General features: G+C 43.8%; 61 protein-coding genes and 1 pseudogene (2 of these 62 cut by a window edge). 52 read left to right on the top strand and 10 right to left on the bottom strand.

The annotated features are described in order from the left end of the window. Positions 1-444, top strand: partial view of a class I SAM-dependent DNA methyltransferase gene (locus QNH15_RS15730; protein ID WP_283889256.1) — the 3' portion only. 303 nt of this gene lie to the left of the window's left edge; the window shows 444 of its 747 coding nt (coding positions 304-747); its start codon lies off the left edge, out of view; it ends in the stop codon at positions 442-444. A gap of 65 nt (positions 445-509) precedes the next feature. Here QNH15_RS15730 and comER read toward each other — a convergent pair whose 3' ends face one another. Next, positions 510-1,346, bottom strand: coding sequence for a late competence protein ComER (comER, locus tag QNH15_RS15725; RefSeq protein WP_283889255.1), 837 nt, complete (start codon positions 1,344-1,346; stop codon positions 510-512). A gap of 87 nt (positions 1,347-1,433) precedes the next feature. On the opposite strand from comER, the gene QNH15_RS15720 reads away from it, so the two are divergent. The 3 genes from QNH15_RS15720 (at position 1,434) to QNH15_RS15710 (ending at position 5,063) form a co-directional block, all read left to right on the top strand. After that, on the top strand, positions 1,434-2,099 hold the full coding sequence (locus QNH15_RS15720) for a helix-hairpin-helix domain-containing protein (RefSeq protein ID WP_283889254.1): 666 nt from the start codon (positions 1,434-1,436) through the stop codon (positions 2,097-2,099). A 70-nt stretch (positions 2,100-2,169) separates the two neighbouring features. Next, positions 2,170-2,751 carry a ComE operon protein 2 gene (locus QNH15_RS15715; protein WP_283889253.1) on the top strand — a complete coding sequence of 194 codons (582 nt, stop codon included), beginning with the start codon at positions 2,170-2,172 and terminating at the stop codon, positions 2,749-2,751. A 2-nt stretch (positions 2,752-2,753) separates the two neighbouring features. After that, the gene (locus QNH15_RS15710) at positions 2,754-5,063 is read left to right on the top strand and encodes a DNA internalization-related competence protein ComEC/Rec2 (protein ID WP_283889252.1); all 2,310 of its coding nucleotides are present in this window, start codon (positions 2,754-2,756) and stop codon (positions 5,061-5,063) included. 33 nt (positions 5,064-5,096) lie between these two features. Here QNH15_RS15710 and QNH15_RS15705 read toward each other — a convergent pair whose 3' ends face one another. Further along, positions 5,097-5,231: a YqzM family protein gene (locus tag QNH15_RS15705; RefSeq protein WP_074440502.1), complete on the bottom strand. Its 135-nt coding sequence runs from the start codon at positions 5,229-5,231 to the stop codon at positions 5,097-5,099. A gap of 342 nt (positions 5,232-5,573) precedes the next feature. Here QNH15_RS15705 and holA point away from each other — a divergent pair, with 342 nt between their 5' ends. Continuing rightward, on the top strand, positions 5,574-6,593 hold the full coding sequence (holA, locus tag QNH15_RS15700; RefSeq protein ID WP_283889251.1) for a DNA polymerase III subunit delta: 1,020 nt from the start codon (positions 5,574-5,576) through the stop codon (positions 6,591-6,593). Between the two features lie 101 nt (positions 6,594-6,694). Here the strand turns inward: holA and rpsT are convergent, their stop codons facing one another. Continuing rightward, on the bottom strand, positions 6,695-6,961 hold the full coding sequence (gene rpsT, locus QNH15_RS15695; protein ID WP_061971210.1) for a 30S ribosomal protein S20: 267 nt from the start codon (positions 6,959-6,961) through the stop codon (positions 6,695-6,697). 153 nt (positions 6,962-7,114) lie between these two features. Between rpsT and gpr the strand changes: the two genes are divergently transcribed. The 37 genes and pseudogenes from gpr (at position 7,115) to QNH15_RS15510 (ending at position 43,396) form a co-directional block, all read left to right on the top strand. Beyond that, a complete protein-coding gene (gene gpr / locus QNH15_RS15690; RefSeq protein WP_283889250.1) occupies positions 7,115-8,230 on the top strand; it encodes a GPR endopeptidase in 1,116 nt (371 codons plus the stop codon). 63 nt (positions 8,231-8,293) lie between these two features. Then, positions 8,294-8,644, top strand: a complete 351-nt coding sequence (locus tag QNH15_RS15685) for a DUF3679 domain-containing protein (RefSeq protein ID WP_283889249.1) — start codon at positions 8,294-8,296, stop codon at positions 8,642-8,644. A 142-nt stretch (positions 8,645-8,786) separates the two neighbouring features. After that, on the top strand, positions 8,787-10,610 hold the full coding sequence (gene lepA, locus QNH15_RS15680) for a translation elongation factor 4 (RefSeq protein ID WP_283889248.1): 1,824 nt from the start codon (positions 8,787-8,789) through the stop codon (positions 10,608-10,610). Positions 10,611-10,694: 84 nt separating this feature from the next. Further along, on the top strand, positions 10,695-11,834 hold the full coding sequence (hemW, locus tag QNH15_RS15675) for a radical SAM family heme chaperone HemW (RefSeq protein ID WP_283889247.1): 1,140 nt from the start codon (positions 10,695-10,697) through the stop codon (positions 11,832-11,834). A gap of 90 nt (positions 11,835-11,924) precedes the next feature. After that, positions 11,925-12,947 carry a heat-inducible transcriptional repressor HrcA gene (gene hrcA, locus QNH15_RS15670; RefSeq protein WP_061971198.1) on the top strand — a complete coding sequence of 341 codons (1,023 nt, stop codon included), beginning with the start codon at positions 11,925-11,927 and terminating at the stop codon, positions 12,945-12,947. Positions 12,948-12,986: 39 nt separating this feature from the next. Beyond that, positions 12,987-13,583 (top strand): nucleotide exchange factor GrpE, encoded by a 597-nt coding sequence (gene grpE / locus QNH15_RS15665; protein WP_283889246.1) that lies wholly within the window; start codon positions 12,987-12,989, stop codon positions 13,581-13,583. 45 nt (positions 13,584-13,628) lie between these two features. Then, positions 13,629-15,461 (top strand): molecular chaperone DnaK, encoded by a 1,833-nt coding sequence (gene dnaK / locus QNH15_RS15660; protein WP_283889245.1) that lies wholly within the window; start codon positions 13,629-13,631, stop codon positions 15,459-15,461. A 183-nt stretch (positions 15,462-15,644) separates the two neighbouring features. After that, positions 15,645-16,763, top strand: coding sequence for a molecular chaperone DnaJ (gene dnaJ, locus QNH15_RS15655; protein ID WP_283889244.1), 1,119 nt, complete (start codon positions 15,645-15,647; stop codon positions 16,761-16,763). A gap of 27 nt (positions 16,764-16,790) precedes the next feature. Continuing rightward, positions 16,791-17,747, top strand: coding sequence for a 50S ribosomal protein L11 methyltransferase (gene prmA, locus QNH15_RS15650; protein ID WP_283889243.1), 957 nt, complete (start codon positions 16,791-16,793; stop codon positions 17,745-17,747). Between the two features lies 1 nt (position 17,748). Next, the gene (locus QNH15_RS15645) at positions 17,749-18,501 is read left to right on the top strand and encodes a 16S rRNA (uracil(1498)-N(3))-methyltransferase (RefSeq protein ID WP_283889242.1); all 753 of its coding nucleotides are present in this window, start codon (positions 17,749-17,751) and stop codon (positions 18,499-18,501) included. 5 nt (positions 18,502-18,506) lie between these two features. Continuing rightward, a complete protein-coding gene (gene mtaB, locus QNH15_RS15640; protein WP_129474972.1) occupies positions 18,507-19,859 on the top strand; it encodes a tRNA (N(6)-L-threonylcarbamoyladenosine(37)-C(2))-methylthiotransferase MtaB in 1,353 nt (450 codons plus the stop codon). Between the two features lie 121 nt (positions 19,860-19,980). Then, complete coding sequence (deoC, locus tag QNH15_RS15635) at positions 19,981-20,655, top strand: deoxyribose-phosphate aldolase (protein ID WP_283889241.1); 675 nt, start codon at positions 19,981-19,983, stop codon at positions 20,653-20,655. 114 nt (positions 20,656-20,769) lie between these two features. Continuing rightward, positions 20,770-20,943: a 30S ribosomal protein S21 gene (rpsU, locus tag QNH15_RS15630; RefSeq protein WP_007202240.1), complete on the top strand. Its 174-nt coding sequence runs from the start codon at positions 20,770-20,772 to the stop codon at positions 20,941-20,943. Between the two features lie 15 nt (positions 20,944-20,958). After that, positions 20,959-21,402, top strand: a complete 444-nt coding sequence (locus QNH15_RS15625) for a GatB/YqeY domain-containing protein (protein WP_061971179.1) — start codon at positions 20,959-20,961, stop codon at positions 21,400-21,402. Positions 21,403-21,571: 169 nt separating this feature from the next. Continuing rightward, on the top strand, positions 21,572-22,912 hold the full coding sequence (locus QNH15_RS15620) for an NfeD family protein (protein WP_283889240.1): 1,341 nt from the start codon (positions 21,572-21,574) through the stop codon (positions 22,910-22,912). Next, entirely contained in the window at positions 22,913-23,926 is a 1,014-nt protein-coding gene (gene floA / locus QNH15_RS15615) for a flotillin-like protein FloA (RefSeq protein ID WP_283889239.1), read from the top strand. Beyond that, complete coding sequence (locus tag QNH15_RS15610) at positions 23,926-24,369, top strand: hypothetical protein (protein ID WP_283889238.1); 444 nt, start codon at positions 23,926-23,928, stop codon at positions 24,367-24,369. Before floA ends, QNH15_RS15610 begins: the two co-directional genes overlap by 1 nt. Positions 24,370-24,475: 106 nt before the next feature. Beyond that, positions 24,476-24,763 carry a sporulation protein YqfC gene (gene yqfC / locus QNH15_RS15605; RefSeq protein ID WP_061971698.1) on the top strand — a complete coding sequence of 96 codons (288 nt, stop codon included), beginning with the start codon at positions 24,476-24,478 and terminating at the stop codon, positions 24,761-24,763. Between the two features lie 21 nt (positions 24,764-24,784). Beyond that, entirely contained in the window at positions 24,785-25,978 is a 1,194-nt protein-coding gene (gene yqfD, locus QNH15_RS15600) for a sporulation protein YqfD (protein ID WP_283889237.1), read from the top strand. Positions 25,979-25,983: 5 nt separating this feature from the next. Continuing rightward, positions 25,984-26,952, top strand: coding sequence for a PhoH family protein (locus QNH15_RS15595; protein ID WP_061971169.1), 969 nt, complete (start codon positions 25,984-25,986; stop codon positions 26,950-26,952). Positions 26,953-27,098: 146 nt separating this feature from the next. Continuing rightward, a complete protein-coding gene (locus tag QNH15_RS15590) occupies positions 27,099-29,237 on the top strand; it encodes an HD family phosphohydrolase (protein WP_283889236.1) in 2,139 nt (712 codons plus the stop codon). Beyond that, positions 29,238-29,708 carry an rRNA maturation RNase YbeY gene (gene ybeY / locus QNH15_RS15585; RefSeq protein WP_061971165.1) on the top strand — a complete coding sequence of 157 codons (471 nt, stop codon included), beginning with the start codon at positions 29,238-29,240 and terminating at the stop codon, positions 29,706-29,708. It abuts the gene before it with no gap. Positions 29,709-29,714: 6 nt separating this feature from the next. After that, on the top strand, positions 29,715-30,080 hold the full coding sequence (locus QNH15_RS15580; RefSeq protein ID WP_283889235.1) for a diacylglycerol kinase family protein: 366 nt from the start codon (positions 29,715-29,717) through the stop codon (positions 30,078-30,080). 81 nt (positions 30,081-30,161) lie between these two features. Further along, positions 30,162-30,560: a cytidine deaminase gene (locus QNH15_RS15575; RefSeq protein ID WP_061971161.1), complete on the top strand. Its 399-nt coding sequence runs from the start codon at positions 30,162-30,164 to the stop codon at positions 30,558-30,560. Then, positions 30,553-31,461 carry a GTPase Era gene (gene era, locus QNH15_RS15570; RefSeq protein ID WP_283889234.1) on the top strand — a complete coding sequence of 303 codons (909 nt, stop codon included), beginning with the start codon at positions 30,553-30,555 and terminating at the stop codon, positions 31,459-31,461. Before QNH15_RS15575 ends, era begins: the two co-directional genes overlap by 8 nt. A 94-nt stretch (positions 31,462-31,555) precedes the next feature. Continuing rightward, positions 31,556-31,699: a YqzL family protein gene (locus QNH15_RS15565; protein WP_074440501.1), complete on the top strand. Its 144-nt coding sequence runs from the start codon at positions 31,556-31,558 to the stop codon at positions 31,697-31,699. Positions 31,700-31,734: 35 nt separating this feature from the next. Then, positions 31,735-32,478: a DNA repair protein RecO gene (gene recO / locus QNH15_RS15560; protein WP_283889233.1), complete on the top strand. Its 744-nt coding sequence runs from the start codon at positions 31,735-31,737 to the stop codon at positions 32,476-32,478. 82 nt (positions 32,479-32,560) lie between these two features. After that, on the top strand, positions 32,561-33,211 hold the full coding sequence (ccpN, locus tag QNH15_RS15555; protein WP_283889232.1) for a transcriptional regulator CcpN: 651 nt from the start codon (positions 32,561-32,563) through the stop codon (positions 33,209-33,211). Positions 33,212-33,233: 22 nt separating this feature from the next. Next, the gene (locus tag QNH15_RS15550) at positions 33,234-34,058 is read left to right on the top strand and encodes a pyruvate, water dikinase regulatory protein (RefSeq protein WP_074440500.1); all 825 of its coding nucleotides are present in this window, start codon (positions 33,234-33,236) and stop codon (positions 34,056-34,058) included. A 274-nt stretch (positions 34,059-34,332) separates the two neighbouring features. Then, positions 34,333-34,803: a YaiI/YqxD family protein gene (locus QNH15_RS15545; protein ID WP_283889231.1), complete on the top strand. Its 471-nt coding sequence runs from the start codon at positions 34,333-34,335 to the stop codon at positions 34,801-34,803. Between the two features lie 70 nt (positions 34,804-34,873). Then, positions 34,874-36,133, top strand: a pseudogene (gene dnaG, locus QNH15_RS15540) (DNA primase); the annotation flags it as partial. 588 nt (positions 36,134-36,721) lie between these two features. After that, a complete protein-coding gene (gene rpoD / locus QNH15_RS15535; protein ID WP_061971150.1) occupies positions 36,722-37,846 on the top strand; it encodes an RNA polymerase sigma factor RpoD in 1,125 nt (374 codons plus the stop codon). 256 nt (positions 37,847-38,102) lie between these two features. After that, positions 38,103-39,242 carry an acyl-CoA dehydrogenase family protein gene (locus tag QNH15_RS15530; RefSeq protein ID WP_283889229.1) on the top strand — a complete coding sequence of 380 codons (1,140 nt, stop codon included), beginning with the start codon at positions 38,103-38,105 and terminating at the stop codon, positions 39,240-39,242. 21 nt (positions 39,243-39,263) lie between these two features. After that, positions 39,264-40,889 carry an AMP-binding protein gene (locus QNH15_RS15525; protein WP_283889228.1) on the top strand — a complete coding sequence of 542 codons (1,626 nt, stop codon included), beginning with the start codon at positions 39,264-39,266 and terminating at the stop codon, positions 40,887-40,889. A 222-nt stretch (positions 40,890-41,111) separates the two neighbouring features. Then, positions 41,112-41,456 (top strand): cytochrome c550, encoded by a 345-nt coding sequence (gene cccA, locus QNH15_RS15520; RefSeq protein ID WP_283889227.1) that lies wholly within the window; start codon positions 41,112-41,114, stop codon positions 41,454-41,456. A 114-nt stretch (positions 41,457-41,570) separates the two neighbouring features. Continuing rightward, positions 41,571-42,278 (top strand): tRNA (adenine(22)-N(1))-methyltransferase, encoded by a 708-nt coding sequence (locus tag QNH15_RS15515; RefSeq protein WP_283889226.1) that lies wholly within the window; start codon positions 41,571-41,573, stop codon positions 42,276-42,278. Beyond that, positions 42,275-43,396 (top strand): Nif3-like dinuclear metal center hexameric protein, encoded by a 1,122-nt coding sequence (locus QNH15_RS15510; RefSeq protein WP_283889225.1) that lies wholly within the window; start codon positions 42,275-42,277, stop codon positions 43,394-43,396. Before QNH15_RS15515 ends, QNH15_RS15510 begins: the two co-directional genes overlap by 4 nt. 38 nt (positions 43,397-43,434) lie before the next feature. Here the strand turns inward: QNH15_RS15510 and QNH15_RS15505 are convergent, their stop codons facing one another. Together QNH15_RS15505 and vrrA are read right to left on the bottom strand one after the other, a co-directional pair. After that, on the bottom strand, positions 43,435-44,376 hold the full coding sequence (locus QNH15_RS15505) for a 4-hydroxy-3-methylbut-2-enyl diphosphate reductase (RefSeq protein ID WP_061971138.1): 942 nt from the start codon (positions 44,374-44,376) through the stop codon (positions 43,435-43,437). A 123-nt stretch (positions 44,377-44,499) separates the two neighbouring features. Then, positions 44,500-45,186 (bottom strand): VrrA/YqfQ family protein, encoded by a 687-nt coding sequence (gene vrrA, locus QNH15_RS15500; protein WP_283889224.1) that lies wholly within the window; start codon positions 45,184-45,186, stop codon positions 44,500-44,502. A 178-nt stretch (positions 45,187-45,364) separates the two neighbouring features. On the opposite strand from vrrA, the gene QNH15_RS15495 reads away from it, so the two are divergent. Both QNH15_RS15495 and QNH15_RS15490 read left to right on the top strand, forming a co-directional pair. Then, positions 45,365-46,651, top strand: a complete 1,287-nt coding sequence (locus QNH15_RS15495; protein WP_129474994.1) for a DEAD/DEAH box helicase — start codon at positions 45,365-45,367, stop codon at positions 46,649-46,651. A 28-nt stretch (positions 46,652-46,679) separates the two neighbouring features. Then, a complete protein-coding gene (locus QNH15_RS15490; protein WP_061971130.1) occupies positions 46,680-47,573 on the top strand; it encodes a deoxyribonuclease IV in 894 nt (297 codons plus the stop codon). Between the two features lie 59 nt (positions 47,574-47,632). Here QNH15_RS15490 and QNH15_RS15485 read toward each other — a convergent pair whose 3' ends face one another. Continuing rightward, complete coding sequence (locus QNH15_RS15485; RefSeq protein WP_283889223.1) at positions 47,633-47,893, bottom strand: DUF2624 family protein; 261 nt, start codon at positions 47,891-47,893, stop codon at positions 47,633-47,635. Positions 47,894-47,982: 89 nt separating this feature from the next. Next, on the bottom strand, positions 47,983-49,266 hold the full coding sequence (locus QNH15_RS15480; protein ID WP_283889222.1) for an NCS2 family permease: 1,284 nt from the start codon (positions 49,264-49,266) through the stop codon (positions 47,983-47,985). 151 nt (positions 49,267-49,417) lie between these two features. On the opposite strand from QNH15_RS15480, the gene QNH15_RS15475 reads away from it, so the two are divergent. The 6 genes from QNH15_RS15475 (at position 49,418) to QNH15_RS15450 (ending at position 53,009) form a co-directional block, all read left to right on the top strand. Then, positions 49,418-50,098: an HAD family hydrolase gene (locus QNH15_RS15475; RefSeq protein WP_283889221.1), complete on the top strand. Its 681-nt coding sequence runs from the start codon at positions 49,418-49,420 to the stop codon at positions 50,096-50,098. 63 nt (positions 50,099-50,161) lie between these two features. Beyond that, entirely contained in the window at positions 50,162-50,929 is a 768-nt protein-coding gene (locus QNH15_RS15470) for a metal ABC transporter ATP-binding protein (RefSeq protein ID WP_283889220.1), read from the top strand. Positions 50,930-50,944: 15 nt separating this feature from the next. After that, a complete protein-coding gene (locus QNH15_RS15465) occupies positions 50,945-51,796 on the top strand; it encodes a metal ABC transporter permease (protein ID WP_283889219.1) in 852 nt (283 codons plus the stop codon). Between the two features lie 15 nt (positions 51,797-51,811). Beyond that, positions 51,812-52,225 carry a Fur family transcriptional regulator gene (locus QNH15_RS15460; RefSeq protein WP_283889218.1) on the top strand — a complete coding sequence of 138 codons (414 nt, stop codon included), beginning with the start codon at positions 51,812-51,814 and terminating at the stop codon, positions 52,223-52,225. Positions 52,226-52,285: 60 nt separating this feature from the next. Further along, positions 52,286-52,498, top strand: coding sequence for a DUF1540 domain-containing protein (locus tag QNH15_RS15455; RefSeq protein ID WP_090234373.1), 213 nt, complete (start codon positions 52,286-52,288; stop codon positions 52,496-52,498). Between the two features lie 127 nt (positions 52,499-52,625). Next, complete coding sequence (locus QNH15_RS15450; RefSeq protein ID WP_283889217.1) at positions 52,626-53,009, top strand: hypothetical protein; 384 nt, start codon at positions 52,626-52,628, stop codon at positions 53,007-53,009. 55 nt (positions 53,010-53,064) lie between these two features. On the opposite strand, the gene ispG is transcribed toward QNH15_RS15450, so the two are convergent. Together ispG and QNH15_RS15440 are read right to left on the bottom strand one after the other, a co-directional pair. After that, positions 53,065-54,165, bottom strand: a complete 1,101-nt coding sequence (gene ispG / locus QNH15_RS15445; protein WP_090234370.1) for a flavodoxin-dependent (E)-4-hydroxy-3-methylbut-2-enyl-diphosphate synthase — start codon at positions 54,163-54,165, stop codon at positions 53,065-53,067. Between the two features lie 110 nt (positions 54,166-54,275). Beyond that, positions 54,276-54,599 carry a hypothetical protein gene (locus QNH15_RS15440; RefSeq protein WP_283889216.1) on the bottom strand — a complete coding sequence of 108 codons (324 nt, stop codon included), beginning with the start codon at positions 54,597-54,599 and terminating at the stop codon, positions 54,276-54,278. Positions 54,600-54,793: 194 nt separating this feature from the next. Here QNH15_RS15440 and QNH15_RS15435 point away from each other — a divergent pair, with 194 nt between their 5' ends. Further along, positions 54,794-55,669, top strand: a complete 876-nt coding sequence (locus tag QNH15_RS15435; RefSeq protein ID WP_283889215.1) for a DUF1002 domain-containing protein — start codon at positions 54,794-54,796, stop codon at positions 55,667-55,669. A gap of 38 nt (positions 55,670-55,707) precedes the next feature. Here QNH15_RS15435 and QNH15_RS15430 read toward each other — a convergent pair whose 3' ends face one another. After that, a complete protein-coding gene (locus QNH15_RS15430) occupies positions 55,708-56,475 on the bottom strand; it encodes a DUF1189 domain-containing protein (RefSeq protein ID WP_283889214.1) in 768 nt (255 codons plus the stop codon). Between the two features lie 183 nt (positions 56,476-56,658). Between QNH15_RS15430 and QNH15_RS15425 the strand changes: the two genes are divergently transcribed. Then, on the top strand, positions 56,659-57,671 hold the 5' portion of the coding sequence (locus QNH15_RS15425; RefSeq protein WP_283895594.1) for a Na/Pi cotransporter family protein. It continues 592 nt past the right edge of the window; only the first 1,013 of its 1,605 coding nucleotides appear in the window; its start codon is at positions 56,659-56,661; its stop codon lies off the right edge, out of view.

The raw sequence follows: 57,671 nt of genomic DNA, 5'->3' as shown, positions 1-57,671 counted from the left end.
GATGCTGCTGTCATTTTTTGTGATTCACTGAACTATCTTTTGACAGAAGAGAAGGTAGCTGCAGCCTTTCAGTCAATATATCGGCATCTGAAGGAAAACGGGCTATTTTTGTTTGATGTACACAGCCTTTATAAAATTCATAACATTTTCTCAGGGAATACATTCGCTGAAAATGCGGAAGAGGTTTCCTACATCTGGCAGTGCTATGAAGGGGAATATCCTGACAGTGTAGAACATGAACTAAGCTTTTTTGTACGGGAAGAGGACTCGCGATATTCCCGATTTGATGAAGTACATATGCAAAGAACATTGTCAGTGAAGGCTTATGAGCAACTTCTTGAAGAAGTGGGCTTCACGGTATTGAAAATTACTGGGGACTTTTCAGAGAATAAACTTGAATCCGAAGCCGAGAGAATCTTTTTTATTTGTAAAAAATCAAAATAAGCCATCATAACCGATGGCTTATTTTTTTCTTTTAAGGAAGGATTTCGGGGATAATGAGAGAAATCTTATTTTAGTTCTTCTTTTACCTCGAATTGCTCACTGATCTTTTCACATTCCTCATGGTATTTTTCATGCGTCCGTTCGATCACACGATCAAATACTTCTCCTGCATCCTCATTCAATATCTTGATTCCTTCTCCTGTTATGCCACCTTTTACACACACTTTTTCAATCAGCGATGGAAGAGAAAAAACCTCTTTTTCCAACAGTTTGCCCATGCCGATAATCATTTCACTGGCAAGAAGAGTAGCCTCATTTTTGGTAAGGTCCGTCTTTTTTACAGCACTGTCCACAAAGCATTGCACAAGGTAACCGATGAAGGCTGGACCGCAGCTGGCGATGTCGGATGAAATGCGGGTGACATTTTCGCCGATAATCACAGGCTTTGATATGAAAGACATGAGCGATAACAATTTTTCCTGATATTCAGTGTGGCATCTCGAGCCAAACGTAATAAGGGAAGTGCCGGAAAGTGCCCGGTTTGTAATGCTTGGGATCGCTCGGGCTACGTTACAGTCAAGTAAATTTTCTATCTGTTCACAAGAGATGGGACTTGTAATCGAGACGACAAGTTTATGTTTTGAAATGTGTTTTTTATTTTCACAAAGAAGGTCAAAAAATTGGTGCGGTTTTACACAAATGAACAGAATATCTGCAAAACGAATCACATCTTCTGCGGCAGCTGCCACCCGTAGTTTGGGATGGGCAGCCTGCAGCGCTTCGGCCTTGGACAGTGTCCGGTTGGTCACCATAATGCGTGACGGTTGTACAGCAGCCGATTCAATAAAGGAAGACACCAGGATGCTTCCCATATTTCCCGTTCCAATAAACCCTAGCTTCACTGTTTACTCCTCCTCTCCTTGATCCATCCTACCTTGATACATATGCATACGAGGCCTGTTTTATGAAAAAATGAAAGGAGACACGGTATGCTAAAAAAATATGAAGTTTGGTTTCGTAAGCTTCGTTATATACTGCCTGCTGTTCTTGTAGTGGGGATAGGGGCAGTGTACGTGTATGAACAAAAGGTACCTACGGAGGAAACAGCCATAGAGGAGCTGCCACAGGAATTAACAGCGAAAGAACCGAATGCTGCCCAGAGTCCTGTGAAAGAGAGCCAAAAGCCGGCGAATTTGCAACCGGCAAAAATTATGCTCGATATAAAAGGAGCTGTGGTCCGTCCGGATGTATACGAAATGAAGGAAGGAGACCGGGTGATTGATGCGGTGGAAAAAGCCGGAGGATTCACGAAAAACGCTGAACAGCGCAGTGTAAACCTTTCAGGCAGGGTAAAAGATGAGATGCTGCTCTATATTCTTGAAAAAGGTGAAGAAGCAACAGTGCCCGCTGCGGCTGATACCTTGGGAAATGGAGCAGGACAGGAGACTGACAGCGGACAGGCTGCAGTGAATATTAACACAGCCAATGATCAGGAACTGCAGACCATAACCGGCATCGGACCCTCAAAAGCGAAAGCCATCATCACATTCAGGGAAGAGAATGGTGGCTTTAAAACGGTTGACGATCTGTTGAATGTGCCTGGCATTGGAGAGAAATCGCTTGAAAATATGAGAGCCCAAGTTACTGTCGATTAGGATTTTTCATTGACTATCCACTTGGAGAATGCCTACACTAAAGACAAGAGTCGATTGGGGGAGAGAAAAAATGGAGCGTATTTCCTGGGATGAATATTTTATGGCGCAAAGCCATTTGCTTGCCTACAGAAGCACATGCACAAGGCTGGCAGTGGGAGCGACGATTGTGAGAGATAAAAGAATTATAGCGGGAGGATACAACGGTTCTATCTCAGGCGGTGTCCACTGTATAGATGAAGGATGCTATGTTATTGACGGACATTGTGTACGCACCATTCATGCAGAGATGAATGCTATCCTGCAGTGTGCAAAGTTCGGGGTTCCCGTAGAAGGTGCAGAAATGTATGTCACACACTTTCCTTGTCTTCACTGTTGCCGAACCATTATACAAAGTGGAATTAAAACCTTGTATTACGCACAGGATTACAAAAACCATCCCTATGCCATTGAACAATTCAGGGAAGCTGGCCTTGTTGTGAAGCAGGTTCCGTTTAATGAGAACAAGATGAACCCGCATTATGAGGATCAAATGGAGCTGACGTTTGAACTTTTACAAGCCATGGAAGAAGGGGCTGCAGACAGTCAGGATAAAGTCGAAAGGCTCAGACAGAAGGCTGAGCAGCTCTATCCTGCCCCACTGCATCTGAAATAAAGATGAAGGCAGGCTATCTTTATGCACTATGTGCGATAGCGGCAATCTATTCATCGAATGAACATTACATCTGGGCGATTCTCATAATCGCTCTTTTTTATTTTTTACCGAGGGTGGATGGAAAAACGGTTTTCCTTTGCTTGCTTGTCTTTGTATTTTTTTATTTTTATTACCAATTGGCCGATGGACGAAATGTAACGGATCTGAAGGGCGATGAAGGAGTATTCCTCGGAAAGATCGAAAGCATCCCTGACATTGACGGGGATTTGCTGAGCTTTAGGCTCAAACTGAAGGAAGAAACGGTCATCGTCCGGCAAAAAATTTCTTCACAGGAACATCAAAAATCCCTACGGGGTCAGCTAAAAGCGGGGATGGTCTGCCAGTTTCAGGGGAAGCTGGAACATCCGCCAGGGCAAGAGAATTTTGCCGGAATGAATTATTCCGAGTATCTAAGAAAACAAGGGATTCATTGGCTGGTCACCGGTAAAGCTCTGCTGACATCCCAGTGCAAATCACAGGATCGCTCGTTTTTTGATCATCTGATCTCTTTTCGATCGAAAGAAATTCAATTCATTGAGCGTACCTACCCCGAGGAAATCTCAAGCTTGTTGAATGCGCTGGTCTTCGGATATCGGGACCATATTCCCGATAAAATCAATGAGGCGTATCAGCGTCTCGGCCTATCCCATTTGCTTGCTGTATCAGGATTGAACGTCGCCATTCTTTCCGGGATGCTCTTCGTTCTGCTTCTAATGGCGGGTGTGACCCGAGAACAGGCGGCTGTATGTATTGCTGCCATACTGCCTTTGTATATATTTTTGACAGGTGGTGAAGCATCCATTGTGCGTGCCGGCATGATGGGAATGTGTATCGTGCTGTTGCAGCTATATAGAACGGAAGTGCATCCTTTAGCCATCATCTCTTGCGTTTGCCTGGTTATGCTTCTCATCAACCCCTATTATGCCTTTCAGCTTGGTTTTCAGCTTTCTTTTTTGAATGTGTTTGCGCTGATGGTTTCTTCCCGTTTTATTTTCATCCGCTATTCTTCCTACTGGGTTCAAATCTTCATGTCCAGTTTGATTTGCCAGTTGGTGTCCTACCCGCTGATTATTACCTCGTTTTATGAAGTTTCCCTTTGGTCTTTGCCGCTAAATCTCCTCTTCATCCCGTTAGTATCTATCATTGCTCTTCCCAGTGCCAGCCTTGGTGTTCTTTTTTCATTTGTTTCGGTTTCTTTAGCTAAACTTCTTTTTTATCCGGCAGTGCTTGTCCTGAAATTTACAAACCACACGCTTCTTGGCTTGGATCATGATACCTATGCCATGACGTTTGGTAAACCGCCGTTCATTATGTTCCCTGTTTATTATGCGGGGATTTTATACTTTTTGATTTGTTTGGAAAAAGGTGGTCTGACCCGGATGTTGATCCCGCCGCTCCTCTGTCTGTTTTCTGCTGGGATCCTGCATTGGAATATTCATCTTTTCGATAATAAGGCAAGAGTGACTTATTTAAATGTGGGACAAGGGGACAGTACATTGATTGAGCTCCCATTTCGTAAGGGAGTCTATTTGATTGATACAGGAGGCACCATCCATTTTCCAACAGAAGCGTGGAAGAAACGAAGGAAGGAGTATGATGTCACGAAGGAGGTAGTGCTTCCGGCTTTAAAAGCGAGGGGAATAAGGGAAATTGATAAACTTATTCTCACACATGGTGACATGGATCATATCGGCGGGGCACAAACCCTTCTATCAGGTATAAAGGTAAAAGAAGTGCTGTTTCCGAAGGGAACGATCAAAGAACCGCTGGAAACACGGGTATTATATGAGGCGGCAAAAAGACACGTGCCGATCACCGTTACACAGAGGGGTAAAAGCTGGTCGGCGGGGGGAGGCGGGGTGTTTCAGGTGCTGTCTCCCTATGGAGACGAAACGGAAAGCAATGCACGCTCCATTGTTATCAGGGCACAAATAAATGCCGCGTCCTTTTTATTTACCGGAGATCTGGAGGAGGAGGGAGAGCAGCGGATTCTGAGAGAGAGGCAGCCGACCGAGGCGACCTTTCTTAAGGCTGGCCATCATGGCAGCAAGACTTCCTCGTCTGCTGCGTTTATTGATCAAGTAAAACCGTCTTATGCCTTGATTTCAGCCGGAAAAAATAACCGGTATGGGCATCCCCATCCTGAAGTGATGAAACGATTTCTTGACCGGGGGGTTAAAACATTCCGAACGGATGAACAGGGTGATGTAGAAATTACGGTTTCAGGTGGAGGCTGGAAAATCCGGCATAGTGTAACCGCCTCCAAAAAATAAAAAGAAGCCTCACTGGGGGCTTCTTTTTATGTATTAAGATGCAATTAATTTGATGATAACTCCCAGTGCAAAGATTAACGTGAAAAAACCAAAGGACCAAACAAAGCCCATGCCTGAATCGATTAAATCATTCCGTTTGCTTTGAACGTCTTTTTCGAACTGATTCATTTCCGCAACCCTCCCATATCGATATAAGTATAAGCTATCCCTAAAAAAAAATCCATAAAGGATTCAGAATTGCACAGCAAATCCTGTATTCTTTTCCTGTTTTGCTAACTGTTGTCACCAATATCGCTGAGCCGCATAGGATATCATAACATTAAAGGGCAATATCAGGGTTTACTCGCTGGCTGCCGGGAGTCCCGGGGTCCTGGTAACCGGTGTTTAATATAAATGAAGAAGCGGCATATGCTGCTTCTTCTTTCTGCATTACATGCAATGAGGTTCCACTATTGAAAAAAAATGCGTTCCGTCATAGGATAAGAATAGAGAAAGTTTGAGGTGAAGGATTTGTCAATTACAGCATTACAAAAGAAATTAAAACAGAATCAATTTGCTCCCTATTATATTTTGTACGGGACAGAATCTTATATTATAGAGAAAGCCATTTCATCTATTGTGAAGTACGCATTGAACGATGAAGACAAGGATTTCAATTATTCAGTATACGACTATCAGGAAACGCCGGTACAGGCGGTAATGGAGGATGCAGAGACACTCCCGTTCATGGGAGACAGGCGTGTGGTTGTCATAAAAAATGCTCTTTTTCTTACGGGAGCAAAAGACAAAAGCAAGGTGGAGCATGATTTATCCACCGTCGAACGGTACATACAAGATCCTGCTGATTTTACAATACTTGTTTTTGTGGTGCCAGCTGAAAAGCTGGATGAACGGAAAAAGATTGTCAAAACATTGAAGAAAAACGGCGAGGTTCTTGCCGCCTCCCCGATAAGCGGGGATTCAGCGATTGAATGGATCAAGGACCGTGCCATGCAGCAAGGCGTTTTTATAGATGCAGACGCTGCCCAATATTTGAGTTCAAAAGTCGGTAATGAGCTGATGGCTCTCGTGCAGGAAATGGATAAGCTTGCATTGTTTGTAGGTGAGGGGAACAACATTTCCATTGAAGTCATTGATCAGCTGGTTCCCCGCACGCTTGAAGACAATATCTTTTCCCTGATTGATGATATCGTTCATAAGAAAATTGATGAGGCTCTCAGAACATTTTATGATTTAATGAAACAAAATGAGGAGCCCATTAGAATTCTTTCTTTAATGGCTCGTCAATTCCGGATTATCTTTGGTGTGAAAGAGCTGTTTGCCAAAGGATACGGGGAAAAGCAAATTGCCGGGGCGCTTAAGCTGCATCCCTATGCGGTCAAACTCGCTTCCAGACAGGCAAGGATGTTTGACGAACAAGAACTGTTTACCCTTCTGGACCGGATTGCAGAAGCTGATTATGAAATGAAAACCGGTAAAATGGACAAGCAGCTGATTTTGGAGCTTATCATGCTAAAAATGGCCAAATAAAAACGAGGAAGACCCGCAAAAGGGACTCTTCCTCGTTTTTATTTAGAGTCTGCTCCAAAAATAAAAACGACCCATAAGGTCGTTTCATGTCTGTTCCCGTATTACGCGTTAATTCCGTTCAACGCTTTAGCAAGACGAGACTTTTGACGTGATGCTGCGTTTTTATGGATAAGTCCTTTAGTTGCCGCTTTATCAACTTTTTTAGTAGCAGCTACAAAAGCTTCTTTCGCACCTTCAGCATCGTTGTTAGCGACCTTCGTTTCGAAATTTTTCACAGCTGTACGCATAGCAGACTTTAAAGAAGCATTGTGAGCACGGTTCTTATCGTTCGTTTTTACACGTTTAATAGCAGATTTAATATTAGCCAATCCATTCACCTCCCTAACATTGCAACTTGGGTTGCAAAAAAATAGGACACAAAGTATTCTATCAGTTTCATTCTTCAATTGCAATACAAGAATGAAAAGGGTTTTTGCGGGCAAAAATAGAGACAATATATCCCATGACAGGACGGTGCCTAAATGAACAGCAAAGACCTTGATTTGAACAAGTACAATGTCCGGACCGATTTAGCAATTGAAGCGCATGAAATGCTGGTCAATGATGAAAAGATGAAGGAGAAAGAAAGCACGATAGAAGGAATCATCATCAAAGAACAGGATCATGACGGGATAAAACTGACCCGGGTGGAAATTGATGAACGTGGAGCAGAGGCTACAGGCAAAAAGCCAGGTACGTATTTAACGTTTGAAATGCAGGGCATCCGAGAAAAGGATTCCGCTCTGCAGGAGCGGGTTCAGGAAGTATTTGCCCACGATTTCAGAAATTTTATGAACGAGCTGGGCATCCAGGAGACGGATACAGCTTTGGTCGTCGGTCTGGGCAACTGGAACGTCACACCTGATTCACTGGGTCCAAACGTATTGGAAAATCTGCTGATCACCAAACATTTATTTGATATATCTCCTGAGAACGTGGAGGAGGGGTTTCGGCCGGTGTGCGCCATTTCTCCAGGAGTGATGGGAATCACCGGTATAGAGACAAGCAATATTATTGAAGGTGTGATCAAAAAAGTCAATCCTGATTTTGTCATTGCCATTGATGCTCTTGCCTCACGCTCGCTTGAACGGGTAAACACCACCATTCAGGTTTCTGACAGTGGAATCCATCCGGGTTCAGGGGTAGGCAACAAACGAAAGGAACTCAGCAAGGAGACGCTTGGTATTCCCGTGATTGCAATTGGCGTTCCAACGGTTGTGGATGCAGTTACCATTGCAAGTGACACGATTGACTATATTTTGAAACATTTTGGACGGGAAATTAAAGAGAAGGATAAGCCTTCTAAATCTCTGGCTCCTTCATGGATGACATTTGGAGAAAAAAAGGTACTGAAAGAGGATGATCTTCCGGCGCAAGAGCAAAGACAGTCGTTTCTTGGAATGGTGGGCACATTGGAGGAAGATGAAAAGAGGGCATTGATAAGAGAAGTGCTGTCACCCCTCGGTCATAATTTAATGGTAACTCCGAAGGAAGTGGATACGTTTGTGGAGGACATGGCCAACGTGATCGCAGTGGGGCTGAATACCTCGCTTCACAGACAGGTGGACCAATCGAACAGTTCTTCTTATACGCATTAACACATAATAGGACAAGCTTTCACATACGAATGTATTAAATTGAAGGTGAACGGAGTGGGTCCTGTGACGAAATTTATGATCAAGTGTTTTTTAATTACTGCTGTCCTTTTTTTCGGCGTTCTTCTTGGAATGCAGCAGGCTTCTGATGGAATGAGCGCATTAAAGGGAAATAAGGAGAATGGTGAAACCTTGACGCTTGAAACAGGCAAAGGTGCTGGGGAGGCTGAAGTACTTGGTACCCAGGTCGATGTTCATGACTTAAAAACAAAGCAAAAGCAGCTGGAAGAATCAAAAGCGTTTAACTTTTTTTCTTCAACGGGAGAGAAAGTGTCCGGCCTTGTTTCTTCCTTATTCCAAGGAATATTGAGTCTGATTTCAGCCATCCTTTCACAAATTTTTGGTTCCTTGAGCTGACAGTTATTTTTCTCGCGGAAAAATAACTGTTTTTGCTTTATAAGCGCTTTCGCAATTAGGTGGGTTCAGCATTGAACAACAGTGCTTGTATTGCTATAATCTAAACTAGTGTACTTTGCGCAAAAATGTAGGAGTGAAATGAATGAACCGAGAACAAAAACTGGAGAGGCAATCGAGGATTCGAAATTTTTCCATCATTGCTCATATTGACCATGGAAAGTCCACGCTGGCAGACCGGATTTTAGAGAAAACCAGCGCCCTTACCCAAAGGGAGATGAAAGAACAGCTTCTTGATTCCATGGACCTTGAACGTGAGCGTGGAATTACGATAAAACTGAATGCTGTGCAATTGAATTACAAAGCAAAAGACGGGGAGACATACATTTTTCATTTGATCGATACCCCGGGACATGTTGACTTTACCTATGAAGTATCCAGGAGCCTGGCTGCCTGTGAAGGAGCCCTGCTTATTGTTGATGCTGCTCAAGGGATTGAAGCACAAACGCTTGCCAACGTTTACCTGGCGCTTGAAAACGACCTGGAAATTCTTCCGGTCATCAATAAGATCGATCTGCCGAGTGCAGAGCCGGAGCGGGTAAGGAATGAGGTAGAAGAAGTAATCGGTCTTGATGCGTCTGAAGCTGTCCTCGCTTCTGCTAAAGCTGGAATTGGTATTGAAGAAATTCTCGAGCAGGTTGTTGAGAAAGTTCCAGCACCGGCAGGCGATCCCGATGCCCCGCTTCAAGCCCTTATTTTTGACTCCCTTTACGATCCATACCGCGGAGTTGTCACATATATTCGGGTGACAGAAGGAACGGTAAAAGTGGGGGACAAAATCCGTATGATGGCCACCCAAAAGGAATTTGAGGTCGTGGAGCTTGGAGTCTTTACCCCTAAAGCGGTCAACAAAGACTTTTTGACGGTCGGCGATGTTGGCTATTTAGCCGCGGCGATTAAAAATGTTGGGGATACCCAGGTGGGTGACACCATTACAAGCGCGGTCAAACCGGCGGCAGAACCGCTCCCGGGTTACCGAAAAATGAACCCGATGGTTTATTGCGGTCTGTACCCGGTGGACAATGCCAAATATAATGATTTGCGCGAAGCATTGGAACGACTTGTGTTGAACGATTCAGCACTGCAATATGAACCAGAGACTTCCCAGGCGCTTGGCTTCGGTTATCGCTGCGGTTTTCTTGGCCTGCTTCATATGGAAATCATTCAGGAGCGAATCGAGCGAGAGTTTAACATCGATCTGATCGCCACTGCTCCAAGTGTTATTTACAATGTGGCGATGACCGATGGTGAACAGATCATCGTGGACAACCCGGCCAACATGCCAGAAGCCCAACTCATTCAGACGGTGGAAGAGCCGTATGTAAAAGCGACGATTATGACACCGAATGATTATGTTGGAACGATCATGGAAATTTGTCAAAAAAAACGCGGGATTTTCCAGACCATGGACTATCTTGAAAACAATCGGGTCAATGTGCTGTATGAAATCCCTCTTTCTGAAATTGTTTATGATTTCTTTGACCAGTTGAAGTCAAGCACAAAAGGCTATGCATCACTCGATTATGAATTGATCGGCTACAAGCCTTCCAAACTGGTAAAGATGGATATTTTGCTTAACGGGGAAAAGATTGACGCACTATCGGTTATCGTTCATAAAGATTTCGCATATGAGCGGGGGAAAGTAGTCGTCGAAAAATTGAAAGAGCTTATTCCGCGCCAGCAGTTTGAGGTCCCTATTCAAGCTTCCATCGGTCAGAAGATCATTGCCAGATCGAACATTAAAGCATTGCGTAAAAATGTACTGGCGAAATGTTACGGCGGTGACATCTCTCGTAAGCGAAAGCTTCTTGAAAAGCAAAAAGAAGGTAAAAAGCGGATGAAGACGATCGGACGTGTTGAAGTCCCTCAGGAAGCGTTTATGGCGGTCCTGCGCATGGACAATGATTGATTTAGGCGAATAAAACAGGCACCAAGAGAAGACCGCAGATTTTTTGCGGTCTTCACAAATTTTAGAAACGAAAGCAGTGATCGTATGCCGGAAGCGGCTTATTTTCATATTCCATTCTGTGTGAACATCTGTCATTACTGTGATTTTAATAAAGTTTTCCTGAAGGGCCAGCCTGTCAACGAGTACCTGGACTATATAGAAAAGGAAATGAAAAACACGCTAAAACAGTCACCGTTCTCCAGCATGAAGACACTTTTTGTTGGAGGAGGGACTCCGACTGCTCTGGATTATGAGCAATTTGAACGGTTTTTAACCATGGTTAATCGGTACTTCTCGTCTTCGGACCGGCAGGAATTCACGGTGGAATCCAACCCGGAACAGACGGATCTAAGAAAACTTGAAATCATGAGAGATGCGGGTGTTAACAGATTGAGCATTGGTGTACAGGCATTTCAGGATAATTTATTGAAAGAGCTCGGACGGACTCATAACCAGGAGGATGTTGTACGAACGGTTTCGGAGGCCAAAAGGCTGGGGCTTGATAACATATCACTCGATATTATGTTCGGTCTTCCACGCCAGACGGTTGACATGCTGAAGGAAACTCTTGATATCGCATTTTCGCTTGAGGTGCCTCATTTTTCTGCCTATTCCCTGCAGCTTGAACGGAAAACCGTTTTTTATAATCGTGCTGCCAAAGGGGAACTTCTGCTGCCTGAACAGGAAGAAGAGGCGCGGATGTATGAGGTGCTCATGGAAGAGATGGATAAGCATGGTTATGTTCAATACGAAATCTCAAACTTTACGAAACTTGGTTATGAAAGCCGGCACAATCTGCAATACTGGGATAATAACGAATATTATGGTATTGGTGCGGGGGCTCACAGTTATGTGAACGGTACACGAAATGCTAATGCAGGACCGCTGAAAAAGTATATGTCGCTCATTGATGAGACGGGTTTTCCTTATATACATAAAGATGTTCTGTCATCCTCCGAGAAAATGGAAGAGGAACTTTTTATGGGACTCAGGAAAATGAAAGGTGTTTCTGATCAGCGATTTATGGAACGCTACGGGCTGTCGATGTTTGATGTGTTCGGAAGTCAAATCGATAAACTGCTGGAGCGTGGGTTGGTCAAACGATCGGGAGACATGCTTGCATTAACCAGGAATGGAACGTTTTTGGGCAATGAAGTGTTTCAAGAATTTATCGGAGTAGTTTAATCGTTGACAATCTTTAGTGGCATTTGGTAATTTAATATTAGATTTAGCACTCGCTCTTTTGGAGTGCTAACAGCCACGGAGGTGAAAAGGATGTTATCTGAAAGGCAGCTTTTTATACTTCAGGTGCTGATCGATGATTACATCCAGCACGTTGAACCTGTTGGATCCCGGACGATTTCTAAAAGAGAAGACGTTCATTTCAGTTCTGCTACCATTCGAAATGAATTAGCTGATCTGGAGGATATGGGGTATCTTGAAAAAACGCACACCTCTTCCGGACGGGTGCCTTCTGAAAAAGGGTACCGTTTCTATGTGGATCATCTGTTGAGCCCAACCATTCTTTCAACAGCTGACATTTTTAACATACAGGATTTATTCAATGAGAAATTGGCAGAAACGGAACGGATTTTTGAGCAATCCGCCAAAATTCTATCCGAACTTACCAATTACACTTCCATTATCCTAGGACCTGAGGCTCTGGAAACGACATTAAAGCACATTCAGCTGATTCCATTGGGAGGACAGCAGGCTGTCGCGATCTTCGTCACAAGCACGGGCCATGTGGAAAACCGGCATGTCTCCTTGCCGGGTGGCATAGCGCCCGAAGAAATTGAAACTCTCGTCAATATTTTGAATGAAAAATTGACGGGTGTTCCGCTCGCGGAGCTCCACCAAAAAATACGAGATGAGCTTAATCTTGTGTTCAGAAAGCATATTAATAATCACCAGCAAGCGTCATTGTTTATCGATGATATCTTTAAGTGGAGCAACAGGGATAAAATATTCTTTGGTGGAAAAACAAAGATGCTGTATCAGCCAGAATTCAGGGATGTGGAAAAAGTCCGTATTCTGCTTGATGCACTGGAAGAGAAGACGGTCATCGAACAGCTGTTATCTGCGAATAATGAAGGGATAACCGTAACGATTGGACAGGAAAACCAGGTGGAAGCGGTCCGGAATTGCAGTCTGATTAAAGCATCCTACTCTTTTCACGGAAAGCATATCGGCACAATTTCATTAATCGGGCCGACCCGAATGGAGTACAAACGGGTTATCGGTCTGCTTGATACCATCAGTAAAGAATTTACAAATCTGTTTAATGCGAGATATTAAATCTTAACGAACACCGGATCAGGTTAGGGAGGTGACAACATGGAAAACAATCATAAAGATACTGCTGAATTTGAGGAAATGAATGATACTTTGCAAGAGGAAGCTGCTGAGGCTGAACATCATGAAGTTCCAAACGCGCAGGGGAATGAAGATCAAGCGGCTGAATCATCTGAACCTGTTGTGGAAGACAGCAGAATTGCTCAACTGGAAGCCAGCCTGGCTGATACTGAGAACCGGCTGCTTCGTGTACAGGCCGATTTTGAAAATTTCAAACGCCGTACACGGGAAGACCAGGCGGCTCAGTTAAAATATAAATCTCAAAGTCTGATTACACAGCTGTTGCCTGCTCTTGATAACTTCGAAAGAGCCATGGATGTTAAGGTGGAAGATGCTCAAGCCGCTTCTGTTCTGCAAGGAGTGGAAATGGTGTATCGCCAGCTTCTTGAGGCGGTGAAGAGCGAAGGACTGGAAGTTATTGAAACCGAGGGCGCAGCATTTGACCCGAATCTTCACCAGGCGGTCATGCAAGTCCAGGATGAAGAATATGAGTCCAACGTGATCGTTGAAACCCTGCAAAAGGGATACAAATTAAAGGACCGAGTCATTCGGCCGGCAATGGTAAAAGTAAATCAGTAATATTAAGGCACTTAATATTACATATAAAAGTGGAGGGTATGTTACATGAGCAAAATTATTGGAATTGACTTAGGTACAACAAACTCTTGTGTTGCTGTAATGGAAGGCGGAGAAGCGACGGTTATTCCGAATCCGGAAGGCAATCGCACAACTCCTTCGGTTGTAGCTTTTAAAGATGGAGAGCGTTCAGTTGGGGAAGTGGCAAAACGCCAGGCGGTTACCAACCCGAATACCATCATTTCTATCAAACGCCATATGGGTTCTGAACATAAAGTGGAAGCAGAGGGCAAAGCATATACGCCTCAGGAAATTTCTGCGATCATCCTTCAAAAATTGAAAAGTGATGCAGAGAGCTATCTTGGAGAAAAAGTAGAACGTGCAGTAATCACTGTTCCTGCTTATTTCAACGATGCACAGCGCCAGGCGACCAAAGATGCTGGGCAAATCGCAGGACTGCAAGTAGAACGTATCATTAACGAGCCGACTGCTGCTGCACTTGCATATGGTCTTGAAGAAGAGAACGATCAAAAAATCCTCGTATTTGACCTTGGTGGCGGTACTTTTGACGTATCCATCCTTGAAATCGGTGATGGTAACTTTGATGTTCTTGCAACTTCAGGTGACAACAAGCTGGGCGGTGACGACTTTGACCAAGTAATCATTGATCATCTTGTATCTGAGTTCAAAAAAGAAAACGGCATCGACCTTTCTCAAGATAAGATGGCGCTTCAGCGTTTGAAAGATGCTGCTGAGAAAGCGAAAAAAGATCTTTCTGGTGTCACTCAAACTCAAATTTCACTACCGTTCATCACCGCTGATGCAACTGGTCCTAAGCACTTGGAAGTATCCATGAGCCGTGCGAAATTTGAAGAGCTTTCTTCTGACCTTGTGGAGCGTACAATGGGGCCGACTCGCCAGGCATTGAACGACGCAGGATTCTCACCAAGCGACATTGACAAGGTTATTCTTGTTGGGGGATCTACTCGTATTCCAGCTGTTCAGGAAGCGATCAAAAAGTTCACAGGAAAAGATCCATTTAAAGGGGTTAACCCTGATGAAGTAGTAGCTCTTGGTGCAGCAATCCAGGGTGGAGTAATTACTGGTGACGTTAAAGACGTTGTTCTTGTTGACGTAACTCCTCTATCTCTTGGTATTGAAACACTTGGCGGTGTATTCACAAAGCTGATTGACCGAAACACTGCGATTCCGACTACAAAATCTCAGGTATTCTCTACAGCTGCTGACAACCAGCCTTCTGTTGACATTCATGTTTTGCAGGGTGAGCGCGAAATGGCTGCAAACAATAAAACACTGGGCCGTTTTCAATTGTCAGACATTCCTCCAGCTCCACGCGGTGTTCCTCAAATCGAAGTATCCTTCGATATTGATGCGAATGGTATCGTAAACGTGCGTGCGAAGGACCTTGGAACAAACAAGGAACAGTCCATCACCATCAAATCTTCTTCAGGTCTTTCAGAAGAAGAGATTGAAAAAATGGTACGTGACGCGGAAGAAAATGCAGAAGCTGACAAGAAGAGACGTGAAGAGATTGACCTTCGTAATGAAGCTGACCAGCTAATTTTTGCAACAGACAAGACGCTTAAGGATCTTGAAGGCAAGGTTGACGAAGCCGAAGTGACCAAAGCAAACGAAGCAAAAGAAGAGCTTAAAACAGCGCTTGAAGGCCAGGATATCGAAGCGATTAAAACCAAAAAAGACGCGTTGAGCGAAGTTGTTCAACAGCTATCCGTTAAGCTTTATGAACAAGCTGCACAAGCACAAGAGGCAGCTCAGGGCCAAGAGCAGGGCGAGAAGAAAGCCGATGACAACGTGGTAGATGCGGAATACGAAGAAATGAACGACGACGAAAAGAAATAATAACGTGATTTGGTAAGGAAAAAGTCAAAGTCAGGCGATCATCTTGGCTTTGACTTTTTTCCGTTTTGATGCATTTCACTTGCAAATGTTAAAAACAATTCACATATTTAACGATCTTTGTTGAAAAATGAAAAGCAACAATGGTAAGATAATTTTTATGTGAAGATTCGGGAGTGGGTTTCTATGAGTAAACGAGATTACTATGAAGTACTCGGTTTGGATAAGAATGCATCCACCGAAGAAATAAAAAAAGCCTACCGCAAACTGACCAAGCAGTACCATCCTGATGTAAACAAGGAACCGGATGCTGCCGAGAAGTTTAAAGAGGTGCGGGAAGCGTATGATACGTTAAAAGATCCTCAAAAAAAAGCACAGTACGACCAATTTGGCCATACGGATCCTAATCAGGGATTTGGCGGTTTTGGAGGCGCAGGAGCTGATTTTGGCGGCTTCGGAGACATATTTGATATGTTTTTCGGCGGCGGGGGAAGAAGAAACCCGAATGCCCCGAGACAGGGATCAGATTTACAGTACAACATGAACCTCAAGTTTGAGGAAGCGGTTTTCGGTAAAGAAACCGAAATTGAGCTTCCTAAGGAAGAAACATGTGAAACATGTCACGGATCAGGCGCGAAGCCTGGCACGAAACCGGAAACATGCTCACATTGTAAAGGTGCAGGCCAGCTGAACGTCGAGCAAAATACACCGTTTGGACGTATCGTCAACAAACGAGTATGTCAGTACTGCAGCGGAACAGGCAAAATTATCAAAGAAAAATGCGGTACGTGCCATGGTAAAGGGAAAGTAACTACCACAAAGAAAATCAATGTGAAGATTCCTGCAGGCGTGGATAACGGCCAGCAAATCCGCCTTTCCGGGCACGGTGAACCAGGCGTAAACGGAGGTCCTCCAGGAGACCTTTATGTGGTTTTCAGAGTTCTTCCTCACGAATTTTTCGAGAGAGACGGAGACGACATTTATTGTGAAATGCCTATTACCTTTGCTCAGGCTGCCTTGGGAGATGAAATTGAAGTTCCTACATTGCATGGACGAATCAAATTGAAAATACCGGCTGGAACACAGACCGGAACTCATTTCCGTCTGCGCGGAAAAGGAGTTCAAAATGTCAGGGGACGCGGTCAGGGAGATCAGAACATCCAAGTGAAAGTGCTGACACCTACCAAGCTTTCCGACAAACAGAAGCAATTGCTGAGGGATTTTGCCGAGATCGGCGGAGATGTGCCGGATGAGCATGAAGAATCCTTTTTTGACAAAGTAAAAAGAGCCTTTAAGGGCGAGTAATGGATCATAGGAATGGAGTTGATAGAATTGAAATGGTCAGAAATTAGCATTCATACTACCCAGGAAGCGGTTGAACCAATCTCAAACATTCTACACGAAGCAGGTGCCAGCGGCGTGGTGATAGAAGATCCGGAAGATTTAATAAAAGAGAGAACATCCGTTTTTGGGGAAATCTATCAACTCGATCCTAATGATTATCCTGAAGAAGGCGTACTGATAAAAGCGTATTTGCCGGTAACAAGTTTTCTCGGTGAAACAGTAGATGAGATCAAAGAAGCCATTAATAATTTAATGACCTATGATATCGATCTCGGCCATAACCATGTAACCATCAGTGAGGTAAATGAAGAAGAGTGGGCAACCGCCTGGAAGAAATACTACAAGCCGGTAAAAATTTCCGAAAAGATAACCATTACACCGACATGGGAAGATTATCAGCCGGTGAGCTCTGATGAAGTAATCATTGAACTGGATCCGGGAATGGCTTTTGGCACCGGGACCCATCCAACAACGGTCATGTGCCTGCAAGCCATCGAGAAATACCTGAACCCAGGGGATGAGGTCATTGATGTAGGAACCGGCTCCGGTGTTTTAAGTATCGCTGCGGCCCACCTGGGAGCGAAGCATGTTCAGGCATTTGACTTGGACGAAGTAGCAGTTTCAAGCGCCAATATTAATGTGAAACTGAATAAAGCAGCGGAAAAAATCACTGTAAAGCAGAATAACTTGTTAAACGGTATTGAAGGTCCTGCCGATCTAATTGTGGGCAATCTGCTTGCTGATATTATCCTGCGTTTTGTTCCAGATGCCGCAAGGGTGCTTAAACAAGATGGCCTGTTTATTACTTCAGGCATTATTCAAGGAAAAAAGAACGAAGTAAAAGAAGAGCTGAACCAAAATGGCTTTACCATTGTGGAAGTGCTGGAGATGGAAGACTGGGTAGCAATCATTGCGCGCAATCTTTCGGACTCGAAAGAGGTCTAGCATGCAAAGGTACTTTGTTTCAGGAAACGATATGAGCGGAACCAACGTGACAATCACGGGCGATGATGCAAATCATATTGCAAAAGTAATGAGAATGGAAAACGGCGACCATATTATTTGCTCCGATAGTCAGGGCCGGACGGTGCTCTGTGAAATCACGGCGGTCGACCGGGATTCTGTCCATGCCTCTGTGATCGAAGAGATACAGGAACAAAAGGAATCTCCTATACAGGTCACCATTGCCCAGGGAATTCCTAAAGGAGATAAGCTGGAAACGATTATACAAAAAGGAACCGAGCTTGGGGCAAAGGGATTTTTGCCTTTTTCTTCATCACGGTGTATTGTAAAATGGGATGAAAAAAAAGGTCAGAAAAAAATCCTGAGGCTTGCAAAAATTGCAAAAGAGGCGGCTGAGCAGTCACACCGCAGCGTCATTCCTGACGTCTTTTCGCCTGTTTCCTTTACAACTCTTTTGAAACAAGCAACTGATTTTGATTATAAAATTGTGGCTTATGAAGAAGAAGCGAAAGAGGGAGAGACAAAGCGGCTGGCTGAAGTCCTGTATTCCATGTCTCCCGGTTCGACGCTTCTTTGCGCCATCGGCCCGGAAGGCGGATTTAGCGGGCAGGAAGTATCTGAATTAAAGGAAGCTGGTTTTGTTTCCTGTGGACTTGGCCCCCGAATACTGCGTACAGAAACAGCAAGTTCTTATCTCCTTAGCGCTGTTTCCTATCATTTTGAATTAATGAGGTGATTGAAATGCCATCAGTGGCTTTTCATACATTAGGCTGTAAAGTAAACCATTACGAAACAGAAGCGATTTGGCAGCTGTTCCAGAGTGAAGGTTATGAACGTAAAGAGTTCGAGCAGACAGCTGACGTTTATGTAATTAATACATGTACTGTAACCAATACAGGCGATAAAAAAAGCCGTCAGGTGATCCGCCGGGCGATCCGTAAAAACCCGGATGCGGTCATTTGTGTGACGGGATGCTACGCCCAGACCTCTCCTGCGGAAATCATGGCGATCCCGGGTGTGGACATTGTGGTCGGAACCCAGGATCGTGGGAAGATGCTTGGGTTTATTGAGCAGTTTAAAGAAGAACGGCTTCCTATCAATGGTGTCGGCAACATCATGAAAGCACGTGTGTATGAAGAACTTGATGTTCCATCATTTACGGACCGTACACGTGCATCCCTGAAAATCCAGGAAGGATGCAACAACTTCTGTACATTTTGTATCATTCCCTGGGCACGCGGGCTCTTGCGCTCACGGGATTCAAAAGAAGTCATCCATCAGGCACAGCAGCTTGTCAGTGCCGGATATAAAGAGATCGTGCTTACTGGCATTCACACTGCTGGATACGGTGAAGATTTGAAAGATTACAACTTTGCCATGCTTCTTTCAGAATTGGATGAGAAAGTGGAAGGATTGAAACGGCTTCGCATTTCTTCCATTGAAGCGAGCCAGATTACGGACGAAGTGATCGAGGTCATGAACCGATCCGATAAGGTCGTTCCTCATCTTCATATCCCGCTTCAGTCCGGTTCCAACACGGTTCTTCAAAGAATGCGCAGAAAGTATACTATGGAGCTTTTTGCAGAGCGCATTACCAAGTTGAAAAATGCACTTCCTGGTTTGGCGATTACTTCAGATGTCATTGTCGGATTTCCCGGGGAAACGGAAGAAGAATTTATGGAGACCTATAATTTCATCCGCGACCACAAATTTTCCGAGCTTCATGTCTTCCCATATTCCAAGCGCACCGGCACACCTGCCGCACGGATGGAGGAACAAGTTCCTGAAGAGGTGAAGAACGAACGAGTTCACCGCTTGATCGAGCTTTCAGATCAGCTCGCCAAAGAATATGCTTCAGATTACGAAGATGAAGTGGTAGAGGTAATTCCTGAAGAAGCATATAAGGAAGAAAAGGGAACAGGCCTGTATGTTGGGTACACACCGAACTATCTCAAAGTCAGGTTCCCTGCAACCGAAGAGATGATCGGAAAACAAGTCCTTGTGAAAATTTCGAAAGCGGGTTACCCGTATAATGACGGCCAGTTTGTAAAAGTAATCGATGATCATCTTTCCAAAGAAATTGCAAACTTCTGATACCACTGAAAGTCCGGATACCCGGGCTTTCTTTTTTTGTGTAAACCAGGGTTTTGTATTTTAATGTCGGGTTTTGGTAAAATACATAGGAAGAGAAGAAGTGTAGAAAGGATGATAAAAAATGGCTGCATCAGATCTTGCTAAACTCATTGACCATACCGCTTTAAAACCGGAAACAACAAAAGAGGATATTTTAAAATTGTGTGCCGAGGCAAAGGAATTCAAATTTTTTTCAGTTTGTGTTAATCCTGTTTGGGTATACACTGCGTTTGAGCAACTGAAAGGTACAGACGTGGCTGTTTGTACAGTCATTGGTTTCCCGCTTGGTGCGAGCACCCCTGAAGTGAAGGCATTTGAAACAAAAAATGCCATTGAAAACGGGGCAACTGAAGTGGACATGGTAATCAATATCGGTGCTTTAAAAGGGAAAGAGTATGATCTGGTTGAACGAGATGTCCGTGCTGTCGTTGAAGCTGCAAAGGGGCGTGCACTGACCAAAGCCATTATTGAAACGTCCCTGCTTACAGATGAAGAAAAAGTAAAGGCCTGTGAAATCGCAGTTAAAGCTGGCATCCAATTTGTGAAAACCTCTACCGGGTTTTCCACAGGAGGAGCAACGGTAGAAGACATCCGCCTTATGCGAGAGACGGTCGGCCCGAATATTGGCGTAAAAGCTTCAGGCGGAGTACGCGACAGGGAAACCACGCTTGCCATGGTGGAAGCTGGGGCAACCCGGATCGGGGCAAGTGCAGGAATTGCCATTGTTAAAGGCGTAAGCTCTGAATCAGATTATTAAAACAAAGCGGATTTTTGTTGACCATTATCAATTGATATATTATAATGGCAAAAGATATGTGACGCATTTCTATCACTAATTGTGACTGAAATGGTCTGGAGGGAGGGAAAGAAAATGGCAGAAACCCGTGTTCGTAAGAACGAATCCATTGATGATGCTCTTCGTCGTTTTAAAAGATCCGTTTCCAAAGATGGAACTTTGGCAGAAGTGAAAAAGCGCAAGCATTATGAAAAGCCAAGCGTTAAACGTAAGAAGAAGGCTGAGGCAGCAAGAAAGCGCAAGTTCTAAGAGAGGTGTAAGTTTATGAGTCTTCTTGATCGATTAAACCAGGATATGAAACAAGCGATGAAGGACAAAAACAAGCAAAAGCTTTCTGTGATTCGCATGGTGAAGGCATCCCTTCAAAACGAATCAATCAAGCTCGGGCACGACCTGAATGAAGAAGAAGAGCTCACTGTTCTTGCACGTGAAATGAAACAAAGAAAAGACTCCCTCCAAGAATTTGAAAAAGCTGGACGCAATGATTTGGCAGATCCTTTGAAAGAAGAAATTGCCATCATTACGGACTATATGCCACAACAATTATCCGAGGATGAAGTGAAAGAGATTGTCCTGGGAGCCATCGAACAAGTTGGTGCTTCATCAAAAGCGGATATGGGTAAGGTGATGGGAGTGGTGATGCCTCAAGTAAAAGGCAAAGCCGATGGTTCTCTTGTCAACAAGCTCGTTCAACAAAATTTATCTTAAATCGAACAGACGCCTTGAGGCTTAGCCTCACGGGCGTCTTTTTGCGTTAATTATCCACTTGGTTTTTCCAAAATACATACTGTACAATGGAGAGGGAACTTTCCAGATATTGAAACTTTTTTGTTGGTCAGTCGTATGAATAAATGAGGATTAAAAAGGGGGGGAAACGTTGAGAATAATCCGGATGATATTCTTCCTTGGACTGATGATGATCCCGCTGCTGACGGTCATCAAGCCGGCTGCCGGTGAAGGAAATGGCAAGACGGTATATGTAATTCCGGTACAGCAGGAAATTGAAAGAGGTCTTGAAGCCTTCCTTGAGAGAAGTTTGGACGATGCCGAAAAAGCAGGTGCAGACCACATTATTTTTGAAATCAACACGCCAGGAGGAAGAGTGGATTCAGCTAATAAGATTGCCCAGCTGATCAGATCTACGAAAATACCCACTACTGCTTACATAATTAAAGATGCTTTTTCTGCCGGAGCGTATATTGCATTGAATGCAAATGAAATTGTTATGAAACCGTCAACAACAATGGGCTCTGCTGCTGTAATCAATGCACAGGGCAATACAGCTGGGAAAAAAGCGGAATCCGCCTGGATTGCAGAAATGGAAGCGGCAGCAGAACTCAACAACCGCGATCCCAAATATGCAAGGGCAATGGCAGATGAAAACATAGAAATCAAGGACCTGGGCCTTGAGAAAGGGAAACTGTTAACCCTGACAGCCAATCAGGCGCTTAAGGTAGGCTATGCAGAAAAAATAGTGAATGACCGGCATGAACTGCTTTCGTATCTTAAGCTTGATGACGCAAAAATTACGGAAGTAAATTTAAGCCTGGCCGAAAAAGTAGCTCGTGTGGTTACAAATCCAATTGCAGTAGCCATCCTTTTTTCTGTTGGATTTTTGGGGCTCGCCATTGAACTTTTTACACCTGGTTTCGGTATTGCTGGCACCATCGGTCTTCTGTCAATGGGTCTTTATTTCTTTGGTCATATGATTGCAGGACTTGCCGGGTGGGAATCGGTCGCGCTTTTTGTGCTGGGTCTTGTGTTTTTGTTCCTGGAAATTTTTGTTCCGGGAGGCATTATAGGAGTGTTGGGGGTGGTTGCAGTGATTGCAAGCTTGGTCATGGCAGCAGGATCGGTAACGACTGTAGCCATTTCGATAGGAATCGCTTTTGTTGTTACTGTAGTAGGATCTTTCTTTTTCCTTAAATATTTTGGCTATCGGGGACCACTGAGAAAACTGATCTTGTTTGACAGCACGAGCACGGAAAAGGGATACATTTCAAATGACCAGAGAGCGGATCTTACAGGGAGGATTGCGGAATCTATCACGCCTCTTAGACCATCTGGTACAGCAGATCTCGATGGAGAATATCTGGATGTTGTAACAGAAGGCAGTTTTATTCCAAAAGGGAAAAAGTTAAAAATTGTTAAAGTACAGGGATCAAGAATCGTAGTTAGAGAAGTAAAAGAAGATTTATCAGAAAAAGGAGGAGATTAAATGTTTTCAGGTTCCATCGCAACGCTTGTTTTAATTGGCGTTATTATTATTGTGCTTGCAATTCTATTTTCATTTGTGCCGGTTGCTCTTTGGATTTCAGCACTTGCTGCAGGAGTACGGGTTGGGATTTTTACACTGATCGGTATGAGGTTAAGACGGGTTATCCCCTCAAGGGTCATCAATCCGCTGATCAAGGCACAAAAAGCCGGGTTAAATCTTACGACCAATCAGCTCGAAAGCCATTACCTGGCGGGAGGAAATGTAGACCGTGTGGTAAACGCTCTCATTGCCGCACACAGAGCGAACATTGATTTAACGTTCGAAAGGTCGGCAGCGATCGATTTAGCCGGAAGAGACGTCCTGGAAGCCGTACAGATGAGTGTTAACCCCAAAGTAATTGAAACGCCGTTTATTGCCGGTGTGGCACTGGATGGCATTGAAGTAAAAGCGAAAGCGAGAATAACTGTTAGAGCCAATATTGAACGCCTGGTCGGGGGAGCAGGAGAAGAAACCATTATTGCCCGTGTAGGGGAAGGTATTGTTTCTACCATTGGTTCAAGTGAGAATCATAAAAAGGTTCTGGAAAATCCAGACACCATTTCCCAAACCGTTTTATCCAAAGGACTGGATTCCGGAACCGCGTTTGAAATTCTGTCAATTGATATTGCTGATATTGATATTGGCAAGAATATTGGGGCAGCACTGCAGACCGACCAGGCGATGGCTGATAAAAACATTGCACAGGCGAAGGCGGAAGAACGCCGGGCCATGGCTGTTGCCAACGAACAGGAAATGATCGCCAGGGTTCAGGAAATGCGTGCAAAAGTGGTGGAAGCCGAAGCCGAGGTGCCACTTGCCATGGCCGAAGCACTTCGTTCGGGAAATATGGGTGTGCTTGATTATGCCAATTTGACCAACGTGATTGCAGACACAAACATGAGAGAATCGATTGGAAAACAGGCGAATCCTTCATTAGGAGAAGATGATTTGCCGGGCACTAAAGGGAAGAAATAATGGATACCCTTATCAATCAGCTTTTCGATGCCATCGGTGATTTGCTTCCATTTATCATTTTTGTGGTCGTGGGACTGTATGGATTGATTAAAAGAGGTCTGTCGCAGCAGAATGATCCTCAGCGACAACGGCGGGTTCAAAGGAGAACAGTGGAAGCTTCGGATGCTGCAGCTGCCCAGAAAGCAAAAATGGAAAAGACCGCAAAGAATGAAGAAGAAATTTCTTCAGCAACAACGATGCTGGAAAGGTATCAAAACATCCAGATGAAGCCACGGTCATCTTCAACTACCCGGTCAGGTGTCTCTTTAAACGACAGATACAAGGACCGAAGCAATGAAATTGTATCTTTTACGGTAAAAAAAGAGAATCTCGTGGAGGGAATTATTTGGTCGGAGATTCTTGGCAAGCCACGCGCTTATCAGCCGCTTCACAGAAAAAAATGAAGAAGAACCATGTGTCAAAGGGGACTGCATCTTATGCGGTCCTTTTTTTAATTTATGGTGATAGTTTATCTCACCCTTTCATAAAAATGAGATGAGAGGGGTGTTGCTGATGGCAAAGTGGAGGCAGCAAGTAACAAAATGGTTAGTGGAAAAACTTGATCTCCCAGCGGATGCCATGATGGATTTACCCCGCATTACGATGATTGGCCAGTTACATATCTATATAGAAAATCACAGAGGGGTTATGGCCTTTTCAAGGGAAGAACTAAAGCTTCGTTTAAAGCAGGGACACCTTGTGATCAAAGGTCAGGACTTTGTTATTAAAACCATTCTTCCCGAAGAAATATTGCTCGAAGGCACCATTGAAGGGGTCTATTATGACAAATCCACTTAAAAACCAGTACGGGAGGCTGCTATGAAAAAGGACTGGCTGGAGCTGATAAACAGTTATGTGAAAATCGAATTGAGAGGCGACGATATTGAAGGTTTCATCAATGGATGCCTGGCCCGGGGGATCGCAATCTGGAACATCGAACGGACAGGAGAGGGGTCAGTATCCGCCTGCCTTTATACGAAAAACATGAAAGAAGTACGGCCGCTTATGAAACAAACAAGGTGCAAGTTTCGCCTGTTAGAGAAGAACGGTCTGCCGTTTTGGGCAGTCAGGATGTGGAAAAGGAACGGCCTCTTGCTTGGACTTGCAGGTTTTTTTGTGGTTATATTTCTGCTATCCAATATGGTTTGGAATATTAATGTGACAGGAGCAAATCCTAAAACAGAATACCAGCTTCTCAAAGCGGCAAAAGAATTGGGGATAAAAAAAGGCAAGTTTATCTTCCTTCTCCCCAATGTCAGACAGCTTCAGCAGCAGCTGACCAACGCCATGGACAATGTAACCTGGATCGGAGTCAGTCTGAATGGGACAACCTATAATTTTCAGGTTGTAGAAAAGGAAATCCCTAAACGAAAGGAAACGTCATCACCAAAGCATCTGGTGGCAAAAAAGGATGCGGTGATCTATGATATGTTCGTTGAAAAAGGACAACCCGTGGTTTCCCCGAATCAGTTTGTCTATAAGGGCAGTCTCCTCGTATCCGGATATATCGGAAAGGAAGGGAAAACCAAGCTTGTCCCGGCCAAGGGAGTAGTCTGGGGGGAAACATGGTATACGACAAGCGTGACCGTTCCGCTAAAAACGGATTTTCAAACCTTTACGGGAAACATGGTAACGCAGCATAAAATAAATCTGTTTGGTCTCAAAATTCCGATTTGGGGCTGGAAAGATGAGGAATATAAAACACAAGAGGTCAGCAAGAATGAAACTCCGCTGAAATTTTGGAAATGGACACTGCCGATTTCTTATATAAAGAAGGAAATCAGGGAAACGGATGGCGTGCACCGTGTGTATACAAGATCCCAAGCCATCCAGGCAGGGAAAGCAATGGCCAGAAAAGAAGTAAGGAAACTGCTGTCCCACGATGCGAAAATTAAGGGAGAAAAAATTTTGCGCCAGTCCGTTTCAAATGGTAAAGTAAATTTATCGATGCACTACCAGGTAATTGAAAATATTGCATCTGAACAACCTATACTTATCCAACAAGGAGACTGAGTAGTTTGTCAGAAACCACTAAATTACAGCGATTACAACTAGAAGATCAGGGAGAAGCCCTGGCGCTTTTCGGACCGAACGATGCTTTTCTGAATATTATCGAAGATAAGCTTTCAGTCACCATTGTCACAAGAGGCGAAGACATATCGGTTACGGGAACGGATGATGCCGTTCAAAAGGTGGAAGATGTGCTGATCGTGCTACTGGGATTGATCCGAAAAGGAATTCATATTTCCGAACGAGACATTGTTTATGCTGTTCAGCTGGCGGAACGGGAAATGCTCGATGAAATCACTGAATTGTATCAGCAGGAGATTACAACCAACGTAAAAGGCAAACCAATCAGAGTAAAAACACTCGGTCAGCGTCATTATGTAACAGCGATGAAAAAAGGGGACCTGGTCTTTGGGATTGGCCCTGCAGGTACAGGGAAAACCTACTTGGCTGTGGTTATGGCAGTAGCTGCCTTGAAAGAAGGAAAAATCAAAAAGATTGTTTTGACAAGGCCGGCAGTTGAAGCTGGTGAAAGCCTTGGCTTCCTCCCTGGCGACCTAAAAGAAAAGGTCGACCCCTATTTGCGTCCGCTGTATGATGCTCTTCATGATTTGTTGGGAATGGAACATACAGAACGACTGATTGAAAGAGGCACCATCGAAATTGCGCCGCTCGCCTATATGAGGGGAAGAACGCTCGATGAATGCTTTGTCATTCTTGATGAAGCTCAAAATACCTCTCCAGAACAGATGAAAATGTTTCTGACACGCCTTGGTTTTGGCTCAAGAATGGTCATTACGGGCGATTTAACCCAAATTGACCTTCCAAGAGGGAAAGAGTCAGGGTTAAAAGTGGCAGAACGCACCTTGAATGGCGTGCCAGGCATACAGTTTATTTTCTTAAAGCAGCTTGATGTGGTAAGACACCCGCTGGTCCAGCGCATCATTTCGGCCTACGAAAAGAACGAGGGTGGCAAGTAGAAGAAGCCTCAGGTTTATTAAATAAAACCTGAGGCTTCTTCTTTTTTTGCAGAGAAAAATTTACGCTTGCAATTCTGCTATACCTTCTCTGTCCAGTTTTTGTTAATATGGAAATACAAAGCAGTGACAGGCGGGGGCTGAATGTGATGAGCAATAATGTGATAAAACGGTTTAAGCTTAAAAGAAAGAACTCACCTAAAAGTTGGTCGATCCTGCTCTTTGGATTATTGGCCTTGATCATTTACTCGACTTTATTAAGCAATGTCACACCTGATACGGTGGATGCTGAGCCGTATTCCATTTCTCCTCGGGACATACAATCACCGATCACCATTGAAATGAAGGAAGAAACGCTAAAAAAGCAAAAGGATGCGGCGGATACGGTAGAAAATATCTATTCCTATGATCAAGACAGTCCGCTCAAACAAGCTGAAAAATCAAATGAAATCTTCAAGGCCATTGAAAAAATTAACGAAGCGGAAAAAAAGGACAAAGACAAAGAACCACTTACACTTGATCAGAAAATCGATCAGATCAAGGGCATGGTCGGCAACAATCAAATTTCACCCGAAGCTTATACTGCTCTGTTTAATGCATCTCCTTCAGAATTGCGTTCAGCAAGAGATTTGGCTAGTTCGGTTATCAATGACACGCTGAAAAATAAGATCAGAGTGGACCAACTTGGATTTTTTCGCGACCGGGCCGAAGATAACATCCAGCAAAATTCCAACTTTGCTTCTTCATTAAAAAGTGCAGTAATCGAGCTGACGAGAAGCAATATTGTTTCTAATTATCTGCTTGATGTGGATAAAACGAAGCTTGCCAAGCAAAAAGCCATTGATGAAGCAGAGCCTGTGGAGATTAAAGAAGGGGAAATCATCGTAAGAGAGGGCGATGTCATAACGCCTGAAAAATTTAAACAGTTAAAGCTAGTCGGTCTGCTGGATAAAGAAGTTGCGGTATATCCCTATGTTGGATTGCTCCTTTTTGTTCTTATCCTGGTCATAGGCTTGTATTATTTAATAAGAGATTCATTTGCTGCCAAAGAGAGCGGCAAAAGAAAACAGATTCTCCTTTATATCATCCTGATGGCTTTTTCCCTCCTGGTGATGAAGCTGTCCAGCTTCATTGACAAAATGGAGATTACAGGAATCTTTTTTATCGTTCCTATTGCAGCGGGAGCGATGATGATCAAAATGCTCCTGAACGAATTTACAGCTATTCTTTCAAGTGTTTTATTTGCGCTGTGCGCCACATTGATGTTTAATGAAGGATCGACCGGTACATTTAACTTTCCGCTCGGGATCTATGTACTGCTGGGGTGTATTGCAGGCGTTATTTATCTGGGCAAGCGCCATTTAAAATCAAGGATACTGAAAGCGGGGCTTCTCGTTTCTTTTATTAATGTTGTATCGATCCTGATCATTCTGCTGCTTCAAAACGGAAAATATTCACCCGTACAGATTGGAGTCGAGATTGGGTTTGGTTTTGTTTCCGGATTTTTGGCATCCGTGCTCGCGTTGGGTCTGATGCCTGTATTTGAATCATGGTTTGGTGTGTTATCCACAACAAGGCTGATTGAACTCTCCAACCCGAATCATCCCCTTCTGCGCAAGCTTTTGCTTGAAGCGCCGGGGACGTATCATCATTCCGTCATGGTTGCCAACCTTGCCGAAGCAGGCTGTGAATCCATCGGTGCGAACGGGTTGCTTGCAAGGGTGGGCTCATATTATCACGATCTTGGAAAAACAAAAAGGCCGCACTTTTTTATCGAAAATCAGATGAATATGGACAATCCCCATGAGAAATTAACTCCACAGCTGAGCAAGACCATCATTATTGCGCATCCGTATGATGGATCGGAGATGTTGAAAGAATATAACTTGCCGGCAGAAATTATTGATATTGCCGAACAGCACCATGGAACCACACTGCTTCAATACTTTTACCATAAGGCAACAGAACAGAGCGAAAAAGATATTCCGGAATCGGATTTCAGATACCCGGGTCCAAAAGCACAATCAAAGGAATCTGCTGTTGTGGGGATTGCAGACAGTGTCGAAGCAGCCGTGCGTTCTCTATCTAAGCCGACACCGGTTAAAATTGACTCCATTATTCGCAAAATTATCACAGACAGGCTGGAGGATGGCCAGTTTGACGAGTGTGAACTGACCTTTAAAGAATTGGATACGGTCGCTAAAACGCTAAGCCAGACATTGAACGGTATCTTCCATTCGAGGATCGAATACCCCGAACAGCAAATTAAAAAGAAGGTGGATTTATAAATGAGCTTACACATTGATTTTACTGACGAAACCGAACAGGTGACACCGGAGCAGGTAGAGGAATTGACCAATCTTCTCAATCATGCTGCAGCCATGGAGGAGCTGCCTGATGAAACCGAGCTGTCATTAACATTCGTGACCGATGAGAGGATCCACGAAATCAATAGACAATACCGGGACAAGGACCGGCCAACGGATGTGATTTCATTCGCCATGGAAGAAATGGGCGAAGGGGAGATTGAAATCACGGGAGCCGAACTGCCAAGAATCCTTGGGGACATTATTATCTCCGTGGATACTGCAAAGCAGCAGGCCGAAGAATACGGGCACCCCTTGATGAGGGAGATTGGATTTCTTGCGGTCCATGGTTTTCTTCACCTTTTAGGCTACGATCATCTATGTGAGCAGGATGAAAAACAAATGTTTGGCCGGCAGGATGAAATCCTAAATGCATACGGCCTGACGAGATAACAGGCGATGGCTGCCCGCCGGTTTTTTCGAAGTTTCAAATTTGCATGGTCCGGTATAAAGACCGCTTTAGCAGGGGAGCAAAATATTAAAATCCACCTTTTGATCAGCCTGGTTGTTTTGGGTGCTGCGTATGTGCTGGATTTTTCTGAAGTGCGATTTGCGATTCTTTTCATTGTCATTGGAGTTGTCATTTCGTTGGAAATCGTCAATACTGCTCTTGAACGGGTGGTAGATCTTGTTACGGAGGAATTCCATCCTTTGGCCAAGCAGGCCAAGGACATGGCAGCGGGTGCCGTTTTGGTTTTTTCACTGATTGCTGTTATAATCGGATTACTGCTATTTGTAAAACCTGTCTTGCATTATCTTTTTTAAACGCCATAAACGTAAACAAAATAGATGAAGCATTGTATCAATCAGTAGGATAAAGGATGAATGTTGAAAGGTGGAACGAATATGGAAAAAGACAAACTGGTCAGGGAAGCGGTTACAGCCAGAGACCGTGCGTATGTTCCCTATTCCAAATTCCAGGTGGGGGCAGCCCTTCTGACCAAAGACGGAAAGGTCTATCATGGCTGCAATATCGAAAATGCGGCCTACAGTGTGACGAACTGCGCGGAGCGTACCGCGCTTTTTAAGGCGGTCTCAGAGGGCGATAAAGAATTTTCTGCACTTGCTGTTGTGGCAGACACAAAACGTCCGGTTCCGCCTTGCGGAGCCTGCAGACAGGTCATTTCGGAATTATGCCCATCTGACATGAAAGTGTATTTAACCAATTTACAAGGAGACATTTTGGAAACGACTGTGGAAGAATTGCTTCCTGGAGCGTTTTCACCGGGGGATTTAAATGAATAAAACAGGTTATAAATCAGGCTTTGTATCCATCATTGGACGGCCAAATGTAGGAAAATCAACGTTATTGAACCATATCATCGGCCAAAAAATTGCCATTATGAGTGATAAGCCGCAAACAACAAGAAACAAAATCCAAGGAGTTTATACAACTGACCAAGCACAGGTTATTTTTATCGATACTCCGGGTATTCATAAACCAAAACACCGGTTGGGTGACTTTATGACAAAGATTGCCCAGCAGACATTAAGAGAAGTGGATTTGATCCTTTTTGTCATTAATGCGGAGGAAGGCTATGGACGGGGCGATCAATTTATCATTGATAAACTTCAGGGAATCAACCAGCCGATTTTTCTGGTAATCAACAAAATCGACACCATTCATCCAGATGAACTTCTGCCGCTTATTGAATTTTACCGCAATAAAGTCGAGGTACAGGAAGTCATTCCCATTTCCGCGCTTCAGGGGAATAATGTAAACACCTTGATGAATCAGATTACGGAATACCTTGAGGAAGGACCGCAGTACTATCCCGAGGATCAGGTCACTGATCATCCGGAACGCTTTATTGTCGGAGAACTGATTCGGGAAAAAGTGCTTCATCTGACTCGTGAGGAAATTCCTCACTCGATTGCTGTCGTGATTGAACAGATGCAGCGCCGCGAAGATCGTGATGTCGTCTTTATCAATGCTACCATCATTGTTGAACGAAAGTCGCAAAAAGGAATTATTATTGGAAAACAAGGTTCCATGCTCAAGGAAGTGGGCAAGCGGGCACGCACTGATATTGAAAACCTGCTGGGAACCAAAGTTTTTCTTGAGCTGTTTGTAAAAGTTCAGGCGGATTGGAGAAATAAAACGAGCAATCTGAAAGAATTTGGATTTAACGAAGACGAGTATTAAGCTTCCATATTTTCCTTCACATTTAATTTTTGTTATAAGGCAACCCTAAGGACAAGAGAGTTTAAAAAAACAACGTGAAAGGTGGAACATTCCCATGAAAGAATTTACCTGGAAGGTATTTTGCGAAACGGGCAGTATCGATACCTATTTGTTGTTTAAAGAACTTGAAGTGGACATGTCAGCGAGAACGGTTCAAGAGGAGGACCCTCAAGCACCTATTGACTCTCCCATCCAATAAGGAGCCTTCATTAAAAGAACCTGGTGGTGGTAAACTTGCTGCAAAAGGTTGAAGGAATTGTCATCAGAAAAGTGGACTACGGTGAAACAAATGTCATCCTGACTCTTTTTACACGGGAAAAAGGTAAAATCGGTGTTATGGCAAGAGGGGCGAAGAAACCTAAAAGTCGCCTCTCTTCTGTTGCGCAGCTTTTTACATACGGTCATTTTGTTTATCAACAGGGCAGAGGCCTGGGTACCCTTAATCAGGGAGAAATTATTGACTCATTTCGGGGAATAAAAGAAGATTTGTTTAAAACCGCCTATTGTGCGTATATGATTGAATTTTTGGATAAAGTGACTGAGGAGCAGAACCCTCAGCCTTATTTATTTGAGCACCTGTGGCAATCCCTGCACCAACTGGACGAAGGAGCAGATCCTGAAGTTATTACCTTTATTTTTGAGATGAAAATGCTGCGGCTGGCCGGAATCGGCCCTCAGGTGGATCACTGCGCCAATTGCGGCCGAACGGAAGGAGAATTTTCCTTTTCAATTCGGGAGGGTGGTTTACTTTGTGAGAGATGCAGCCACTTGGATCCGAACCGGATACCCTTGTCACAGCCGGCAGCTAGGCTTCTCCGGCTTTTTTATCATTTCGACCTGAACCGTCTGGGGAACATATCATTAAAAAAACAAACAAAAGATCAGATCCGTTTTGTCCTGACTACATATATCGATGAAAATTCAGGCATGGTTTTTAAATCAAAAAAGTTTCTCAATCAATTGAATAAATTTGAATAACCCTGTGTTATGGTTTCGTTTGCTCCCTTGATTAGTATATAATGTTTAATTAAGAGTATAACACATTTAAAAGTTTGCTAAGGTGGTGCGAACAATCGAACTAAATAAGAGGCAAGAAACGATAGTGCAGATCGTAAAAGATCATGGGCCGATAACCGGGGAACACATAGCTGACCGTCTGAGCCTGACGAGGGCCACGCTGCGGCCGGACCTTGCCATACTGACAATGGCTGGCTATTTGGATGCCAGGCCGCGAGTAGGCTATTTTTATACGGGAAAAACCGGATCGCAGCTATTGACCGAGAAAATCAAAAAAATAGAGGTACACGAATTTTCATCCATCCCGGTCGTAGTTTCAGAATCATCCACGGTTTATGAAGCGATATGTACCATGTTTCTCGAAGACGTAGGAACATTGTTTATCGTAAATAAACAGTCTCATCTTGTTGGTGTGGTCTCAAGGAAAGATCTGCTGAGGGCAAGTATGGGCAAACAGGAACTGAACGCCATTCCTATCAATATTATTATGACCAGAATGCCAAATATCACGTTTTGTTTCAAGGAAGACCATTTGCTCGATGTGGCACAAATCATGATTGACAAGCAAATTGACGGACTTCCGGTCGTAAAGCAATCCGCAGCCGGCGAAGGCTATGAAGTCGTGGGCAGGATTACAAAAACGAACGTCACCAAGGCCTTTGTTGAATTGGCCAGGGACGAAATGATCCTTTGATCTTAACTATCAGGAGGTAAGGATGACTGACAAAATAGATCGACCAATGATTTATATTGTATCTGATTCTGTGGGGGAAACGGCAGAGCTTGTGGTTAAAGCCGCGGCCAGCCAGTTTAATACCGCAGCCATTGAATTGAAACGAGTACCCTATGTGGAGGACCAGGGCACCATTAAGGAAGTCGTTGCCTTGGCCAAAGAGCACAACGCGCTGATTGCGTTCACACTCGTTATACCCGAGATGAAAGAATTCTTGCTTCAACAGGCGTTAGCGTCAGGTGTTGTTGCCGTGGACATTATCGGTCCAATGATGAGCCAGATGCAGCAGCTGCTTCAGCAGGTTCCACGATATGAGCCTGGCATTGTACATCAACTGGATGATGATTATTTCAGAAAAGTGGAAGCGATCGAATTTGCCGTCAAATATGATGATGGAAGAGATCCGCGCGGAATTTTGAAGGCAGATATTGTTCTGGTCGGGGTTTCAAGAACCTCGAAAACTCCGTTGTCCCAGTATCTGGCACATAAGCGGCTGAAAGTGGCCAATGTTCCGTTGGTGCCCGAAGTTGAACCGCCAGAGGAGCTTTTTAAGGTTTCTGCCAAAAAGTGTTTCGGTTTAAGTATTACACCTGAAAAACTGAATAATATCCGTCGGGAACGCCTGATGGCTCTCGGGTTAAATTCAGAAGCGAACTATGCGAATATGGATCGCATTCGCCAGGAGCTTGATTATTTCAATAAAACGATAGACCGCATTGGCTGCAGAGTCATTGATGTTTCAAATAAAGCCGTCGAAGAATCGGCAAATTTGATCTACAATATATACACAGGGAAAAATTACAGATAAACGTCTGTCTGGCGTACGAAATCAAATGGATTTTGTGCGCCTTTTCGTGGTGATTATTTTCTCTGGCATTATGATTAATTTTTAGTTATAATATAAAATTGTGATTAAAAGTTAGCAATGCAACCAAGAATAGGACTGGAATGTTCTTTCTATGGGCATGCTTGCGGAATTCTATGAAACAACATTCTTCTACAGCAGTAAAACAAAAAGAGGTTTTCTTCGACAAAATGTTTTTAACAGAAGGAAACCTATGAAGGATGTAGAATTGTAATTTATGCTAAATTCTAAAGTAAAAGTATGGGTTGATGGGGATGCATGTCCGGCTCCGATAAAAAAGGCAATTATCGAACATTGTCGTGAAATTGGAGTACCGGTATTTTTTGTTATCTCTTATGCCCACTACACGGATCCTGCGCCTGGTGTGGAATGGGTGCTTGTCGATTCCAACCGGGAAGAAGTAGATTTATATGTTATGAATCATTCAGTGAAGGGAGATATTGCCGTTACACAGGACTTTGGCTTGGCAAGCATTCTCGTTCCAAAAGGTGTGGTGACCTTTCATCCCCGTGGATTTATTTACCAGGAGGAAGAAATGGAAAAAATACTTTTTGAAAGATACATTTCCGGGAAACAGAGAAGAGCAGGGAAGCGAACAAAGGGACCATCGAAGTTCCGTGAAAGTGATCTGGAACGGTTCTCTGAACAATTTCAAAAATTATTGTCGAATATTGAAGGACTTCATTAATTTATAACGAATAATTATTACCTGTCTGAATTTTTCTGAGACAGGAAAGTAAATAAAGCGGTGTTTAAACATGGCAGAACGAATTCCGGACGAACTGATTGAAAAGGTTCGAACGTCTCAAGATATTGTTGAGCTTGTCAGTGAATACGTAAACTTAAAGAAACAAGGGCGCAACTATTTTGGGTTATGTCCTTTTCACGGTGAGAAATCTCCTTCTTTTTCCGTTGCACCGGACAAACAGATTTATCACTGTTTTGGCTGCGGGGTGGGCGGAAATGTTTTTTCTTTTCTAATGAATATTGAAGGGTTTTCCTTTCTGGAAGCCGTCAAGCATATTGCACAGCGAACCGGAATAGATTTACCTCAGTTGGAACGCCAGCAGGGGAACTCTAAGGCTTCCGATAACCGTGCGGTGATGACAGAGGCCCACGAGCTATTGGCAAAGCTATATCACCATTACCTGCTGAACACTGAGCAAGGGCTTAAGGCGCTGGAGTATCTAAAGAACCGGGGATTTACGGATGAAGTTATCTTACGCTTTCAGATCGGTTTTGCTCCTGACTCATGGGATGCGGCGACCAATTTTTTAAAGAGAAGAAAATTTTCGCTCGATCTCTGTGAAAAAGCGGGCTTGCTCGGTACACGTGATTTTGACGGGAAGTTTTTTGACCGTTTCCGAAACCGGATAATGTTTCCGATTTGGGATAGAAACGGCAGGGTCATTGCTTTTGGCGGAAGAATCCTCGGCAGCGGTGAACCCAAGTATTTAAACAGTCCTGAAACCATGCTGTTTAATAAAGGGAACAACCTGTATGCCATGCATCTTTCGCGGCCGCAAATGAGGAAGAAAGAGCAGGCGGTTCTGTTTGAAGGCTATGTCGATACGATTGCGGCATGGCGGGCTGGCGTGGAGAACGGGGTGGCCACACTCGGCACTTCCCTGACCGAGGAGCAGGCTAAATTGCTGAAACGGAATGTTCCTTCCGTTGTCATTTGCTATGATTCGGATAATGCAGGTGTGGAAGCTGCCTTCCGTGCCTCTGCCATTCTTCAAAAAGCTGGCGTTAATGTCAGAATTGCGCAGATGCCTGATGGACTTGATCCCGATGACTACATCCAAAAATTTGGCACTGAGAAGTTTAATAGGGATGTAATAGGGGCAAGTTTAACCGTAATGGCATTCAAGATTCGATACTTCAGAAGAGGGAAAAATCTTAACGATGAAGGAGAACGCATGCTCTACATCGAAGAGATTATTAAGGAAATCAGCAGGCTGTCCAATGCTGTCGAAAAAGACCATTATTTACGGCAGCTTTCCGATGAATTCAACCTTTCTCTGGAGGCACTTAAACAGCAGCAGTACCTTACTGCAAAGCAGCAGAAGCGAAAAAAGGATAATGTGGAACCAAACAGGAATAATAATCCTAGGTATAAAACATATTTTAACAAACCGCTTTTGCCTGCCTATCATAATGCTGAACGGATTCTTCTTGCACATATGCTGAAAAACACCGATGTGGCCATTAGGGTTCAGGAGTCAGTTGGAGCGTCATTTAACATTGAAGAACACAATGCAGTTGCAGCTTATTTATACGCCTTCTACGAAGAAGGAAATTTGCCCAATGTTGGTTTATTCCTGCAGCGCATTGAAGATGAAAGGTTAAACAAGATTGCATCCGAACTGGCCATGCTGACCGTCAATGAACATCTTTCCGACAGGGAAATGAGTGATTATATAAGGCAGATCACCAACTATCCGAAATGGTTGGAGATACAGAGTAAAGAGAAACAAAAAAAGGAAGCGGAACGCGGGCAGGATTTTGCCAGGGCGGCCCAAATAGCAATGGAAATACTTCATATGCAAAAAGAGTTAAAAGGTTCATAATTTTTTTGGTGAAGTGTGGAAGGAGGGGATCGAATGGCTGAAAAACCAAACCGTCAGGAGACGGAAGGCGAATTAACCATCGATCAAGTAAAAGAGCAACTAATTGAAGCAGGTAAAAAGAACGGGGTGCTGACGTATACCGTCATCACAAATAAACTGGCTCCTTTTGACCAGGATTCCGAACAAATGGATGAGTTCTACAACTTCCTTGAAGAACAAGGGGTAGAAGTTTCCGATGAAACCGATGGCGATGAGGAAGAGCCGAAATTTGAAGCCGGTAAAGAAGAAGAGGAATTTGACCTCAACGACTTGAGTGTTCCTCCAGGTGTTAAAATAAATGACCCCGTCAGGATGTACCTGAAAGAGATCGGCCGTGTGGACCTTCTTTCCGCTGAAGAAGAGATTTCCCTTGCCAAGCGAATTGAAGAAGGAGACGAGGAAGCAAAACGCCGTCTGGCGGAAGCCAACCTCAGGCTCGTTGTCAGTATTGCCAAACGGTACGTAGGCCGCGGAATGCTCTTTCTTGACCTGATTCAAGAAGGTAACATGGGATTGATCAAAGCCGTTGAAAAATTTGATTACCGTAAAGGATATAAGTTCAGTACTTATGCCACATGGTGGATCAGACAGGCGATTACCCGTGCGATAGCGGACCAGGCAAGAACCATCCGAATTCCTGTTCACATGGTTGAAACCATCAATAAACTGATCCGTGTCCAGCGGCAGCTTCTTCAGGATTTGGGCCGTGAACCAACTCCGGAAGAAATTGGAGCAGAAATGGAACTTACACCTGACAAGGTGCGTGAGATCTTGAAAATAGCTCAAGAACCTGTATCTCTGGAAACACCGATCGGGGAAGAGGATGATTCCCATCTTGGTGATTTTATTGAAGACCAGGATGCTCTTGCTCCTTCAGAGGCAGCCGCTTATGAGCTCTTAAAGGAACAGCTGGAAGACGTTCTTGATACCCTTACTGACAGGGAAGAGAACGTGCTTCGCTTACGATTCGGCCTAGATGACGGGCGTACAAGAACGCTCGAGGAAGTCGGCAAAGTGTTTGGTGTTACACGTGAACGGATCCGCCAAATCGAAGCAAAAGCTCTTCGTAAACTTCGTCACCCAAGCCGAAGCAAAAGACTCAAGGACTTCTTGGAATAGAATAGTGAATGATCAAGTCTGCCTTAGGGCAGGCTTTTTTGTTAATGGAATTTCCAAATTTACCATTTATTAATATGTATTTTACTGATTCTGAGAACGGAATGCAAATGCCTTTGAGAAATACAGACTTCCAATAAGAGGTAAAAAAAGAAAGAAATCAAAAATGTTAATGTTGTAAAAATTCTGCCTTTATATCTATAATAAACTTGAAAGCGATTACACACAATGGTGAAATTACACAAAAGGTGGGTCTGCCATGAATTACGCATTAACAGATGAACAGGCAATGATTCAAAAAATGATGAAGGAATTTGCGGACGAAGAGGTGGCTCCGGGTGCCGAACAACGCGATAAAGAAAAAAGGTTTCCTCTGGAAATTTTTAAAAAGCTCGCGAAGCTTGGAATCATGGGTCTTCCATTTCCGGAAGAATACGGAGGTGGAGGAGCCGACACCATATCGTTTGCTATCGCCGTAGAAGAGCTCAGCAGAGCCTGTGGTTCTGCAGGCATTACCTATTCTGCACATGTATCACTGGGTGGCGCTCCTCTTTATTTGTTTGGAACAGAAGAACAAAAACAAAAATACCTTGTGCCGATCTGTACAGGTGAATCGATGGGTGCTTTTGGACTAACCGAACCGAACGCTGGCTCAGATGCAGGGGGTACACAGACAACAGCGATCAATCAAGATGGTCAATGGACCATCAACGGAAGCAAGTGCTATATCACAAACGCGAGTTATGCAAAGCACCTGGCGCTCACGGCGGTTACTGGAAAGAGTAACGGCAAAAAAGAAATCAGCGCTATTATTGTTCCAACGGATGCAGAAGGTTTTAAGGTTATTGATAACTATGAAAAAATGGGACTTCATTCTTCCAATACAACTGAATTGATTCTCGACGGTGTCAACGTGCCGGAGGAAAATCTGCTTGGAAAACGTGGAGATGGCTTTAAGCAATTTTTGATTACCCTGGACGGGGGAAGGATCGGCATCGGAGCGATGGCTGTAGGCATTGCCCAGGCAGCCTACGATAAAGCTCTTGCATATTCCAAGGAAAGGAAGCAATTCGGTTCCTCTCTTTCCAAGTTTCAGGCAATTCAGTTCAAACTTGCGGATATGGCCATGAAGATTGAACTGGCACGAAACATGGTCTATAAGGCAGGATGGCTGAAGGACCAGGGTAAGAGGTTTTCAAAAGAAGCGGCTATGGCGAAACTATATGCATCAGAGATATGCATGCAAATCTGCTCCGAGTCCGTACAGATCCATGGCGGCTATGGCTATATGAGAGATTATCACGTAGAACGATATTTCAGGGATGCCAAACTGACAGAAATCGGTGAAGGCACATCGGAGATCCAACGTATGGTTATCGCAAGAGAAATTGGCTGTTAAATCCAGTAGAAGGGGTGAACTATGGCTGTGAATGGTTCTTTGACAATTGGCAAATACCTTGAAGGGCAGGCACATGCTCTGGCGTCACATGAAGCCGTTGTTTACAGCACGCTCGGAATTCGTTATTCATATCAGGAGTTTTATGAGTTAACCGAAAAAGTGGCAAAAGGCTTAATGGCCCTCGGGGTCAGGAAAGGGGACCATATTGCAGTCTGGGCGACCAATGTTCCGGAGTGGATTTTGCTTCAATTTGGGTCTGCACGAGCTGGTGCTGTCCTTGTAACGGTAAATACAAGTTATCAGCAAAACGAGCTCGAGTATCTGCTCAAACAGTCGGATGCCAAAGCCCTTTTTTTAATCGAAGGATTTAAAGATACATCCTATGTACAAATGGCACAAACCATTCAGGCGAAAAAAGAAGAATTCCCATTTCTTGAAAAGCTGATATTTATGGGCAATGAAGCACATGACAACATGTTGACCTGGGAAGAAATGCTGGGCGCTGGCGAAGCCGTTTGGGATGATGATCTTGCCCAAAGAGAGGAAAGCCTGCACCCGGATGATGTCATCAACATGCAATATACGTCAGGGACGACAGGTTTTCCCAAAGGCGTCATGTTGACGCATAACAATATAATGGGCAATGCTCACCGGCTGGCTGCATCAATGAAACTCACTAGTGAGGACCGACTTTGCATCCCAGTTCCATTTTTTCATTGCTTTGGATGTGTCATAGGAACGCTCACAGCTGTTTCGGCAGGCGCCACCATGGTGCCTGTCGTCCAGTTCAACCCGAAAGAAGTGCTGGATACCGTTGAAAAAGAAAAATGTACGGCTCTTCATGGTGTTCCAACCATGTTTATTGCCGAGCTAAACCATGAGAACTTTGAACGCTATGACCTTAGCTCGTTACGAACGGGTGTGATGGCGGGATCTACCTGTCCAATTGAAGTGATGAAAAGTGTTATCAACAAAATGGGGATGTCAGAAATCACCATTGCCTATGGTCAGACGGAAACCTCTCCTGTGTTTACACAGACGGTTCCTGATGATCCCATTGAAAAACGGGTGGAGACCGTAGGAAAGCCGCATTCCGGGGTTGAAGTGAAGGTGATCGACCCTGTTACAGGAGATCTTTTGAAAGCGGGAATGCAGGGAGAGCTTTGTACGAGAGGGTATCATGTGATGAAAGGTTACTATAAGATGCCTGAAGCGACAGCTAATGCTATTGACTCTGAAGGCTGGCTGCATACGGGCGACCTGGCTGTTATGGACAATGATGGCTATGTGGCAATCACCGGACGTTTAAAGGATATGATCATACGCGGTGGAGAAAATATTTATCCGCGTGAGGTGGAAGAATTCTTATACTCCCATCCATCGATTCTTGATATTCAGGTGATTGGGATTCCCGATGAGAAATATGGTGAAAAAGTAGCGGCCTGTGTGCAGCTGAAGGAAGGGGAACAGCTGACCAAGGAAGAATTGGTGGATTATTGCCAAGGGAAAATATCCAAGTTTAAGATCCCGGAGCATATTTTCATTATGAAAGAATATCCCATGACCGCTTCAGGTAAAATTCAAAAGTATAAACTCCGTGAAGAGGCACAACGACTGATGAACGTAAAAGAAGGCCTGGTAAGGTAAAATCGTCCGCTCAGCGGACGGTTTTTTCTCATCAAGTCCAAGAGGCGGGCCCAAAAGTAAAGTGTTGTACCGATACTTGTGTAAGATTGATAAAACTAGCAAAAGTTTAACTTTTTCTTTCCTTCAACTCTATTTTCAAGTAAAATAGGATATGGATTGTTAGCACTTACATAAGCAGGCAGAATGTACACCAATTGTATAACAGACGAAGGAGGAAAAATCATGAAACGAAATCCGCTTATTCCTTTTATATTCACTGCAGTGATTGGTATTATTCTCGTTATTGGCATGTCGTTTTGGGGAATACATAATCAGGAACAAGCGAAAAAAGAAAAAGAACAGGCAGCACTGGATCCGGCAGCGATTTTTAAACAAAACTGTGCTTCCTGCCATGGACAAAACCTTGAAGGCGCGGTTGGACCGAATCTTCAAAAGGTTGGAGGCAAGTATTCAAAAGAGCAGATTACCAACATTCTTAAAAATGGTAAATCAGGCGGAATGCCGGCGGGTGTTGTAAAAGGTGAAGAGCAACAAATTATCGCTGAATGGCTTTCAAAGAAAAAGTAATAGAAAAGCTGACTCCGGACGACACAGGTGATGTGTTGTGAAGAGCCAGCTTTTTGTTTTTTTAGCACGAGTTGTTCATAATAAGAACTATGAAAATAAAAGCAGGTGGAATTAATGAAACGAGATAACCTTTCCCTCAGGCTGAGAACGGTGGCAGCCCATATACACAGGGAGGCAGTGATGGCGGATATCGGTTCTGACCATGCCTATCTTCCGTGTTATTTAATCCTTGAACATCAGGTGGTCTATGCGATTGCTGGTGAACTTAATGAAGGCCCCTATCAATCCGCTCTCCACGAAGTTCAGGCGGCCAACCTTCAAAACAAAATATCAGTGCGCAAGGGAGACGGTTTGGACATCCTCTCACCAAACGAGGCAGATGTGATCACCATTTGCGGAATGGGCGGCCAATTAATATCGAGTATTCTGGAAAAGGGAAAAACGAAAATTGAAGGTGTAAAAAGGCTCGTGCTGCAGCCCAATGTTGGCGCAGATACTGTAAGAAAATGGCTTATGAAAGAAAACTGGATCCTTGTGCATGAAGAAATTATTAAAGAGGACGGTAAAATATACGAAGTACTTGTGGCCGATTGGGACAAAAAAGAACAGCCTTATAGCGAAAAAGAAGAGCTGGAATTGCTTCTTGGTCCATTTCTCATGAAAGAGAAAAACGAGGCATTTGTTGAAAAGTGGAAAGGCGAGCTTCATCAGTGGGAAAAGATTCTGCAGCAGATGGAACGAAGTGAATCTCCTGATCTGGCCGAAAGAAAAGCAAGTCTGCAAAAGCGCATTGATTTGGTGAAGGAGGAGTTAAGTCTATGAGTAATTATGCAAACGGACAAACGATCATTTCAGATTTGCATGTCCTCGCACCCAAACAACTGGCAGAAGAAGGGGATCCGATTGGATTGCAGGTGGGAAACCTTAACCAACCGGTCAAAAAGGTAATGATTGCACTGGATGTATTGGAGGAAGTGGTGGATGAAGCTATTGAATCAGAAGTACAGCTCATCATTGCCCACCATCCAATGATTTACCGTCCCTTAAAGAAAGTCGATCTATCCACTTCGCAGGGAAGGATGATTGAGAAGCTGATTAAGCATGATATTGCTGTTTACGCGGCACATACGAACCTTGATATTGCTAAGGGTGGAGTGAATGACTGGCTGGCCAATGCGATGGAGCTTCAAAACACAGAAGTGCTTAAAACAACGGTTAAGAAGCGGCTGTACAAACTGGCTGTTTATGTTCCAGAGCAGCACAGCACAAAAGTGAGAGATGCGATGGCTGCTGCAGGAGCGGGACATATCGGAAATTACAGCCATTGTACCTTTAACACATCCGGCGAAGGCACGTTTAAGCCGCTAGAAGGAACTGATCCTTTCATTGGAACAAAAGGCCAGCTAGAGGCGGTCAGCGAGCTTAAAATCGAAACGGTTGTTCAGGAAGAACGAATGAATCAGGTGGTGGCAGCTATGGTTCAGGCTCATCCTTATGAAGAAGTGGCTTACGATGTGTACGAACTGAAAAACGAAGGACAAGCTCTCGGGATTGGCAAAATCGGAATGCTGAAAAAACCAATGGAGTTTGAAGCGTTTATTGCCCATGTAAAAAAAACGCTGGATGTTCGTTCGCTGCGCGCGGTGAAAGGGAACAATAAAAAGGTACAAAAGGTTGCAGTTGTTGGAGGGGATGGAAATAAATTTATTTATTCCGCGATTATGAAAGGTGCAGATGTTCTTGTAACGGGTGATATGTATTATCACAATGCACATGATGCTCAAGCGGCGGGCCTTTCGATTGTGGATCCAGGACATAATGTAGAGAAAATCATGAAGAAAGGGCTTCGGGAGTATCTCACGGCAAGTTTGGAAAAAAAGGGATACTCAACCGAAGTCGTATCTTCCGAAGTTCATACCGATCCTTTTCTCTTTTTCTAAAAAAAAGCCTGGTTCAAATATCTTGAACCAGACTTTTTTTATTTTGCTTTTACTTTTGGCAATATTTTGGCCAAACTTACTTTTCGTTCTTTTTCCCATGTTGAAGGATCCATTTCATCATATTGTTCGAGGAAAGAGATGACTTCCTTTGTAATCGGGGTTGGGGTGGAGGCTCCTGAAGTAACACCGAGTGTCTTCACACCTTTTAGCCAATCCAGTTCAATTTCAGTCACATCTGCAATCCGGTATGCCTGTGTTCCTGCAATTTCCTGCGAAACCTGTGCCAGACGGTTGGAATTGTTGCTTTTTGGGTCTCCAACCACTAGAACGAGGTCACATTCCTTAGCCTGTTCGGCAACTGCCTCCTGACGGACTTGAGTCGCCAGGCAAATTTCTTTGTGAACCTCGGCTTCAGGATATTTTACAAGAAGCTGTTTGATAATCTCGGCTACATCCCACTGACTCATGGTTGTTTGGTTAGTGATCAGGATCTTTTTGTTATCAATTTGCAAGTTTTGAATATCCTGCACATTCTCGATAAGGTGAACTGCCCGGGGCGCAATACCGATGGCTCCTTCGGGTTCAGGGTGACCCTTCTTTCCAATGTAGATCACTTCATACCCATCTTGTTCCTTTTCACGGATCAAATCGTGGGTTTTGGTTACATCAGGGCAGGTGGCGTCTATTTCCATCAGCCCTTTTTCATGGGCGAGGCGCCGCACTTCAGGTGATACACCATGGGCGGTGTAAATCACAGTGCCGGATTCAATGTTTCGGATAATATCGAGACGGCTTTTGCCGTCCAATGTAATAATTCCCTCTTCTTCAAAAGCGTCAGTTACATGTTTATTATGAACAATCATACCCAGAATATAGATAGGACGGGGCAATGATGGGTCTTTAGCCGCCTGTCTTGCTAATACCATGGCATCGACTACGCCATAGCAATAACCTCGAGGAGATATTCTTACTACCTTCATGTACATCTCTCCCTTATACAACGTAAAAGTAGGATATGCAGAATCCGTCACGAAGACGGTCTGAACACCTTATACCATTATAAAGGAGAGTGTATCAGAAAACAATGAAGGGACCCTGCACCGCTAGATAAACAGCTTTGGTGCAGGCTGCAGCTTTTTGACCGGCCCTTTTTTTAGAGCTTTTGGTGGTGCCTGGATGTTCTTTACCTTTGGGGCAGCTGGGGAAGCGGCAGGACCGATCATAATTTTTGCATCTTCTGGTGTTCCTTCGGGGATGTCATACGGAAAGCTTGAGCTCTCTCCATTTACAGGCAAATCATAAGGAAAACTGCTTTCATCCAGCCATTCACTGTTTACTTCGATTTTAACAGGTGGTTTGGACTGGGGCTTTTGCTGAACCTTTGGTGTCTTTTTGGTTTTTGCAGCAGGCTTTTCTTTCTTTTTGGTTGGTGCTTCTGCCTCTACTTGGACTGTGTTTTCTTTTTGGACTTTGGCTTCTTCTCTTGCTTCCTTTTTTTCTTTAAAGGCTTTATTGGTATTATCTCTGAATTCCTTCAGCGATTTCATCATGTCTGGCAGATTTTTAACCATTGGTCCGTACTGTTTAACCATCGGGCCCATAGTTTCAGCCACTTGCAACATTTTCTGGACGTTTTCCACCATCGTCAGCATGTTCAATGGTGATCTTGCCGCACCGCCCAGGCCTGGCAGGGACCGCATGCCGCCTGGAGGAGCGAATCGTTGTCCGGGCGGCACGTTGGCATGAGGCGTACGTCCTCCCTGAGGACCTCTAGGGGGAAATGGATACATGGTTTTGACCCTCCCTTCAAAAAAATACCCTTCCCTTAAAGATATGAAATGGAAGGCCAGGAGGTGTGCGGATGTCATGCTATTAGGCGGATTTCCTATTCTACATAGCTAAATTCAAAGACTTCCTCTATAATACTAAAAGTAGACCCTACAAATGTAAAAAGTCAGGTGATAAAAAATGAAAACAGCGTTTGACCGTTTAAATATAAAACCTTTTTTATTAAACGCAATGACCGAGCAAGGTTTTAAAAAACCAACCGATATTCAGGAACGGGTTGTTCCCGGGATATTGAAGGGCCACGACATTATTGGCCAGTCACAAACCGGATCAGGAAAAACTCTTGCTTTTTTGCTTCCGGTTCTGAGCAAGATCGATCCAGCGAGAAATGAAATTCAAGCTGTGATTACCGCACCAACAAGAGAACTGGCACAACAGATTTTTGATGAGTACGAAAAACTGACTCCTTATTTTCCGGAAGACCAGTATGTGCGAGCCAAGACCGTGGTCGGTGGTACCGACCGAAAACGAATGGCAGACCGTTTGAAGAATGCACCCCATCTTATCATAGGAACACCGGGCCGCATTAAGGATCTGGTTAACAACGAAGGAATCAGTATTTTTTCGGCAACCACACTTATTGTGGATGAAGCGGACCAAATGCTTGATATGGGATTCATTGAGGACGTTGACCAGGTCGCTTCACGCATGGCAAATGAAATTCAAATGCTGGTGTTTTCAGCGACCATACCTGAAAAACTGCAGCCTTTCCTGAGAAAGTACATGAATAATCCCCGGCATGTTCATATCAGTCCGGAACAGGCAACGGCCAAAGAAATCAAGCACGTGTTAATCCCGTTAAAACACAGGGATAAAAAGAAAACACTGATTGAGGTGGCAAAGGCCTATAATCCGTATCTTTGCTTAATTTTCGTTAATACGAAAAAAACAGCGGATGAGGTCGCGGATGCAATGCTTGCAGAGGGAATGAATGTTGAACGCATTCATGGGGATGTGCCTCCGCGTGAGCGAAAAAACATCATGAAACGCGTACAAAAAGCCGAGTTCCAATATGTAGTTGCGACCGACCTGGCTGCGCGTGGTATCGATATTAAAGGCATCAGCCACATCATTAATTTTGAACTGCCGTCTGATTTGGATTATTATATTCACCGTACAGGCAGGACGGGACGTGCGGGCATGTCTGGTATTGCCGCAACCATTTATGAACCATCCGATCAGCTTGCGATCCAAAAGCTGCAAAGCCGCAAGATTCATTTTGTCCAGGAAGAAATCAAGAACGGTGAATGGATAGAAGTTCCTGTACGGATGAAAAAAGCTTCCGTTGAAAAAGGAAAGCAGGGAGCAAGCCTTCCAAAGCCCAAAAAAGTAAAGCCGGGCTATAAGAAAAAGATGGCTGAAGAAAAGAGAAGAATGGAAAAAAGGCAAAACCGCAATAAAAAGTAACAAACCGGTTAGAGAAGGAGAACAAGCGATGCTAAAACTAGGATCACATGTATCTATGAGCGGAAAAAAAATGCTGCTTGGCGCAAGTGAGGAAGCAGCTTCCTACGGAGCAAACACCTTTATGGTATATACCGGCGCTCCCCAAAACACGCGCAGAAAAAAGATTGAAGACCTTAACATTGAGGCCGGGATCAAGCATATGCAAGAAAACGGCATGACGGAACTCGTGGTGCATGCACCATATATTATAAATATCGGAAACTCATTGAAGCCTGAAACGTTCCAATTGGGAGTAGACTTTCTGCGTTCGGAAATTGAACGGACTGCAGCAATCGGCGGAAAACAGATTGTCCTTCACCCGGGTGCACATGTGGGTGCCGGAACAGAAGAGGGAATCAAAAAGATCATTGAAGGATTAAATGAAGTACTTACACCGGATCAAACCGTGCAAATTGCACTTGAAACCATGGCCGGAAAAGGCTCAGAGTGCGGGCGTACCTTTGAGGAGCTTGCAGCCATTATTGAAGGGGTACATCAAAATGACAAGCTTTCCATCTGTTTTGATACGTGCCATACGCATGATTCCGGCTACGATATTATCAATGACTTCGATGGCGTTATCAATTCATTTGATAAAATTATCGGGCTTGACCGTCTGAAAGTCCTTCATATTAATGACAGCAAGAACGAATGTGGAGCGAGCAAAGACCGTCACGAAAATATTGGGTTTGGGAAGATTGGATTTGATGCATTGAATTACATCGTCCATCACCCGCAGCTAGACGATATTCCAAAAATTTTAGAAACTCCTTATGTGGGAACAGATAAAAACAACAAAAAGCCTCCTTACCAATTGGAGATCGAGATGTTGAAGAATAAAGAATTTGTTCCTACTCTGCAGGAGCAGCTGCTGACGGTATAACTAAAAAGAGACGGAAGGTGAACTGCACCAGGGTGTGCTGTTCATGTCCGTCTCTTTTTTTATCTGTTTAAATAATTGTTGATTAAGTATTGGATGGTTGCTGCCTTTTCGCGGTTGACTTCATGAGCTATGGCTTGAATGATTTCTTCCCGTTGTGCAGCATTCATTACGTTTATGTTATATCTTCTTAAAATGTTTACTACTTGAGTGGCTTCCTGCATAGATACGGGAAACTGGTGCTGTGCGGCCAGACCGACGAGCTCTTGTGCAGTAAGCTGATTTAACTTGTTGTTGATCATATGAACCATAATCGGATTCATGATATCCCCTCCTGTCACCCTATCCTATGAAGGAGCGGAAAAAAAGTGAACAGAAAAAAGCCGTTTAAAACGGCTTTTTGAGTGATCATTTATATGAAAGAATGAAAGACAAAGTTAATTAAAAATAATAAAGCGATAATGTACATGGGGGCAGGAATCTGCTTTTGTTGCCCAACAGCCAATTTTAATATAGGGTAGGCGATGAAGCCAAATGCCAGCCCGTCCACAATACTGTAAGTGAGCGGAATAAGCGCGATGATCAAAAATGCAGGAAATCCTTCTGTAAAATCGGAGAGAGGAATCTGCTGTATGTTTTGAACCATCAATCCCCCAATAATAATCAGAACAGGCGCAATCGCCCCATCCGGAATCAGACTTAAAAACGGCGTAACGGCAATGGAAGCAAGAAAAAGAATTCCAGTTACCACACTTGTCAGCCCGGTCCGACCGCCTTCTGAGATGCCAGCTGCACTTTCTACGGTAGAAATGGTAGGACTTGTCCCGAAAACTCCCGAGATAAGAGACGTGACAGCATTGGCCTGAAATGCTTTTGGAAACTTTTTTTGGTCCGGAAGAAGGCCGTGCAAAAGTCCCATGTTTTCAAACGTTACAATCATGGTTAAGGAAAATGTAGCGATCCAGAAAGGAAGGCTCCACATTCCCTTAAAATCGGCTCCGAAAAAAAGCTGCATAAATGGAGCAAGTTCCAATTTGGTATGTGAATCTTCGGCCGCATGTGCCCATCCTGTAACATAGCTAATCAGACAGGTCACCGCAATTCCAATAAGAAAGCTTCCTTTTATGTTTCTTGAAAAAAGAAACAGAGTAATAATAAGCCCGATGATGGTCAGCAAGGTTGTGGGATGGCTTAAATGGCCAAGTTTCACAAATGTGGTTGTGCTCGCTTCAATAATACCGCCTTTTTGAAGGCCGATAAACGCCAGGAACAAACCAATTCCTACGGTTATGCTATGCTTTAAGGAAGCTGGGATGCTTTCTGACAGGACATCTTTAAGCTTTGTTGATGCGATGATAAGAAATAAAATGCCTGAGAGAATAACAGCAGCGAGCGCTTCTCTCCAGGACAGCCCCATACCCTGTATAATCGTATAGGTAAAAAAAGCGTTGACGCCCATTCCCGGAGTCAATATGATAGGGGCATTGGCGTAAAACCCCATAAAGAAACATCCGGCAACTGATGTCAGAATGGTAGCCAGCAGTACACCGTAATAGGGCATTCCGGCGTCCGCCAATATAAGCGGGTTGACGATAATGATATAGGCGATCGTAAAAAACGATGTAACCCCCGCCAATATTTCCCGTTTCACTGTACTGTGGTGCTTTTCTACTTCAAAAAATCTTGATAACTTCAAGTGTTTCCCTTCTTTATTTACTTATCCCTCGCCCACCCGGCATCCTGCTATCGCAGGCTGCCAATTAAAAATTATAACGCACCGCTAATCTTTTGACTACTTTTTCTTTTGAACAATGGGATTGGTTTTGAGCGAAAAAAGGATGATACATATGAACTATAAAGCAGTTTGTTTTGATATGGATGGAGTATTGGTAAATACAATGGACGATCATGCTTTGGCTTGGCACCACGCGTTCCGCGAACAGGGACATTGGATTGCAGCGGACGACTTTTACGAGCTGGAAGGTATGCCGGGCATGCAGACTATTCTTCATTTGAACCGTATTCACGGTCTGCAGCTTCCTTTTGAACAGCAAAAAGCGATCTACCGCAACAAGCGGGCTCATTTTGTGAAGCATTCCAAGTATGGGTTTTATCAACAGACCATAGAGGCTCTTAAAGGTTTATCCCAATTCGGAATTCCAATCGGTTTGGCCACGGGCAGCAGGAAGGAATTTGTGAACGAGGTACTGGAAAGGCTTGAGGAGATGGGTATAACATTTGATGCGGTGATTACAGGTGATGATGTGGAAAAGGGAAAGCCTTCACCTGAACCTTACGAAAAGGTCTTTGCGCAATTTTCATACCGTCCAAATGAATGGATCGTGGTTGAAAATGCACCGCTTGGCATCCAGTCAGCTGCGGCCTCAGGAGCATTTGTTATGGCTCTTTTAACTACACTGACTGAAGAGAAGCTGATTTTGGCGAATGACATTTTGAAAAATCATCAAGAACTTAAAGAGTACTTATTGAGTAAAGTTGGTGTGCAGGCGAGGGATTTTACAAAATAGAGGGATTCTTGTATACTTTACAGGATATTAAATCGTAATCGTTACTATTGCTTGGAGGCGCTTATGTCAAAACACGATAATACGGCTGCCGTGAAAATCGAGAATTTATCTTTTCATTACGGAGACAGGTATGTTCTTGATCGCATAAATTTTGAAATACCGAATGGTGCTTTTATCGGGCTTGTCGGTCCAAATGGCTCCGGAAAATCCACACTGATTAAATGCATTCTGGGTTTGCTGAAGCCTCAATCCGGAAGGGTATCCTTTTTTGGTATTCCTCTCGGTCGATTTAAAAATTGGGAAGAAGTTGGGTATGTTTCCCAAAAAGCGAACAGTTTTAACACGGCTTTTCCAGCAACCGTATATGAAGTGGTGTCAATGGGGTTGTTCGGTAAGGTCGGGCTTTTTCGTTTTTTAACGAAAAAACACAAACAAAAAATAATGGAGGCCATTGAAACGGTGGGTATGACCGAATTCACTCACCGGAATATCGGTGAACTTTCTGGCGGCCAACAGCAGAGAGTATTTATCGCAAGAGCCCTGGTCAGTGATCCAAGGCTGCTCATTCTTGATGAACCGACAGTAGGAGTGGATGCCGCATCTGTATCCAACTTCTATCAGATGCTTAAGAGCCTCAACGAAGAAAAAGGACTGACATTATTGCTCGTTACCCACGACGTTGGTGTTATGTCCGACTATGTAACCCATGTTGCCTGTTTAAATAAACAGCTGCATTTTCATGGGGATACAAAAGAATTCAAAGAAATCTCAAAAGAGGGTTTCTCTCAGATGTATGGGCATCATGTCCATGTACTGGAACATCATCATTAACCGGAGGAAGTTTGGATGTCATTTCCGTTTTTTCATTATGAGTTTTTACAAAATGCGTTTTTAACCGGCATCATGATCGGCCTTTTGGCCCCGGTTCTTGGCGTGTTTATCGTTGTCAGAAGACAGTCCCTGATTGCCGACGCACTCTCGCACATTACGCTGGCCGGCATCGCAGCCAATTTGATGCTGGGCCGGAGCCCTGGGTTTTTCCAGGGGTTGAACCCGCTATATATGGGGATGGTTTTTTCAGTAGGTGGAGCAATTGGAATCGAGCAGCTCCGGAAGGTTTATAAGCATTATGAAGAGCTGGCGATTCCTATCATCATGTCTGCAGGTATTGGACTCAGCGTCATTTTTATTTCATTGGCGAACGGCTTTAATACGGACTTATTTAATTATCTTTTTGGAAGTGTGCTGGCTGTGAAAAAATCGGATGTTTGGACGGTTTTTTTCATCCTTTTGCTCGTGTTTGCTTTTGTCCTGTTTTTGTACAAGGAACTTTTTGTGCTTTCTTTTGACGAAGAACAGGCAGCTGTTTCAGGAATTAAAGGAAAGTGGATTCAATTTTTGTTTATTATCATGGTAGCCTTGGTCATCGCATCCTCCATGAAGATTGTTGGAATACTTCTGGTTTCCGCACTGATGACGCTGCCGGTTGCGGCAAGTCTGCGCATTGCTAATGGATTTAAGCAGACCTTTGTTCTTTCTGTTATTTTTGGTGAGACAGCCGTGATCCTTGGCTTGATATCTTCGTACTACTTGAATCTGGCTCCCGGCGGAACCATTGTTATGATCTCTGTGTTGATATTACTGCTTTCTCTTGCCTGGAAAAAATGGAGAGCCAGAAAACCGATATTGAGTGAATAGTGGAGGTGGAAAAATTTGGACGTTTTAACCGCGATGGATTTATTAAAAAAGAAGGGCTTTAAATACACCGACAAACGCAGGGATTTGCTGCAATTGTTTTCGGATGAAAAACGATATCTAAGTGCAAAAGAGGTTCAGGATGCCTTAAAGGAAAATTATCCAGGACTTAGCTTTGATACCATTTACAGGAATCTCTCCACTTTTTCCGAGCTCGATATTCTTGAGGAGACTGAGCTCGAAGGAGAAAAGAAGTTCCGCTTTACGTGTCCGACCAAGGAGCATCATCATCATCTCATCTGTCTGAAATGCGGAAAGACAAAAGAGATCAATGCGTGTCCCATGGAAAATGTAGCAACGGATTTGTCCGACTTTCAGGTAACGGGCCATAAGTTCGAAATTTACGGTGTCTGCCAAGTGTGTGTGAATTGAATTGGCAGGTATGATGATTCTCCAAATGGCGCATCCTAGCTGTAAAAGGAGGAGAGTCATTTGCCAACAGTAAAATGTAATGTAGCAAATTGTACCTATTGGGGAGAAGGCAATAATTGTGTTGCCGATGCCATCCTTGTAGAAATCGATAAGCATGCCAATAAAGACTACAAAATGGAAGCAAGCGGAGAGCTGATCGGAGATGCCAAGCATAAAGACAGCGCGGATAAATCTGCTGAAACATGCTGCCATACGTTTAAACCAAAGCAGTAATAAAATGAGGAGCGCACGCGCGCTCTCTTTATTTTGGACCTTGTAAATTTCATAATTATTAACAACTATATTTCAACGGGATCAAGACATACTAAAAACGCTCCAATTCAGAAAGAGAGGGATTAGTATGGCAGAAAATAAGGAATTTGAATCGGAACCCGTTAACCGTGATCCGGATTACAGAGAGGAAATGGCTGCAGATGTTGTGCCCATCACAAGTGGTACAGCACTGCCGGAATACGAGCGTCCGCGAGACGACTCAGAGATTCATGAAAGGCGAAAAGGACAGGAAGCCAGGGAGGATGCAGGACAAACCGGAAGGGTCATTGGCATGTTTTCGGTTATTCTCTCTGTCCTGTCATTGTTTATTCTTCCCGTGCTTTTTGGCGCCGCCGGTATTATCGGAGGATTTGTTGCTGTAAGGCGCGGAGCTGCCACTTCCGGTTACTGGGCGATCGGAATTGGAATTGCTTCTATCGTAATCAGTTTGCTGTTTGCACCTTTCTTTTAGAAACAATCTGTGGAGCACATAAAAAACCCCTGCCAGCATGGCAGGGGTTTTCCATTTATACAAGTTCAGCTTGCTGTTTGGCATGATATTCTTCAGCCAGCTTGTCAATTTCTTTTTTAAGCTCATCAAGCAATTGATCTTCAGGGATCTTGCGTACGATTTCGCCATGGCGGAAAAGCAGCCCTTCGCCTCTGGCACCGGCAATTCCGATGTCAGCTTCACGGGCCTCGCCAGGTCCGTTTACGGCACATCCGAGAACCGCTACTTTAATTGGAGCACGCACTTTGGAAATGTATTCTTCCACTTCATTAGCAATAGAAATCAGATCAATTTCAATCCTTCCGCATGTCGGGCAGGAGATGAGTGTAGCAGCATCAGAAAGCAATCCAAAGGATTTGAGAAGTTCTCTTGCTACTTTTACTTCTTCTACCGGGTCGGCACTAAGCGAAACACGAAGTGTATTTCCGATGCCTTTGTTTAAAATAACGGCCAGTCCGGCAGCACTTTTTACAGTTCCGGCAAATAGTGTTCCGGATTCGGTAATACCGAGATGAAGCGGGTAGTCAAAGGCCTGTGCAGCTTTTTCGTACGCTTCAATGGCAAGATTGATATCGGATGCTTTCATGGAAACAATGATGTCGTGAAAGTCCAGATCCTCAAGGATTTTAATATGGTCAAGGGCGCTTTCGACCATTCCCTCCGCTGTTGGATATCCGTATTTTTCAAGATATTTTTTTTCAAGAGAACCAGCGTTTACACCTATTCGAATTGGAATGCCTTTGGCTTTTGCTGCTTTAACGACAGCCTCCACTTTTTCCCGGCGTCCAATGTTTCCCGGATTGATTCTGATTTTATCTGCTCCGCCTTCAATGGCTTTTAGAGCCAGTTTGTAGTCGAAATGGATATCAACCACAAGAGGGATGGAGATTTGTTTCTTTATATCAGCAATAGCCTCTGCTGCACGCATGTCAGGACAGGCGACACGCACAATCTGGCAGCCTGCCTCTTCCAGGCGTTTGATTTCAGCAACAGTTGCTTCCACATCATGAGTCTTCGTTGTTGTCATACTTTGAACAATAACCTGATTGTTTCCGCCAATGGTTAAAGGGCCGACTTTTACAGGTCTTGTTTTTGAACGATGCGTAATTTCACTCATAGGTGAACCGCTCCTTTAATCTCTATTTATTCATAACAACAGATTTTTTCCATCTGTACAATAGTCTATTTTAGCAAGGTTGTCTTTAGTTTGGCAAGAAAACGAGTCCTTTAATTCTTTTTATATACCGGAAAATTATAGCTTTTGCCAACCTGGATACTTTCCGGACGAATTCCATGATTCAAACGTTGAAAGTCCTTGGTCAGGTCGGGGATCGGTTTGGAAAGAGAGGATGGATTCAGTTTTTCAATCACTGACAGTACCGTGTCCCCGGAAGAAATTTTGACCTTTTGAGAAGGTGTGCTGTTTTGGATACTAACTGCGGCAACAGGAGCAGCCTTTTGGTTGTACGGCTGAAGAGTACCTACCTTGAGATCATAGGCAATCGTATAAACAATAACAAGTGTCAGGCAAATGTATATAAACTTTTTCATAAGCTTGTCCTCCTTTATTTAGGACATGTATATGTACCAGTAATAAATCTATTCCTGTTTTTTTGCCATTGAAGAATCAGGGATAAGTTTGCCGGGAGAAAGCTGTGTGGTGTAAAATTGGAAATGTATCTTAAAAAGAGAGAAGGATACGTGGGTACAGATGGGAAAAACAAATTATGAGGTGGAGTATAAACATGAATCGGAAAGCAAAATGGTTAATTCCAATGCTGCTTGCACTTGTTTTTATGGTTCCTTTAAAGGCATTTGCTGACGCAGCTCCCGGAGATGTCATCGTTACATTGGGGGAAGATTTGACTCCGGATCAAAAGACAAAAATTTTAAATGAGATGGGCGTATCCTCGGATGTGGATACTGTTACGGTAACGAATGAGGAGGAACATCAGTATCTCGGTAAGTATGTTTCGAAAGCCCAGTTGGGCACCCGGGCAATTTCATCTTCAAAAGTTACCCTGGCAGAAAAGGGGAAAGGGCTTCATGTTGAAGCTAAAAACATCAATTGGGTAACAGACAGCATGATTGTGAATGCTCTTGTTACCGCGGGTGTTAAAGACGCCGACATTTATGTGACCGCCCCATTTGAGGTATCGGGTACAGCAGCCCTTACAGGAATTTTAAAAGCATATGAACAAAAAGCAGATGTAAACATTCCCGAAGAAAAAAAGCAAGTAGCCAATGAAGAAGTGGTTAAAACTGCAGAGCTTGGTGACCGTATTGGAACAAAAGAAGCGACTCAGCTGATTACCGAAATCAAACAGGAGCTTGCGGATCATCCGGTAAAGAACGAGGATGAACTCCGTGATTTGATCAAACGCGTAGCTGAACGACTGGGAATCACATTGACAGATGATGAATTAAACAGCCTGGTTTCCCTTTTTAATAAAATGAAGGATTTGAACATTAACTGGGATAAAGTTCAAGACCAGTTGCAAAACGTCAGAGATAATCTTGATGGTTTTCTCAATAAAGAAGAAACACAATCGTTTCTTCAAAAATTCATCGATTTTATTATTTCCATCATAGATGGCATAAAAGGTCTTTTCCAAAAGTAAAAGGCCATACGAAAAGGAGCCGAAACCGGCTCCTCTTTTTATGCTTTTGGCTCAGGTGTTTCTTTAATGGAAAGATGTAGGAAGAGGGAAGCCACTGCCCAATAAATGATAAAAGAGAAGGGCACCTCGGTATGTAAAAGCTTCATGACCGCAAAGAAAACCGTAGGCAGGGTAACGGAATAGGCGGACATGACCCACAATCTTCTGTAATTAAGGCTTCGGCGGCTGATGTTCTGCAAAACAAGGCCGATGACGGCGAGGACAGTTACCCCAATAAACTTCATGGCTACAGTAAAGAGGTAAATGAACAAAAAAATCAATGGAAGCAAAATAGGAAGCAAATCCGAAAGTTTATTGATCCAGGAACTCACATCCTGTTTGGTCAGTGTCACATCGCCAAGCGTCTGATACGGAAAGGCTTGGGTTTCACCACCCGATGTAATGATCGCCTTGTTCTTTAACATGGCAATGACATCATTGTACTTATTAAGGTCGCTTTCCTTTACGGCTCCCGTGGTATCAAAAATAAAGGTTTGATTGTCATCCGTTTGAATGACGGGCATTTTGAGCTGTGAAGAAAGCTTTCCATCCTTTAACGTGAAATCAGGTATATCGGACTTCATGGACTGCTCAAATTCCTCTATTCCTGATTTAAAGGCCATGGAAAATGTAATTCCAAAGGGAATGGAAGTGAGAAAAATAAGAAAAAATATGTATCCGATCGCTTTTCCAACCCCTTGAAAGCGTAGACGAGCGACAGTCTGCGGGGAAAACAGACTTTTAATAAAATGATTGAAAATTCTCATGTAACTCCTCATTTCCTGAATGGTCTGTATTAATTTTAGCGAATAATGAGGAAACAAACAATGTGTAAGCCATTGGTTTGTTAAGGTTTTCAGAAGCGTCTTTACATAACATTTATAAAACTAGATAATATCAGAAGGATGATTAGTTAAAAGGGGTTGTCAAATACATTGAGTGTTCAGGATATGCTGTTTCAGTTTTTGGGCGGACTCGGCCTTTTTCTTTTTGGAATTAAATATTTGGGGGAAGGGCTCCAGAATTCTGCCGGAGACCGGCTGCGAAATATTCTTGACAGTTTAACAACGAATACATTTACAGGGATTCTCGCCGGTTTGTTTGTTACGATGCTGATTCAGTCCAGCTCCGCTACAACGGTTTTGACAGTCGGACTTGTTAATGCTCGTATGCTTACATTAAGACAGGCAGTGGGAATCATTATGGGAGCCAATATAGGTACAACGTTTACCGCTTTTATTATTGGCTTTGATGCTGCAGGCTTCGGTCTGCCATTACTCGCAGTTGGCGCATTTTTTGTTTTCTTTATCCGCAATTATAAATACGTGTTTATTGGGAGGATCCTTTTTGGTCTTGGAGGACTGTTTTTTGGATTGCAGCTGATGGGAGCAGGAATGGAGCCGCTGCAAACCTCCCTGAATTTTAAAAATATAACCGACCATCTCAATGACCAGCCGTTTCTGGGGATTGCAGCTGGGATGTTCGCTACCATGGTGCTGCAGTCATCCAGTGCCACCGTGGGTATTCTTCAACAAATGTTTTCCATGGATTTAATTCATCTGAGCGGAGCTCTTGCTGTTTTATTTGGAGATAACATTGGAACGACCATCACCGCGGTGATTGCAGCCATCGGAGCTTCACAGAATGCCAAGCGTGCCGCGCTCGTTCATGTACTGTTTAATGTCATCGGAACCGTTATCTTTGTTATTTTCTTTATTCCTTATAAAAGCATCATTGAATGGCTCACAGGGTTTATGAATTTGAAGCCGGCGATGGAAATCGCTTTTGCACATGGCTTTTTTAATGTGGCAAATGTCATTATTTTGTTTCCGTTCATCTCATTTTTGGTCTATGGTGTTACCCGGTTGATCCGGGATGATGAGTGGACCGTTGATACTCAAACGGTGAAGCTGGATGAAAAAGTGATCAACAGTTCACCTGAATTTGCTTTGCATCAGGCGAG

Source organism: Fictibacillus enclensis (assembly GCF_030123385.1).
GTDB lineage: Bacteria > Bacillota > Bacilli > Bacillales > Fictibacillaceae > Fictibacillus_C > Fictibacillus_C enclensis.
This window is presented reverse-complemented; position numbering and strand designations above follow the sequence as displayed.

What these genes read in the sequence shown, in the direction of transcription:
- QNH15_RS15575 (WP_061971161.1), top strand. Translation starts at nt 30,162, where the DNA reads ATGGAAAAAGACAAACTGGTCAGGGAAGCGGTTACAGCCAGAGACCGT.
- QNH15_RS15565 (WP_074440501.1), top strand. Translation starts at nt 31,556, where the DNA reads ATGAAAGAATTTACCTGGAAGGTATTTTGCGAAACGGGCAGTATCGAT.
- QNH15_RS15505 (WP_061971138.1), bottom strand. Translation starts at nt 44,376, where the DNA reads ATGAAGGTAGTAAGAATATCTCCTCGAGGTTATTGCTATGGCGTAGTC.
- ybeY (WP_061971165.1), top strand. Translation starts at nt 29,238, where the DNA reads ATGAGCTTACACATTGATTTTACTGACGAAACCGAACAGGTGACACCG.
- QNH15_RS15490 (WP_061971130.1), top strand. Translation starts at nt 46,680, where the DNA reads ATGCTAAAACTAGGATCACATGTATCTATGAGCGGAAAAAAAATGCTG.
- QNH15_RS15710 (WP_283889252.1), top strand. Translation starts at nt 2,754, where the DNA reads ATGAAGGCAGGCTATCTTTATGCACTATGTGCGATAGCGGCAATCTAT.
- QNH15_RS15440 (WP_283889216.1), bottom strand. Translation starts at nt 54,599, where the DNA reads ATGAAAAAGTTTATATACATTTGCCTGACACTTGTTATTGTTTATACG.
- QNH15_RS15450 (WP_283889217.1), top strand. Translation starts at nt 52,626, where the DNA reads ATGGCAGAAAATAAGGAATTTGAATCGGAACCCGTTAACCGTGATCCG.
- mtaB (WP_129474972.1), top strand. Translation starts at nt 18,507, where the DNA reads ATGCCATCAGTGGCTTTTCATACATTAGGCTGTAAAGTAAACCATTAC.
- rpsU (WP_007202240.1), top strand. Translation starts at nt 20,770, where the DNA reads ATGGCAGAAACCCGTGTTCGTAAGAACGAATCCATTGATGATGCTCTT.
- QNH15_RS15530 (WP_283889229.1), top strand. Translation starts at nt 38,103, where the DNA reads ATGAATTACGCATTAACAGATGAACAGGCAATGATTCAAAAAATGATG.
- gpr (WP_283889250.1), top strand. Translation starts at nt 7,115, where the DNA reads ATGAACAGCAAAGACCTTGATTTGAACAAGTACAATGTCCGGACCGAT.
- QNH15_RS15545 (WP_283889231.1), top strand. Translation starts at nt 34,333, where the DNA reads ATGCTAAATTCTAAAGTAAAAGTATGGGTTGATGGGGATGCATGTCCG.
- dnaJ (WP_283889244.1), top strand. Translation starts at nt 15,645, where the DNA reads ATGAGTAAACGAGATTACTATGAAGTACTCGGTTTGGATAAGAATGCA.
- vrrA (WP_283889224.1), bottom strand. Translation starts at nt 45,186, where the DNA reads ATGTATCCATTTCCCCCTAGAGGTCCTCAGGGAGGACGTACGCCTCAT.
- ispG (WP_090234370.1), bottom strand. Translation starts at nt 54,165, where the DNA reads ATGAGTGAAATTACGCATCGTTCAAAAACAAGACCTGTAAAAGTCGGC.
- hemW (WP_283889247.1), top strand. Translation starts at nt 10,695, where the DNA reads ATGCCGGAAGCGGCTTATTTTCATATTCCATTCTGTGTGAACATCTGT.
- deoC (WP_283889241.1), top strand. Translation starts at nt 19,981, where the DNA reads ATGGCTGCATCAGATCTTGCTAAACTCATTGACCATACCGCTTTAAAA.
- QNH15_RS15510 (WP_283889225.1), top strand. Translation starts at nt 42,275, where the DNA reads ATGAGTAATTATGCAAACGGACAAACGATCATTTCAGATTTGCATGTC.
- QNH15_RS15580 (WP_283889235.1), top strand. Translation starts at nt 29,715, where the DNA reads ATGGCTGCCCGCCGGTTTTTTCGAAGTTTCAAATTTGCATGGTCCGGT.
- QNH15_RS15590 (WP_283889236.1), top strand. Translation starts at nt 27,099, where the DNA reads ATGAGCAATAATGTGATAAAACGGTTTAAGCTTAAAAGAAAGAACTCA.
- cccA (WP_283889227.1), top strand. Translation starts at nt 41,112, where the DNA reads ATGAAACGAAATCCGCTTATTCCTTTTATATTCACTGCAGTGATTGGT.
- QNH15_RS15465 (WP_283889219.1), top strand. Translation starts at nt 50,945, where the DNA reads ATGTCATTTCCGTTTTTTCATTATGAGTTTTTACAAAATGCGTTTTTA.
- QNH15_RS15430 (WP_283889214.1), bottom strand. Translation starts at nt 56,475, where the DNA reads ATGAGAATTTTCAATCATTTTATTAAAAGTCTGTTTTCCCCGCAGACT.
- era (WP_283889234.1), top strand. Translation starts at nt 30,553, where the DNA reads ATGAATAAAACAGGTTATAAATCAGGCTTTGTATCCATCATTGGACGG.
- yqfD (WP_283889237.1), top strand. Translation starts at nt 24,785, where the DNA reads ATGAAAAAGGACTGGCTGGAGCTGATAAACAGTTATGTGAAAATCGAA.
- hrcA (WP_061971198.1), top strand. Translation starts at nt 11,925, where the DNA reads ATGTTATCTGAAAGGCAGCTTTTTATACTTCAGGTGCTGATCGATGAT.
- QNH15_RS15720 (WP_283889254.1), top strand. Translation starts at nt 1,434, where the DNA reads ATGCTAAAAAAATATGAAGTTTGGTTTCGTAAGCTTCGTTATATACTG.
- QNH15_RS15610 (WP_283889238.1), top strand. Translation starts at nt 23,926, where the DNA reads ATGGATACCCTTATCAATCAGCTTTTCGATGCCATCGGTGATTTGCTT.
- QNH15_RS15475 (WP_283889221.1), top strand. Translation starts at nt 49,418, where the DNA reads ATGAACTATAAAGCAGTTTGTTTTGATATGGATGGAGTATTGGTAAAT.
- QNH15_RS15625 (WP_061971179.1), top strand. Translation starts at nt 20,959, where the DNA reads ATGAGTCTTCTTGATCGATTAAACCAGGATATGAAACAAGCGATGAAG.
- dnaK (WP_283889245.1), top strand. Translation starts at nt 13,629, where the DNA reads ATGAGCAAAATTATTGGAATTGACTTAGGTACAACAAACTCTTGTGTT.
- QNH15_RS15515 (WP_283889226.1), top strand. Translation starts at nt 41,571, where the DNA reads ATGAAACGAGATAACCTTTCCCTCAGGCTGAGAACGGTGGCAGCCCAT.
- QNH15_RS15485 (WP_283889223.1), bottom strand. Translation starts at nt 47,893, where the DNA reads ATGAATCCGATTATGGTTCATATGATCAACAACAAGTTAAATCAGCTT.
- QNH15_RS15715 (WP_283889253.1), top strand. Translation starts at nt 2,170, where the DNA reads ATGGAGCGTATTTCCTGGGATGAATATTTTATGGCGCAAAGCCATTTG.
- grpE (WP_283889246.1), top strand. Translation starts at nt 12,987, where the DNA reads ATGGAAAACAATCATAAAGATACTGCTGAATTTGAGGAAATGAATGAT.
- lepA (WP_283889248.1), top strand. Translation starts at nt 8,787, where the DNA reads ATGAACCGAGAACAAAAACTGGAGAGGCAATCGAGGATTCGAAATTTT.
- QNH15_RS15470 (WP_283889220.1), top strand. Translation starts at nt 50,162, where the DNA reads ATGTCAAAACACGATAATACGGCTGCCGTGAAAATCGAGAATTTATCT.
- QNH15_RS15435 (WP_283889215.1), top strand. Translation starts at nt 54,794, where the DNA reads ATGAATCGGAAAGCAAAATGGTTAATTCCAATGCTGCTTGCACTTGTT.
- QNH15_RS15550 (WP_074440500.1), top strand. Translation starts at nt 33,234, where the DNA reads ATGACTGACAAAATAGATCGACCAATGATTTATATTGTATCTGATTCT.
- rpoD (WP_061971150.1), top strand. Translation starts at nt 36,722, where the DNA reads ATGGCTGAAAAACCAAACCGTCAGGAGACGGAAGGCGAATTAACCATC.
- floA (WP_283889239.1), top strand. Translation starts at nt 22,913, where the DNA reads ATGTTTTCAGGTTCCATCGCAACGCTTGTTTTAATTGGCGTTATTATT.
- QNH15_RS15705 (WP_074440502.1), bottom strand. Translation starts at nt 5,231, where the DNA reads ATGAATCAGTTCGAAAAAGACGTTCAAAGCAAACGGAATGATTTAATC.
- QNH15_RS15495 (WP_129474994.1), top strand. Translation starts at nt 45,365, where the DNA reads ATGAAAACAGCGTTTGACCGTTTAAATATAAAACCTTTTTTATTAAAC.
- QNH15_RS15525 (WP_283889228.1), top strand. Translation starts at nt 39,264, where the DNA reads ATGGCTGTGAATGGTTCTTTGACAATTGGCAAATACCTTGAAGGGCAG.
- QNH15_RS15645 (WP_283889242.1), top strand. Translation starts at nt 17,749, where the DNA reads ATGCAAAGGTACTTTGTTTCAGGAAACGATATGAGCGGAACCAACGTG.